The following is a 57,671-nucleotide window of genomic DNA, read 5'->3' as shown; positions in this document are numbered from 1 at the left end:
GACCACGTTATTAATGGCCTGTAGGGTCTTCTCACCCTGTTGCCGCCCAACCAGCACACCCTCGACGATCACAATGGCGTTATCCACCAACATACTTAAGGCGATCACCAGCGCCCCGAGCGAAACACGCTGCAGCTCAATATTGAACAGCTTCATGATCAGCAGGGTGCCAAGCACGTTCAGCGCCAGCGAGGCGGCGATCACCAGCCCGCTGCGCACCCCCATAAAGATCAGCAGGGTGCCGACCACGATCAGCAGCGCCAGCAAGAAGTTCGTGATAAAACCGTTCACCGCGCCTTCTACTTCATGGGACTGATCGTAGAAAACGCTGATATCCATCCCAGCGGGGCGTTCGGCTTGCAGTTGGGCCAACCGGGCCTTGACCGCTTCGCCCACCACAATCACGTTCACATTCGGGGCAAAGGATACGCCGATAGAGAGCGCAGGCCGCCCGTTGGCACGGTAGATATTATTGGGGGAGTGGGTTACCCCCTGGCTGATGGTGGCAATATCGCGCAGGTAAACGCTGCGCGGGCTGCCCGGCTCGCTAATCAGCAGGTTACCCAATTCTTGCACGCTGGCAAATTCCCCGGTGGGATGCAGCCTGATCGACTCACTGCCCACCAACAGATCCCCGGCGTTGGACACCACGTTCTGCCGGCTCAACAGATCGTAAAGCCGCTGTGGGATAATATTGGCGGCGGTCATCTGGGCGCGGGAAATCTCAATCTGCACCTCTTCCGGGATCACCCCGACAATCCCCACCTTGCCCACGCCTGGTACCACCACTAACTCACGGCGTAACAACTCGGCAAAGTTGCGTAGCTCCTGATTGCTAAAGCCGTCGCCATACAGCGAGAAGAAGAAGCCATACACATCACCAAAATCATCGTTCACTATCGGAGGGCTGGCACCGGGCGGCAACCGTATCGCGGCATCGCCAATACGCCGGCGCAACACATCCCAGATTTGCGGCAGTTCGGCGGCACCGTATTCGGCACGGATATTAATGGTGATCTGCGACAGCCCCACGCTGGAGATGGAGGTGACGTTATCGATATAAGGCAGTTGTTGAATGGCATTTTCCAGCGGCAGGGTGACTTCTTCCTCCACCTGCTGGGCTGAAGCGCCGTCATAGCGGGTGACCACCACCGCAGTCTTGATGGTAAAGGCCGGATCCTCCAGCCTGCCGATGTTGAGAAACGCCAGCACGCCGCCAATACCTAGCAGCAGGATCGCCAGCCAGATCCGGGTGCCGTTGTTGATAAAGTTCTCTGTCAGTTTCATTACAGACCTCGCTCACGGACCCAGGCGCGCACTTCCTGATTGGGGCGCAGTTCGCGAGTACCGGCGGCGACGATCCGTTCACCATCGGCCAGACCGGAGACGATCTGTATTCCGTTCGCGGTCAGTTGTCCGGTTTCAACCTGACGAGATTCCACAAACAGTTTGCCATCACGTTCCTTGATCACCCACACATGGGGCTGATTGCGTGGGCTGTTATCTGGGTTAAATATCGCTTCTACGGGCACAATGACATTGGCCTTCTGCGAAGCCCCGGCCAGATTACCGAGATTGATTTTCACGCTGCCGCTCATTCCCGAGAGCATTGGCAAGTCTTGCGGACGCGGCATGGTCAGGGTCATTTGATAAGTCAATGAGCCTGCGGTGGTATTGGTGGTGTGCTCTTTATAGCGGGCGGTAAACTCGCGGTCCGGCAAGTTGTTCAACAGAACAATAGGTTGGTACTGTGCATTGTTTTCATCAATCACAATGAACAGATTTTCGGGGATGCTGAAGACCACATCCAGCGAATCCAGCGAGTTCAGGGTCGCTATCGGTTGGCCTGCCGGGATCACTTGATAGTTACGGGCAGTTAGCGTGGCAATCACACCGGTAAAGGGGGCACGGATTTGCATATCGCTCACTTCTTCCCTGGCCAACTTCAAGGCGGCTTGGGCCGAATCACGCGCTGCGCGATGAACATCCAGTTCGGCACGGGGAATAACATTGCGGGCACTCAGGGTGGCGAAACGATTGAATTGAGCCTGCGCCAGATCGAACGTGGCCTGCCGATCACGTAGCCGCAGGCGTGCGTCATTACTGTTTAGCTCGGCAATCACTTGCCCCTGGTTGACTCGTTCCCCTTCGCGTACCAGCAATTGTTGCAGTTGCCCTGGGCGCTTAAAGGCCAGGTCGGTACGGTCACCTGCGATAATCCTGGCTGGGAAGATGCGTACTCCTTGCTGGGCACTGTTGCTAACTTCAAAGATATTCACCGGACGGACGCTTTCGAGTTCTTTAGGCGTCTCTCTGTCACAGGCAGTAAGAAAAAGTGTGCAAAGCACAACGGCAACCAGTTTTATATTCACGATGCAATCTCTTAGGATCGGATTTTAGGGGGAGCGATGAGTTAACTCGTTGACCATATGCATCACGTCTTACCGCTCGTCTAGGCCAGCTCCGGCCTTTGTTCACGCTGCTGCGGGAACGTAATCTTGCTACTGTGACCGTAGGACACAACCACCTCGGATTTCACGTACTCCCGGCGCTATTCCCCTTATCCGCTAGCGGGCGTGCGCAATCCATGTTGTTTCCTTCAGTTTCAACCACTCGTAGACTCTTCAAGCTTAGTATGCCGTTTGCCAACGTGAGTAAATTATCTTCAGCTCATGCCGTTGGCCCGGTTTCAGCTATGGCTAATCAATCAACGCTAATGATTTTCCCGCTAAGATAATCAGCACACGCGAAGAGAGGATGCCGACGATAGTACTGATTGAGATGATTCTTGGTTATGATCTGAATCATTTTCCGCATTATGGCGTTTGCAAATCGATATAAGGCACCGTCCTGAAATACGATGCCAATAATGTCTACCCGGCGGCCATGTTTACCCACTCTGATAACGCTCTCCGTATTGGCAGCCATAATAGCCTGTTGCCGACAAGGCACAGAACCTTGAGCTGGTAGCACAGTACCCGTTCTATTTTGGCCTGCGTACACTCCAATGCTAAAGACATTCAAGGTGTCGCTACGCCTAAACTTTGTACTCTGTTGGCTATGATAAAAGGCCCAGTGCCACCCACTTCGTGTTATCAACATTGCAAGTTGCTCTGCTCTCTCCCTCCGATTATCGCCTCGTAATACTGTTTAGATTCTCTTTAATATCTTGCGTTCTTGATGTGGGGCTGCTTTTACGCTCAGGGAATTGTCCTTTATTAATTATTGTTATTTGGTACGGTATATCTAGTAGTGTATTTTCCTATTGTATTTAATCTTATTATTTAGCGAGAAATATCCTGCATTAGCGATGTTATGATCTGGTTGGAATATGTCAATTGCCATAAAAATTATTATTGATCTGCTTTAAACGTCGGGCTATCCTTGGGTCAGAGCTCTTTTGATAGAGCGAAATAACTCACTTTAACTTAACTCCCTACGCTTTAATAAAGGTATGGTTAACCGTGCCTTTATATCAAGCGTAGGATTACTCTATCACTGATGATAGGCGTTACTCGGGCTGTTTTTGTTTCACTTTAATAAAAAGGACGATGTTGTGAAAAAAGTTAATACCTTCGAAGCAGATACAATTGTTGGCGGTAAATGTAAAAGAGTCTGTGCTGTTGAGTATGTGGGTGGCGCTGGTGGTGCTTGCTATCTAGTCAGAACTTGTCTGGATAAGAATGGCCGAATTGTGAGTCAGACTAGCTCATCTGTTGATCCTGCCAACTGCCCGGCTGGCCGGCCGTAAGCTCTTCCTGAGCTTCAGGATATTAGTTTGGGCTGATGCGATAGGATTTTTGCATCGGCCTGTTTGAAAAATGCTGCTTATTGATGGACAGGGATGTGATGGCTGTTGGCTCGCCAACGGCGCTACGTGCTAAATAAAAATGGCTATCCCTCCGTTATAAGATCTCATTGGTGTGCCTTTTTTAGGATGTATGGTTTATGTTCAAAAGACCCCTGCTGCTTCTCATTTATACCTTGGCGATCATCGTTATTTCCTCGTTGATCACAACGGCCTATTTCCACTATTTTGTATTGAATCAGGGCATCGAACAGCAAGCTCTGGTTGCCGTCAGCGATGACGAGATCAAGAATAGCCCGATCAAAGAGGGTAATACCATCGTCGAGATATTCTCTTACGGCTGCCACTACTGTGCCATAAACGAAGAGAATATTGCCAAGCTGGAAGCGCGTATGCCAGCAGGTACAAAACTGATCCGTCTGCATCTTAATAATGCGCAGAGCAATGGCTTGGCAAGTTTCGCCCCATTATTTGCCACCCTGACGGTGATGGGTATTGAACCTCAGCACCGTGAAAGTGCCTATAACGCCGTCATCAAACAGCAAAGCGATCTGAGTAAACCCCAAAATCTTGATAGCTGGTTGATGGAGAATGGTATCGATCTCGCGACTTATCACGCAGCCAGTCAAACTCCGCAGGTCGCAGAGTTGCTGAGCTATATGACCATCGTGTCCGATCACTACAAAATCAACGCGACGCCAACCTTTATCGTCAGCAAGAAGTGGCTGGCTCTGCAGGATCGCGATTTCCCGGAATTTGCCGATCACCTGCTGTCGCTGCTGCAGCATGATAAACCGCTGGAGCAATAATGCGTTTCTTTGCCGTGTGGGTTTACCTGGCATGGAGAGATGCCCTCGCAAAAATCGCGCGGAGTTTTTCGCCGTTGCGCAGAGCACAGGACAAGACCGTTTGCTGGTTGCTGCGGCATGGCGATTATCGTTGGTTTCTTGGGCTGGCGGCGCTTAGCCGCTGGCTGCGGTTGAATAACCGGGGGGAGCGCAGGCGTGCTTTTGTGGCCGCAGCCAATAAGCAATGCCTGATTGACGATGGCCGTAAGGTGGATTTTGCCAAGATCAGCCAGCGTCGTCGCTTGCTGGATCTGGCCGCTGCCTATGCCGCTAACGCTCACCTCCTGGCCCAGTTGGAACACTGTCAGGTACAGCTCAACGCAGTCGTCGAGCCCTTGCACCGAGCAGGGCAACCGGTGGTGCTTGCACCGCTGCATATGGTCTCTGACGTGTTGGCTGGCATGGTGGGGGCTGGGGTGTTTCCGGGGCAGGCAACGGTGGTGGTTTCTGCCAGTGCAGAGGTCTATCAGGAAAGAACGCGACAGCAAGCGGGAATTAACCTGACTTACTGCTCGATCCATGATGATAACCGGGCGATTGCCGGTAATTTGACTAGCGCGATTATGGCGGCGGCCGATCATCAACGCAATATCATGATTTTCCCCGACATCTCCCCGGATTATACCGTGAATACCAATGAGGCGAAAACGGCGAAGCTCAGTTGTCGCCTGTTTGATCGCCCGGCCAACCTGCACAGCGGCATTATTCGTATCGCCAGAGCCTTGTCTGCGCAGGTGGTTTCTTATTACCTGTATTACGACCAGGGAATAAAAATCCACATTTATCCGCCGATACCGGCCTGCAACCTGAAAGCCAAACTGCCGGAACTGATTGAAACGTCGATCGTCAGGCACCCTGAAGATTGGCTGTTATGGCACTCACATTCGTTATTTTTTATCAATGAATAACCTGGAAATTAAAGAAGTCAGATCATGGAAAAGATAATCCCGGCGCTGGTGTTTCAAGGCGAAACGAATGAATGTGGGCTGGCCTGCATCGCCATGATGGCGGAAACGCAGGGCATCAGTGCGCCATTGGAAAGCTTGCGTGAGCGCTATCCCGCCTCGCAACATGGCACTTCGCTGGCCACACTGTGCGACATTATGGCTGAACTGGCGATGCCCGCCTATCCCGTGGCCTTCGAGCACGGTGAACTGGCGGAAATACCGCTGCCTGCCATTTTACATTATGGGGCGAGCCATTATGTGGTGCTGGCCTACCGTAAAGGTAATCACGTTTGCGTGATGAACCCGGGCATTGGCCAGCAACTGTTGCCGATTGATGCGTTAAAAATGGAAATCAGCGGTTATGCGTTGGTGCTGGACAGTGAAACCCAGCCTGACCCCCAGGCGCTGGCCAATGTTCAGCCCAGTAAACGCTTCAGTGCGTCCGACACCATGAGCCTGAAAGAAACCGCACGTATCCCCGGTATTTACCGGCTGATGATACTGGCGTTTCTGATCTCTTTAACGCTGTTTATTATGCCGACGATGGTCAGCAGCGCTATCAACCAGGTTTTTTCCAGCGCGGGAGAAACCGACTTTCCTTACTTCTACTTCCTGTTGGCATTTGTCGTTTCGACCACGCTGGCCTTTGCCGTGCGTTGGATCACCGAGCGCTTTATCAAACGCTTTGTGGTGATCAACAGCGTGGCGGGATTCTCGCGCCTGCTCAGTAATTCGTTGAACTTCTTTGATAAACGCGCGCCGGGCGAAGTCTTCAGCCGTTTTTCCAACTGGCAGATGGCGTCGGGGACTAAAATCGAGCTGGATAACGGCCTGCGTACCGATTGGATCATCGGCGCTATCGCACTGGCGGTGATGTGCTACATGAGCCCACTGCTGGCCATGGTGTCTGGTGTGGGGGTCACTCTGATGGGGTTGGTCAGCGTCTGGGCTATCTATCGTGACCGTTTTTACACCCAACAGTTGCAGGTCAAGACCGCTGAGCAGAGCGACTTTATCCTGGAGAGTATTCAAGGGTTCTCCACCATCAAGTCCGCAGGGTTGGACAGCCAGCGCAAGGGGATGTTTGCCAAGTTTGCTCTGTCGCTGTTTACCTGTCGCCAGCAGCAGAAGATGTACGAGCAGGTCAAAAGCAGCCTCTATCAGTTGATAGGCAGTCTGGAGATGGTGTTCTTTATGTTGCTGGCGTTGCCGTTGCTGAAAAACGGCACTATCACGCTGGGTGAGTTCTTTGCCTACAGTTTTGTGCGTGAAATCTTCACCTCTTATATCACCAAGATTTTCTACTCCGTACTGCAAAAGAATCAGTTGCACGTGATCGATACCCGCGCCAGGGACTTGTTCCCATCACGGCCTGAACAGGATAGGGCGGAGGATGCGGTACCTGCACCGATCCCTAAATTCACTTCGCAGTTACGTTATAAAAATATCGCCTTTGCCTATGACGCCCAGCAGCCGGTATTGCACGACCTTTCCCTGTCGCTCAAACCCGGGAAAAGCATTGCTATTGTGGGTGAGTCGGGTGCGGGGAAAAGTACCTTGCTGAAGGTGATGACAGGCCTGATGACACCCCAGCAGGGGCTAGTGATTGTCGATGGCCAGCCGCTAGATTATCAGCAGGTGCACGCGCTTTTCTTCCTGCAAAGCCAGGAAGACATCTTGTTCAATGCCTCGGTGCTGCAAAATATCACTCTGTTTGATGAGGGGTTCGATGAGCGCAAACATCGGCAGATCGAGCGCTCCCTTGTAGGGCTGAATCTGAGCTCGGTGATAGAAAAACTGCCGGGGGGCTTGAATGCCCTGATCCGTGAGAGTCATGCCGGGCTATCGCTGGGGCAGCGCCAACGTCTGCTGCTGGCGCGGGCTATGTACAGCGATCGTCCGGTGCTGGTGCTCGATGAGCCTACGGCCAACCTGGATGAGGAAACGGCGCATCAGGTGATGACCACCTTGCTGACACATTGCCGCGAGCAGCATAAAACGTTGATCACCGTGACGCACAGCGAAAGCGTATTGCCGATGTTCGATCGGGTGTACCGCGTGAGCAACGGCCATGTAGTGAGCGTTGCTACGGAGCTTGAAGCGTCAGCAGCGTTAACCACGGCGGTGAGTTAATGAAGTTGAAAATGTTTGGCATGGATAAACGCAGGCTAGTGCCGATTGCCTTGCTGTGTCAGGTGGTGTTGATCGGCACGATCGCCTGGTTCATCGTTGGGCCTACGCACAATAATACCTATGACATCGAAGAGATCGCCCGTGGCGATATCGAGAAAACCGTGTTGGCCACCGGTATCCTCAAGCCGGCGCTGCAGGTCAGCGTCGGTGCGCAGGTCAACGGACAATTGCAAAAGCTGTATGTGAAGCAGGGCGATCGCGTCACCCGAGGGCAACTGCTGGCGGAAATCGATCCGACCTTACAACAGAATGAGTTGCGTAAATCGGAGGCTGCCTTGCAAAGCGCTCAGGCGCAGAAACAGGTCACCCAGGCAACGCTCAAGCAGTATCAGCAGGAATTGAAGCGTCAGATGAAGCTGGATCGTGATGGTTCAGGTGTGAAAAGCGATCTGGAGAAGGCGCAGGCGCAGTTCCAAACTCAGCTTGCCCAGTTGAAGGTCAACGATGCGCAGATCGTTCAGGCGCAGATGGAGCAGCAAACCGCGAAAGCCAATCTGGGCTTCACCCGCATCGTCGCGCCGATCGATGGCGAAGTGTTGGGGATCGTCACCAAAGAAGGGCAGACCATCGTATCGTCACAAACCGTGCCGACCATTCTGGTGCTGGCGGATGTGGACACCATGACGGTACACACCCGTATTTCGGAGACTGATATCCTGAAGGTACGCGTCGGGCAACCGCTGTGGTTCTACGTTGTTGCCGATCCCAAACAGCGTTACGAAAGCGTGATGGGCTCGATCCAGGAAGCCCCGAACGAAGCCTTGCAGGAAGGTAACTCGTCAGGCTCTGCCAATCAGCAAGCTTCGGCGGTGTATTACAGCGGCGTGTTTGCCATTGCCAACAGCAAACGTCTGTTGCGCACCTCGATGACCGCTCAGGTCTTTATTATCACCGAACAGGTGAAAAATGCCCTGCGCGTGCCGGTGGCTGCCTTCGGTGAACAACAGGGCAAAGATCGTTATCAGGTGCAGGTGATGAACGGCAAACAGCTTGAAACACGCTGGATCCGCATCGGCCTGAACGACCGCCAGTTTGCCGAAGTGAAAGAGGGGCTGAAAGAGGGTGACCGCGTAGTATTGGCGCAGCATGCCATCGGGAGTGCTAGCAATGGTTAAGCCATCCGCTCCCTTGATCGCATTGAGCGGGATCTCCCGGCATTTTGTCTCCGGGTTGCAGACCGTGGCGGTGCTGAAAAATATCTCTCTCTCCATTCAGCGTGGCGAAATGGTGGCGATCATTGGCGCTTCCGGCTCGGGAAAATCCACGCTGATGAATATCATCGGCTGCCTGGACAAGCCCTCGCAGGGGACGATGCAGATCAAGGGTATCGCCACCCAGCTTGCCAGCAGCGATCAGTTGGCCCAGCTACGCAGCCAGTACATCGGCTTTATTTTCCAGCGTTATCACCTGATGCCCTATCTGAGCGCTGCCGAAAACGTCGCCATTCCCGCCCTGTATACCGCGATGCCAGCGGCAGAACGCCAGACGCGGGCCGAATACCTGCTCACCCGGCTTGGATTGCAGCACCGAATGGATTACAAACCGGCGCAGCTCTCTGGTGGGCAACAGCAGCGTGTCAGTATTGCCCGCGCGTTGATGAACGGGGCGGAAATTATTCTGGCCGATGAGCCAACTGGTGCGCTCGACCGTGCCAGTGGTCAGGAGCTGATGGGGATCCTGCACTCGCTGCACCGGTCGGGGCATACCATCATTATCGTCACCCACGACCGGGACGTGGCCAATCAGGCTCAGCGCATTATCGAAATCAGCGACGGCGAGATCGTGGCCGACCAGCGTAATGAGGCGGTAGCCCTACAGGAAACCAAACCCGCGCTGCCGGTTGCCGCGGCTACCGGGCGCAACCCATTCTGGCCGAGCGTACAAGAGGCGGTCAAGATGGCCTGGCGTGCGTTGCTGGGGCACCGGGCAAGGGCCTTTTTGTCGATGTTGGGCATCATTATCGGCGTCTCTTCCGTGGTGTCGTCAATGGCGGTGGGTGAGGGCGCACGTCAAAATATACTGAATGAAATTAGCCAGTTGGGTAGCAGTACCTTAGATGTTCGCCCCGGTCTGGGGTGGGATAAACCGCGTCCGGATCTCGCCCGCTCGCTGACGGTGGCTGATGTTGAGCTGTTGGAGCACCTGCCTTATGTCGACAGCGTGTCGCCGGTGGTCAGTAAAACCGTGGCCGCGGTGCGCGGTGGCAAAGAGGCGATGGCTTCAATTTCCGGTATCAGCAACGCCTATTTTCGTGTGCAGGGCCTGAATTTCCTTTCCGGTAATGGCTTTACCCGGCGCGATCTGGATGAGCGTGAGCCGGTGGTGATTATCGATCCGCAATTACGCGACACGCTGTTTGAGCCGGATGAAGTGGCTGAGGGTGGGATCGTCCAGCTTGCGGGTACCCCTTACCGAGTGATCGGCGTTGCCGAACGTAAAGGCGGCAAATACAGCGGCATGATGTTGGGCGCCTGGATGCCTTATACCGCAGTGTTGGAGCGCATGTCCGGCGATATGCCGATCGAGTCGATTATGCTGCGTGTGCACGAAGGGACCTCGCTTATCGAAGTGCAGGGGCGCGTCGAACGGCTGTTGGAACAGGCGCATGGCCGGCGCGACTTTTTCACCCAGACCAATGACCAGATGACCAAAGCCATCCGTAAAGCCTCGGATTCCATGACGCTGCTGATCACCGCCATTGCCGGGATTTCACTGCTGGTGGGCGGGGTTGGCGTGATGAACATCATGCTGGTTTCTGTCACCGAACGTACCCATGAGATCGGCATACGCCTTTCGGTCGGTGCGCGGCCTGCGGACATCATGCGCCAGTTCCTGATTGAGGCGATGGTAATCTGCTCGCTGGGCGGGTTGATTGGCATTATTGGCTCTGGGCTGGCGGGAGTTATTTTCTCCCTGGTGACGCAGGAATTCACCATGATTTTTACCTGGCCGCCGTTGGTGCTGGCCTGTGGGTTCTCGGCGTTAATCGGCCTGGGGTTTGGTTTTTTCCCGGCGCGCAACGCGGCGCGACTGCATCCAACGGAGGCGCTGGCGCGCGAATGATGAAGAGCAAACTTCCTCTACTACTGTTGCCTCTGCTGCTGAGCGGCTGTGGCGCCTTGACGAAAAGTGACTATCAGCGGCCGATGCTGTCGGTGCCCGCCGAGTGGCGAGTGCAGGATACCGGGTCTGGCTATCTGCAACACACTGACCACTGGTGGGATAACTTCGAGGATCCGCAGCTCTCGATGCTGATCGGGCGCGCGCTGACCAGCAACAACGATCTGGCCATTGCCGGGCTGCAACTCCAGCAGGCGAGGCTGGCGGCCGGGCTGAAGAATACCAACCTGACGCCAACCGCGACGGCAAGCGGTAGGGTCAGTAATAGCAAGAATCTACATCAGAATACCGACTCTACAGAGTCCTACAGCAGTGGGCTGGAGCTAAGCTATGAATTGGATTTGTGGGGCAAACTGGCGCGAACCAGGGAGCAGGCGCAGTGGCAGGCTGAGGCTAAGGAACAGGATCGGCAAAATACCGCGCTGACGCTGATCGGCAACACGGCGCAGTATTATTGGCAGATCGCCAACCTTAATCAGCAAATCAAGCAACAGCAGGCGGGGCTGGAAATCGGCCGACAGACGCTGGCGATGGTGCAATCCCGTTATGACGCCGGTGCCGCCGGGCAACTCGACCTGCAACAGGCGCAGCAATCGCTGATCAATCGTGAGAACACCTACCGCACGCTGCAACAGCAGCGGGAAGAGAACCGTAATGCTCTGGCGATCCTGTTCAACCGTTCGCCCACCGATCGTCAGGCCGAACGCCGCTCCCTTGATATCACTCAGGAAGTGCCGGTAGCGAGCGCTTTGCCGGTAGAAGTCATTGCTCGTCGGCCTGATGTGCAGGCGGCAGAAAAGAACTTGCGTGCTGCGTTGGCAGGGTCGGATGTGGAGCGTTTGAACTTCTACCCTACGCTTTCGCTGAGTGCTTCACTCAATGCGGGCAGCACGATTTTCCAGCAGTGGTTCAGCAACCCGAGCAGAAGCTTGGAGAGCAGCGTTGCATTACCCTTCCTGAACTGGAATACCGTGCAACTGACCATCGAAATAGCCGATTTGGACGTCAAGCAGGCGGCGATCACTTTCCGCAGCCAGGTCTACAACGCGTTGGCCGACGTGGATAACGCGATGTCGCAACGGCTCAGCTATCAACAGCAAAAAATCAATCAGCAACGCAACCTGCGGCTTGGTCAGCAGCGTTTGGCGCTGGCCAACAGCCAGTATCAGGCCGGTGCAGCCTCCCTCCAGACCTTGCTGGATGCCGAGGATGCGTTATTGACCATCGAAAGCAATTTGTCAGATCTGCAGTACAACTACCTCAACGCCACCATGAAGCTGTGGTTGGCGTTGGGCGGCGGTGTGGAAAAAGACGGTGATATAACAGGATGAGATCATGAATAGAGAGGCTTTGCCACGTCGCGTGGTAGTTACAGGTTTTGGTGCGGTCACGCCATTAGGGATGAATACCGAGCAAAGCTGGGCGGCGATGATGGATTACCGCTTGGGTTATCGCTATTACGATAAATCTGCCGTGGGGATCCAGTCGCGTTTCTTGGGGGTGATCGACGACGAACCTGACTTGAAAGGGGTGCCTGCGGCGATCCGCCGCCGTTTGCCACGCTTTGCCCGGTTAGCCTTGGGGGCGGCCCGCGAAGCAATGGAGATGGCCTTCCATGGGGAAAGCCCGACGGCCTATTACGATCTGCTGGACTGCGGCACCATCATTGGCAGTGGCTGGGCGGGCCAGGATGAAATACAAAACAATCATGAGGACTTTTTGCGTGCAGGATTGGGTTCTCCCTTTGGGTGTTTCCTGTCCATGCCGAATGTCGCGACGGCCGCCTGTAGCCTGTTTTGGGGGCTGCGTGGCTATCAGAATAGCCCGATTGCGGCCTGCGCCACCGGGACGATCGCCATTGGCGATGCGTTTGAGGTGATCCGCAGTGGTCGAGCCTCGATGATGCTGGCCGGGGCAGGGGAGTCGTTAAGCAGCGACACTGCCGTCTGGAATATCGATGTGCTGCGTGCTTTGACGAGTGAGCAGGACGACATCAGCAAGGCATGCTGCCCGTTCAGCCTCGATCGTAACGGCTTTGTGCTATCCGAAGGTGCTGCCGTGTTGTGCCTGGAAGAGCGCGAAGCCGCACTGGCGCGTGGGGCAACCATCTTGGGGGAAATCAAGGGCTACGGCAATTACTCTGATGCCTTCGATTTTACCGCTCCCGCAGAAGACAAGCTTGCCCGGGTGAAAACCATCCAGCACGCCTTGCGGCAGGCCGGTGTGGCGGCGGAGGAGATTGACTATATCAATGCGCACGGCACCTCTACGCCACTCAACGATCTGAATGAAACCCAGGCGATCAAACTGGCCTTCGGCGAGGCGGCCTACAGCACGCCGCTTTCCAGCACCAAGTCTTACTCCGGGCATCTGATTGCGGCGGCAGGCAGTTTTGAATCCATCATCTGCCTGCAAGCGTTGCAGCATCAGCTGATCCCAGCCACCTGTCACCTGAAAAATGCTGACCCGGAGTGCGATCTGGATTACGTCAGCGAAGGGCACCGCCCGGCCCGGTTACAGAACATCTTGAATCTGAGTTTCGGCTTCGGCGGCGCTAACGCGGCGTTGGTTATCGGGCAGGCATAAGTATGATCTTCAACTACACCCTGCGCGATGCCGAGGAGTGGGCCGCCTTTTCCGGCGACTACAACCCGATCCACTTTGATCTGCAACACGTACGCAAAATGGGGGCCGATCAACTGAGCGTTCACGGGATGCGTGCGATGCTGGATGTGAAACGTCATTTGAGTGCGGTGTTGCTTGCGACTCCGCTGGAGCATGACTTTTATGTTTTCAGCACCCGCATGCGCCGACCGGTGCTGTGCCAGACCCCGTATCACTTGCAGATAGCGGGCAACGGCAAGCAGATCACCGGTGAGTTGCGGGATTGTGCCACGCAGGAAAGCTGCTTCAGCAGCAAGCTGGCTCCGGCCAGAACACTAGACTTGGTGGCTTCCGATCACGAACATGCGCTGACCGTTAACGAGGTGATGGCACTCTGCCAGCCGTTCCCGGGGCAGGCATCGGATGCCGCTCAGGCGTGGAGTTTCTTTGACGCCCTGCTGTTCCAACTGCTGGTGAAATCGCCGGAAACCGTGGCGATGCTGGCGACGACGTTGCCGGAACTGCAGGCCACCACGCTGATTGAGGTGTTTGCCCAGAGCCCTGTGGTACAGACGCATCATGAAACCCACTTCAGTGCCCGATTATTCAACCCCGAAGCGCTTTTTGCACCCGAAGATCGGCTGTACTACCGCATTCAGCCGATGCTGGTGATCGGGAATGTAAGCAGCGGATTGGTGTTACGCACGGTGATCGAGGCCAGAACGCAGCAGCATCCGCTGCTCGCGACTTCCGTCACCTTAAAAACATGGCCAGTGGCCGATCATTAACATAGGGATATAACCATGGAAAACCACCAACAGGTTTACGACACCGTCACGGAAATGATTTGTGATGCCAAAGATCTCGAGATGGCCGATCTGGCGCCAGAAATGCCCCTGCACCAGTTGAAGCTGGACAGCCTGGACTATGTGGAACTGATGGTATTAGCCAAACGCGAGTTTGGGGCCACGCTCACCGCCGAAATGTTCATCAATCAGCCGACTATGACGCTGGGTGAACTCTGTCAAAACCTGGCCGATGCGCAAAAGTAATCTCATGACTAAACAATGGGTGTTGGTGACCGGTGGGAGCCGGGGGATTGGCCGCGCATTGGTGGAAGAGTTGGCCAAGCAGTGGAACGTGGTGTTCACCTGCCGTAACGGCCAGGCGGCCGGCGCGGCGGTGATTGAAGCCTGCGCGGGTTTGCCGGGCTGGGTGGAAAGCTGCATCTGTGACGGCAGTGACGAGGTGGCGGTGAACCTTGTAGCTCCGCCGTTGCTGGCACGCCTCGGTGCGCCTTTTGCGGTGATCCATAACGCCGGGATCACGCTGGATGATTTGCATATCCAGCAAACCGGTGAGCGCTGGCGGCAGGTGATCGACACCAACCTCAACGCCATCTTCTACTGGAACCGCCACCTGCTGCCCGCCATGATGGCGCAGGGAGAAGGGGCGATGGTGCTGATGTCCTCGGTGACGGGCATCAAGGGCAACACCGGGCAAACGGCCTACGGGGCCAGTAAGGCGGCGATGATCGGCCTGGGGAAATCTCTGGCGCTGGAAGTGGCGCGCTTTGGTATCCGGGTGAACTGCCTGCTGCCCGGGATTATCGAAAGCGAGATGACGCAGGCTATTCCGCCGGAGGCGCTGAAGGCGCTGCGCAAGCAAATTCCTCTGCGTCGCTTGGGGAAAGCCAGCGAGGTAGCACGTACTACCGCGTTTCTCATCGGTGATGACAGCCGTTACATGACGGGGCAAATTTTGGTGCTAGACGGTGGTTTGACCGTCTGAGCGCGTTAATGCATTCTGTATCAAGTCGGGGCACTGTCTATCGGTGCCCCTTTTTATTGCCGTACGTTCCTGCGAATTTATTTTTCTCCGTTTGATTTTCAACCCAATCATTTTGCGTATTTTCCGATAAGGTCGCCTTTTTATATAGATGGTGGCTATGTTTTCAACTTATTTTATGTGCTTTTATTTTGGGATGATTCTCTGGCCGATCCGTTGTAGGACGCCTCTCCGTTTAATGTCCTATTGGTTGTCGGGGATGGGTATTATTCCATTTTCCATCAAGGTGCATTTATGTTGTATTTCTTGCTTTCATTATGTTGTTGTTATGTTGCATAACTCAACCCTGCTGTTTTATTAACCTATAACTGAGCTGAACTACTGATTTTAATCTAAGTGTTAGCTAAGTTGCGTTAGATCATGGGTAATTAGCATTGTTCCATGACCTGGCTGTTTCGTGATTACTTATCGGCTATACTCCGCTGAGGATCCAGGATGTTATCCGAAGGCAGGGGCAAATGCTCCTGAGCGTTGTTGTGGAAATAAAAGGGAGGAAAAATCCACATACTTTTGGTGAAAAGTCAAAGAGGTACTATGACCAGTCGTAAACATTTAACGCCTTCCGAAGTGGAAAAGCTGCTAGAGGCAACGCTGAAAGGCAAGAACCCAGAGAGAGATTACTGTTTGATTTATATGTGTTTTATTCATGGTTGCCGCGTGAGTGAAATCAATAGCTGGCGGCTGTCAGATATCGACCTTGAAGGTGGCAATATTTATATTCATCGATTGAAGAACGGCTTCTCAACGGTTCATCCTTTGTATGTGCGCGAGCGGAAATGTTTACAGCGTTGGATGGCCAAGAGAAAAAATTACCGTGGCGCGGATAGCGAGTGGTTGTTTCTTTCTAACCGGGGATCTCGTTTATCACGCCAGCGTATTTATTGGCTCATTCGTAATTACAGTGAGGCGGCCAATCTGGAGGTCAATGCACATCCCCATATGCTGCGTCATGGCTGCGGTTTTGCCTTGGCGGACCGGGGAATAGATACGCGCTTGATTCAGGATTTTCTTGGCCATAGGAATATTCAGAATACGGTGCTATATACGGCAAGCAATGCCAGGCGGTTCAAGGAAGTATGGTGATTTGAGTAAGGAAAATATGTCTAATGAGTCACTTTGAACTAAATTGCAACATACTCTAAGGATACTCAAAAATAATGTCAACACTAACTATTCAATAATTCATATTGATCGATAAATTCATTAAATAACAATGAGTTAAATTGTTTTTCCCATAAAAAACCCTCATCAAGCCTTAAGTGTTTTCTTACTTGACCACCTAAAAAAATCCAAGATCGAAACTCGCCTGTTTTATAACTAGTTCATAATCCTTTTATATTTGTAATTTGCAGAGCATTGAGCTATGCGTTGTTTGTTTTAAGGCCTTCCTTGGCACGTTAAACCAAAGGAGTCACTTTAGTTCAAAATGAATCGTTTGGCTGGAAAGGTATTACTGCCCCATTGCTATTTGCGGAGGCGTGTTTCAGTCGATGAACTAAATAAAAAGGAATGACATAGGGTTATGTCAAAAATAAACAAATGTGCGTATTTGAAGTGCATTATTTAAAAGGAAAAGTAGTATATGAACAAGAATCTGCTCGCCGTGGCTGTATTGGCTGCCTCCGCGTTTACCACCGCTGCGTTCGCTGCAGACGGCAAAGTCAACTTCGCTGGTGAAATCATCGATCAAGCTTGTACCGTGCATTCTGACTCAGAAAACCAGACCGTTACTCTGGGTAAAGTGTATGTCGGCGCATTCAAGGGTGGCGCTGGCGTCACTGCTGCCTCTAAGGATTTCTCCCTGATCCTGCAAGACTGCCCAGATACGGTTAAAGCGGCGACAGTGCGTTTTGATGGTATCCAGGTCGCGGGTAACGATGCCGTTCTGGCGCTGACCGATGAGCCAGGTGTTGCCACCGGCGTTGGTGTTCAGATTGCTGACAACAACAACAAAGTGATTAACCTGCACACGGATTCAAGCGTTTACCCGCTGAGCAATACCGAAGATAACGTGCTCGGGTTTGTTGCACGTTATTACGCGACTTCAGCCACCGTAACGGCTGGCAAGGCTAACGCAGTGAGCAACTTTACCATTATCTATCAGTAAGTTTTATCCGCTCGGCTGATACGGGCGGTATAAGGCTGGTCAGGGGAACGAAAGTCACCCCCTGGCCTTTCTCTCAATGGTCGAAGTGGTGAATAAGCAATGAAAGTCTGGCGGAGCACAATAGTCGCAGCGCTGTTACTAACCTTTGGTGCGCAGGTACAGGCGGGCATTATTGTCGGCGGAACGCGCCTGGTTTATGACGGTGGTAAAAAAGAAGCCTCCCTGGGGATCAATAATCCGGATAAGGTGCCTTATCTCATTCAGTCCTGGGTTGACACAAACGAAGGGGATACCTCCAAGGCACCATTTATCATTACCCCCCCTTTATTCCGTTTGGATGGCGAGCAGAATAATATCCTACGTGTAGTGCGTGCAGGGGGGAATTTACCGACCGATAAAGAATCTCTCTATTGGCTGAACATCAAATCTATTCCTTCGGCCAAGAAACAGGAAAACAGTTTGCAAATTGCGGTCAAGACGCGCATCAAGCTGATTTATCGCCCTCAGGGGTTACCCGGTACGTTAGAGGACGCCGCCAAGACATTGACCTGGCAGCGTAGCGGTAACGCGGTTCAGGTGACTAATGCATCGCCCTATTTTATCACTCTATTCTCAGTCAAGGTTAATGGTAGCCCGCTGAAAAGTGTCAGCATGGTTGCACCGAAGTCCAGTGCACGCTTTGAACTACCCGAAGGTAACTCTGGTGGGGCATTGAGCTGGGAAGTTATTAACGATTACGGCGGTATTACTAAACCGTTTATCGGGAATCTATAAAGGCATTCACCAGATTAAATACAGCTAATCCCTGCACAGGTAGTACAGGGAAGGGACGCGGCTTGCCGGAATTTACTGGCGCGGCTGATAAATGGAGTTAAATGGATGAAAAACCCGAAGCGTATAGGCTCGCGCGGATTTAACCGTACCCAGCTGGCGTGGTTAATCCCATGCCAGGTTGCCATGTTAATGGGAATGTCCGGTAGCGCACAGGCCCGCGATTACTTTAACCCGGCACTGCTGGAGCTTGATAATCCGTCTCAGCGAGGGGCTGATCTGACGGTGTTTGAAGATGGTCGGAGTCAGGCCCCAGGTACGTACCGGGTTGATATCTATCTTAATGGGGCGATGATCGATACCCAGGATCTTGATTTCTCCCTGCAACGGAGCCCGGCAGGTGAGGATAGCCTGCAGCCTTGCCTAAGCAGCGATATGCTTGAGGCAATGGGGGTGAAGATCGCTTCCTTCCCCGCTATCCCGGCCTCGGGGCAGTGCGTTAATCTGGCGCAGATCATTCCCCAGGCATCGGCCACGTTCCGTTTTAATCAACAGCGGTTGGATATCAGTATCCCCCAGGCGGCATTGAACTCGACCGTCCGTGGCTATGTTTCACCAGATCAGTGGGATCAGGGAATACCGGCGCTGTTGGTCAACTATAACTTTAGCGGTGCTAATAGCTGGGCACGAAGCAGTAAGGGCTCGGACAGCAATAGCTATTATCTCAACCTGCGTTCAGGGATCAACCTCGGCGCCTGGCGCCTGCGTAACTACTCAACCTGGAATCGTGACTCTGATGGTGAAAGCCACTGGGATTCCATCAATACCTATTTACAGCGCGACATCGTAGCGCTGAAGAGCCAATTGATACTGGGCGATAGCTCCTCTCAAAGTGAGGTGTTTGACAGCGTGCCTTTCCGTGGCGGTCAGTTAGCCTCGGACGATGACATGCTGCCAGAGAGTTTAAGGGGTTATGCACCGACGGTGCGCGGCATTGCCCGCAGTAACGCTCAGGTCACAGTTCGCCAGAACGGCTATGTCATTTATCAGAGCTATGTGCCACCTGGGGCCTTTGAAATCAGCGATCTCTATCCGACGGCGGGCAGCGGCGATCTGCAAGTGAGCGTTAAAGAGAGCGATGGCAGCGAGCAGAGGTTAGTGGTGCCGTTTGCTTCCGTCCCGGTATTACAGCGACAAGGACGTTTCAAATACAGCCTGACCAGCGGCCAATATCGTTCATCCAACAGTAACGTGGATGATACGTTGTTTACTCAAGGCACGGCGATCTACGGCTTGCCGAGGGGGGCCACTCTTTACGGCGGTGTGCAGGCCGCTAGCAAATATCAGGCACTGGCTTTCGGCTGGGGGCAAAACATGGGGGTTATCGGCGCGTTTTCAACCGATGTTACTCAGGCTTGGTCTAAACCTGAATTTGCTGCCAAAGAGCGCGGCCAGTCGTGGCGTATGCGTTACGGCAAGAACTTTGTTGAAACGGGTACCAGCTTCACCTTGGCCAGCTATCGTTACTCTACGGCGGGGTTCTATACGCTGCAGGAAACGTTAAATACCTATACCGGCGGCAAAACATCACAAAGTCAGAATCACAAGAAGAGTCGTGCTGAACTGTCGATGAGCCAAGCGTTATGGGAGGGGGCAGGTTCACTGTCGCTCAGTCTGTACAACGAAGATTATTGGAACGATCGGCGCCGTAACCAGTCGGTGAGCGTCGGGTATAACAATAGCTGGAACAGTATCAGCTATGGCCTGAACTACACCTTCAGCAGAGATGGTTATGACAGCAGTGGCGAACGCGTCAACTACGACGACCATATTCTCGCCTTTAATATCAGCATGCCATTGGGCGGAAGGCTGTCTGACAGCTATGCAAGCTACAACCTGAATACCAGCCGTAAAGGCACCACCAGTAACTCCGTCGGCCTTAACGGTACCGCATTACCCAGTAATAACCTGAGCTATAACGTCAGCCAGGGGTACACCAGCCAGGGAGTCGGGGCTTACGGCAATAGCAGCCTTGGCTATCGTGGCGGCTTGGGCAGAGTCAACGTGGGGTATGGCTATAACCGTTCCGATCAACGCCTCAACTACGGTGTACAGGGCGGGATCCTCTTGCACGAAGACGGTTTGACACTCTCGCAGCAGATGAATGAGACGGCGGTGCTGGTGAAGGCACCGGGAGCCAAGGGTGTCAATATAGCCAACCAATCAGGGGTGACTACCGACTGGCGTGGCTATGCCGTGGTGCCTTACGCCACGGTTTATCGCAAAAACAATATTGCGATAAACACCACTACTCTGCCAGATGATGTCGATATGACGATAACCAGTCAGACTGTGATCCCAACCCGTGGTGCCATCGTGCGCGCCGAGTTCAAACCTAATGTCGGCCAGCGGGTATTGATGACCCTGTTGAGGCAGGGGGCGCCAATACCGTTCGGTGCCACCGTAACCGATAGCAATGGGGGTGACAACGGCAGCATCGTCGGTGACGGTGGTCAGGTATTCCTCTCTGGGATGGCCGGTAGCGGCAAGTTGCAGGTCAAATGGGGCAACGCCGCGTCGCAACAATGCCAAGTGTCTTACAGTGTGCCGGAGCAAAAAGAAAGTGCCGGGATCCGTTTGATGAATGGCCAATGTTTATGAAGGCTTTAATGATGAATAAATGGAAATCGTTAGTGCATTATTCAGCCATCGGGGGAGTTATCGCCTTGGGGTTGGGGAGCCTGCCATCGGCGCAGGCCGCCATCGGGCAGTGCGAACCTGCAGGCTCGACTATGGGTTATCACTTTACGTTTAATCAGCTGTTCGACCATCCGGATAAGAACACGGCTGGCAAGACGTTTTATGAGGTGAATAAGGCCGAAAATGTGTGGCAGAACGAGGGGGACGGGTATCTGGTCAACTGCGACTGCGGTAGCGAAACTCGGATGAAAGAGTCGTTTATTATGGCTGTCCCAAGGGGGGCGCCTCTGCCGGATGGGGATGGTAGTAGGCAGTTCTATTCGTTGAGCGGTAGCGAGGATTTTTCTGCCGCTATGGAGGTGTATATTGCCGGTGCTGTCAATAAATATTTCCCTGTGCCTTTCCCCGGCAATGGATGGATAGGGAATGGCTTTTTTAACCGGCCACAGGATTGTAAGGGCGTACTCTATGATAGTGGTGCACAAGGATTAGTTCATCTCTATTTCAGGCAGGCGGTTATTGGCACGTCGACAATAACGCATTCTCCCCTGTTGGATGTCTATATTAATTCGGATCCCAATGTAGGCCGGGGGAGCAGACCAACGGCCTCAGTGAGCATGAGCGGTAAGATCACCGTGCCGCAAAAATGCGAACTTAAAAACCCAATGATTACCGTGCCCTTTGGCAGCATTATGTCCACCGATTTTAACGTTAAAGGCCAAAAGCCAAGTACCGTCCAGATACATGAAGAAACCCTGTATCTGGAGTGCACCAACCTGTCGACGCGCGCAAAAATCAGCTTGCTGTTTGAGGGCGAGGTGAATCCTCATGATCCCACGGCTCTTAAGACCACCACTACCAACGGTTCGGTGACGTCGGATAATGATGATATTGCGATCAGAATTGAAGAAAAACGTGGTGGAAACACCCAGGTTATTTCGCCTGGGGACAAACTGTCTATGGAAATGAATGGCTTGGGTAATATCGATAGTGATAGTCAGACGACATTGAATATCTACCCTATTAGCACGACCGGCAAAGCACCGAAAGTTGGAGACTTTGAGGCAACCGCGACTATTACGGTAAAAATGGAGTAATCCCATTTGCATCGGAAATCTCGGGCTTTCTGCGAAAGTAAGTTTAACTAAAATGGAGAAGGATATTTATTATGGATATGAAAGCAATTTTTAAAACGACTGCATTGTGCCTGGCTCTCGGTGGTATGGGGATCAGTTACTCGGCTCTGGCGGTCGATGCACGCATAAAGATCACCGGTACGGTTAAAGCTTCGCCGTGTTCGGTTGATGCCGTGGGGGGCGATGTCAATGTCAATCTGGGGGAGATCAAGGCACATACTCTGACCGCGGGTGCGGGGAGCGATTGGGAGAGTTTTAGTCTGGATCTGAGTGACTGCCCAGCTTCAACCACTAACGTGACGGCGGCATTCACCGGTACGGCAGCGGAGGAAAGCACGGATTTGTATAAGAACGAGGCGGCCAATCCTGCCGGTGCCGTGCAGATTGAAATGGTTGATGGCAGTTCATCAGCTAATCGCCGGTTGGGCAGCGGCAGTGATATGACCGTGGCTGTCGATCACTCCACCAGTAAGGCGAGCTTCCCACTGAAGGCGCGAGCTTTTAGCACTAACGGTGGTGCAACCCCAGGTAGTATTGAGGGCGTTGTGCAGGTGGCACTCACCTATCAGTAATCACCAGTAATACCCTCTAGCCATAAGAAAACCTGGCCCCACTTTTTTATGGTGGCTTTACCTGTGTCTGTTGGGTTAATTGCCTGGGGCTTATTAATTGTTGGTAGCTGACTTTATTTTCAATGTGTTGTTTGATCAATAAAAACAAGAAAAGATAGCCCTCATAACGATGAGAGGGAATGACATTTTTGCACACCAATTTATCAAGGAAGTAAAAAAGGGTATTTAGCAGAAATGGGAGGTTTAATATGACAGTGGTTCATACTTATCAGAGAGGGAGTGCGCATTCCCCCAGCCCTTATGGGCTAAAAGGGGACGGTGTGATTGTAATGGAATCTTGCCCCATCACGGCACTCGGAATGCGTAATATTTTGGCCCAGTCCTGTGGCCTGACGGATGAGGTACAACGGGTCAGTAATCTGGAGCAAATCCCAGGATTGATGCGCCACCGCCCGGCCCGGCTGTTGATTATGGAGCTGTGTGGTGAAGAAGAGTCGGTTCTGGATGGTTTAAGGCTGATTGCACAGTGCCTGGAGCATTGGCCAACCACGGCGATGATCGTGTGTACCGCTCTTGACGATCCTCGGGTGCTGCAATTGCTGACCGCATCAGGCATCAAAGGGCTGGTGCTCAAACAGGAGCCTGGCGTTGCGCTGGCGCAATGCGTAAAGCAGGTCTTATCGGGCTGTCGTAGCTATAGCCATAAGGTGCGGCAAATGCTGAGCAGTCAGTCTGCCATTGGCAAAGCCTTGACGTCCCGTGAACTGGATGTGTTGACGCACCTGTTTTCTGGCAAAAGCGTGACCACCGCGGCGTTGATGATGCACCGTGATGTCCGCACCGTCAGCACTCACAAGCGTAATGCGATGCACAAGTTGGGCTTTCAGAATGATGGTGAACTTTATTTGCAAGGCAAGTGGATGGCAAAGACCGGCCCGGTGTTTGCCCGCTAACCCTTGATACCGCTATGCACTTATTCTCTGGATGGAATCAACGAGATATTTATACAGGAGTCGTCTATGCAACCGTTGTCACAAAAGCCGCTTGGCTTGGCGTTAATGGATCGCAGCCCACTCACACTTACTGGGCTGTCTTGCTTTATTGGCACGCTTAACGTCGCCAATGAGATTATTGTGCAGGAAACCAGCATGGCTGCGGTTGCCGAAAGGTTGCTGTACCAACCTGTCGATATTCTCATCACTGAACTCAATGGACTGAATGAAACCATCGCGCAGTGCCGTGAAGTTCTACTTAATCTGTGCGCGCAGCAGCCTGAGTTACGGGTCATTGTTTACACCCGCAGCCAGACAGGGGAGGACCTGTGCAAGCTGCTTGATGTGGCCAATATCAGCGTGGTATCCCGTGGGGATGAGTTGCCGCTGGTCGGGGAGTTCTTTCACCGGGTATTTAACGGTGAGCGCGTATTAAGCCCGTTGATCGGCTCTTATCTGGCGCGTAGCGATCCTGAAGATGTTTCAAGCCTGCATCATCTGACCCGTTGCGAAAATGATGTCCTTTCGTTCTTGTTCAACGGGATGAGCCTGCGGGAAATTGCTGAACTGCAACAACGCAGCATCAAGACCATCAGCGCGCATAAATGTAATGCCATGCGCAAACTGCAGGTTAAAAACGACAGCGAGCTGTTCTCGCTGAGAAAAAACATTAGCCAGCAGTTTGCCGGTGATTAATGGCTGGAAATCGCTTGATGCCCCGCCGTGCTGTCATCAAGTATGGCGGGGCATACCGCAGAGCTGACGGCACGGTACCTCGATCATCCAGCTATCCATAGATATTCAGACCGGCATTCTCGGAGCTGCCAAATCACGGCAGTATCAGGGTGATCGTGCCGCCAAGTTTGGCTTATGGCAATAAAGGCAGCCCCTGATATCCCATCGTGATCGGCTATGATATATAACATAAGAATATTGGCTGCTGCACAGCTAGCTACACTTGCGAAGTAAAGAATGCGGTGCCAGTTTGAATCGGTGGCCTGCGTTGGGTTAAATATGTATTACCCGAAAGCGTTCAACATTGCTGGCAGTATAAATAACGGTGTTCTGAATGTTGCGATGGCCCAGGTAATCTTGAATGAGTCTGGTGTCGATCCCTCTATCTGCCAGGGCATAGCCGCAGGAGTGGCGTAGCATATGGGGATGGACCTGGACGTCGATACCGGCTAATTCACCGTAGGACTTTATTAATCGGTAAAGTTGTTGGCGTGAAATTTGCCCACCGTGGCGAGAAAGAAACAGCCAGGGGCTATCAGGTTCCAGGTAGCTTGGGCGCTTTGCCAGCCAGCGGCCCAGCGCGATACGTTCGCGGATTTGAATAGGATGCTGGACCGAAAAACCGTTCTTTAGGCGGGATACGTGTAAGCGGTTGGTGGCCAGGTCAATATCCTCCAGCCGCAGTCCCCGTAGTTCGCTGACGCGTAACCCATGAATAAAGCACATCAACAGCATACAGCGATCGCGGCAACCGTTGGCGCCGTCCGGGACGGCGGAGATCATTCTCTCAATTTCAATATGGCTGAGATATTTGCGTTTTGTCATTCTCTATCCCTAAGTTAAATAAAGCAAATATGGCGTGTGGTTTATTCATTTAAACATTGAATACCCTTATCAGCAAACAAAATAGCAGTGTTACTGCGGGGTTAATCCTGCCGTATTATCCTATTACTAGGGGCGACGGGGGGTTAATGGTTATTTATTAAGAAAAAATCAACTCACTTGATCATCAGGAAATCCTGTTTGATGGGTTTGAAAAGCGTATGTTTAGAAATGATTTAACTAATCTAACTGTTTAGCTGTTTATCTAATACGGTTTGAACATATTTGGGTTTATGCCTGTTTTTGAGATTTTTATTATTGTGTTAATAATATTTTTTAGCCCGATAAGCAGCTGCTTGCCCTCTATTTTCTTTAGTTATCGCCCCGCGTTTGGCCAGCACGGACAGGCCAGGGCCAGCATCTGCTCACCTAACAAAATGAGAATTGTTATTGATATCACGCTTTCGCCCACTACAATGCCCGCCAGTGCATGATTTTTGAATAGGGTTTCTGATGGAGTTGTTACGGGTGGTGTTCCAGCAGTATCGCTGGCCGTTTCTGGCGGTAATGGCGTTAACCATGGCCAGTGCGGCGTTGGGGATTGGCATCATTGCATTTATTAACGTGCAATTGATGGGCGCGGCGGGTAACCCGCTAGTGGTGTTGCCACAGTTTCTCGGCCTGTTGGCCCTGTTGATGGCGGTTACGCTCGGCTCTCAGTTGGCGTTGACCACTTTAGGGCACTATTTTGTTTACCGGCTGCGTGGTCAACTGGTGAAGCGCATATTGGATACCCATATTGAACGGTTGGAGCAGTTGGGCAGTGCCTCGCTGCTGGCTAGCCTGTCGAGCGATATCCGCAATATCACCATTGCTTTTGTCCGCCTACCGGAGTTGGTTCAGGGGGTGATCCTGACCTTGGGATCGGCTGCCTATCTGGGCTGGCTGTCGCCTGCCATGCTGGGCGTGACCGCGATATGGGTGACGATCACCATTTTGGGCAGTTGGTATCTGGTCTCGCGGGTTTATAGCCACCTGAGCAGCGTGCGCGAAGCGGAAGAGCGGCTCTATCTGCATTATCAAGCGGCGATCGACGGGCGCAAAGAATTGGCGCTGAACCGCGATCGGGCAAAAATGCTATTCCAGCAGGCTTACCAGCCCGATGCCGGTGACTACCGTTACCATATTATCCGTGCAGATACTTTCCACCTCAGCGCCGTAAACTGGTCAAATATCATGATGCTGGGCGCCATCGGCTTGGTGTTCTATATGGCAAACAGCCTGGGTTGGGCGAACACCACGGTGGCGGCGACCTACTCCCTGACCTTATTGTTCCTGCGTACCCCCTTATTACAGGCGGTTGGGGCATTCCCAACGCTGATTGCGGCCGAAGTGGCCTTCAATAAAGTGAAGGCGCTCAAACTGGCGGACTATGATCCGGCATTTCCGGCTCCACAGGCTCGCGCGTGGCAAACGCTGGAACTGCGCGACGTGGCATTCCACTATGCGGCGGGTGAACAGCAATCAGGGTTTGCGGTTGGGCCGATCAATTTGACGTTACGGCGGGGCGAACTGGTGTTCCTGATTGGCGGAAACGGCAGCGGTAAATCGACGCTGGCCATGCTGCTCACTGGGCTGTATGTGCCCGTTAGTGGGCAGATCCTGCTGGATGGTCAACCGATTACGGTTGCCGATCGTGAGGATTATCGTCGCCTGTTCTCTGCCATCTTTACGGATTTCTACCAGTTTCATCATTTGTTGGGGCCGCAAGGGGAACAACCGGACGCCGAACTGGTGGAAACCTGGTTGCAGCGCCTGAAAATGAAAAGCAAATTGGAGTTCGACGGTACGCGCGTCACCAATCCGCAACTGTCACAAGGGCAGCGAAAGCGCCTGGCCCTGTTGTTGGCGGTGGCTGAAAAACGGGATATTTTGCTGCTGGATGAGTGGGCGGCGGATCAGGATCCCCAGTTCCGCCGTACTTTCTACCGCGAGTTACTGCCTCAGCTGCGCGAAATGGGAAAAACCGTGTTTGCCATCAGCCATGACGACCATTACTTTGAACATGCGGATCGCCTGCTGCAAATGCGAGATGGGCATCTGAGCGAACTGATTGGGGATGAGCGCCATCAGGCGAGCCGAGACTCCGTTAGCCAGCTTGATTGAATTGCTGAATTTGTCGGGGCGCACATGTTCGCCCCGACATGGCTAGCCGGTTGAGAAATATCTGTCGTCCCATAGGCCAGGGCTTGTTGAGTGATTGCTTATATCGATAATCAAAATCGCCGCCAATGATTTACTCTGTGTCTAGGGGAAAACGGTACATGGCCTTGCGCCCGTGGTACCGATTTCAATGGGCAACAGGGTAGTCAGGGGGAGCAGGAACGCGCCGATGGACAATCAATCACTTATTCCCACCACAGAGGCTCCTCTAGCGGAAACGCTAAGATTTCCGCCATCCTGGAATCTCAATGAGCGGCAACAGCGCTTTATCGAAGATCTTTGGCTGGTGGAAGATCCTGCCGTGCCCGGTTCAGCCGATAATCTTGCGGCGCCCGGCCAGGATGCCGAATAGCATCTGCAGCAGCGTTAACCCCAGCAAAATCGTCAATGGCACCGTCCAGCCTTGCGTCAAATCATGCACCAGGCCAAACAAGGTCGGCCCCAAAGCGGCCAGCAGATAGCCGATGGACTGCGCCATCCCTGACAGCACCGTTGCCTGATGATGGTGCTGGCTGCGCAGACCAAAGAAGGACAGCGCCAGCACCAACGAACTCCCCGCCCCCAGCCCGGCAAATATCAGCCAGATCAGGGAGTGGGCAGGCAGCAACAGCAATCCGCCGACGCCAATAAAGATCAATAGCGAACTGACCAGGGCGATCCCACGCTGGTCGCGCGCGCGCGGCAGTGCGAACACCATCACAAAGTTGGCGGCGATCGCCACGATTTGATAAACAAACAGCTCGAACCCCGCCTGCTGCGGTGAGGTGCCGTGGCTGGCGGCAAAGGCGCTGAACCAACCGATAATGGTGTAGAAGGTGATGGACTGCAGCCCCATAAACAGGGCCACCTGCCAACCCAGGGCGCTGCTCCAGGGAGAGCGAAAGGTTTCTGCGGCCACCGGCGAGCCGGTGCGGGTAGCCGGGGTGGGCTTGCGTTTCAGTTGGGGTAGCCAGATCGCCAGCGCGATAAACGCCGGCAGGCTCCAGCATAGCAGTGAAAAACGCCAGCCGTTATCGTTGAATGCCGCTAACGGCACCGCCATGCCGGAGGCGATAGCGGCCACCAGTGACATCACGGCCGCATAGGTACTGATCATCACCGCAGCCCGATGAGGAAAATCGCGTTTTACCAGCGTTGGTAGCACCACGTTGGCAAAGGCGATGGCCGCGCCGATCAACACCGTTCCCAACCACAGCATGCCATCCCACGGTTGGGAACGTAGCACGATCCCGGCGACCAGCAGCACCAGCGCCAGCCCAAGCGTGCGCTCAATCCCGATGCGCTTGGCCAGCGATGGCGTTAATGGTGATAACACCGCAAACAGGATCAGCGGCAGGGAGTTGAGTAACCCGGCGGCGGTGGCAGAAAGCATCAGCTGGTGCTGGATCTGTTCCAGTAACGGGCCTACGCTGGTTAAAGGGGCGCGCAGGTTAGCTGCCACCAGCATGATGCCGGCCAGCAATAAGAAACGCGCCAAACGACTGTGTTTAACAACACAATTTGCGGATGGTTCGGGTTGGGGCATGAGATCCTCGCATCAGGCATGCAGCCAATCATTACTGCACGACGAGATGCGTTGATTGACGTTAACGCTTACGTACTGGCAGGGCTGCCAGTATCTGCGTGCCAGTTTAGGAAAGATCGCCTCGCCTGACAAGAGGTTAAGGAAACCGCGCCTTGCCCACACCAAGTGACTTTGATCAACGCGAGGGAAACTATTGCTGGCAGCATTGCCCGCCATAACGGATAGTAACGGCAGTAAACTTATTGTGAGGAATCGCTATGTCTTCTTTCTACAGCCCCCGCCGTATTGTGCTTTACACCATCGCCGTGATCGTAATTTTGGTGATTGTCGGTCTGGTGACCCACCTGGGTGTCGGTTGGCTAAACTGAGCCAATTAACAGTTTTGTGATGTTGATCACCTAAGGAAAGAAAAGCCTTTTCGCTGCTGCCCGCCAAAGCCGCTTTCACTGTGCTATTTTTCACATACTCTTAACCTGCCGCCCTATCGGCCTGCGGCAGATTTCACTTTTCTCGCGCCCGGCGAGGAAATAGTTTCATTTCGTTTCGATCCGAAAGCTTTTTACCCCCATTTGCTGCTAAAACTGCCCTGTAACCCCGATCACAATTTCATTGCTTTCGCTTTGTTGTAATACCGCCGCAGTAGAGCGAAAGCCATCATCTCCCGGCCAAAACCGGAAACCTGAGGACCTATTGCTCATGCCAGTGAACACCGCTAAACGACGTGAACACATCATCGATCTGCTCTGCGAGCACGGAAGCGTGCGGGTGGAACAGCTCAGCAAACAGTTTGCCGTTTCCACGGTGACGATCCGCAACGATCTGCGCTTTCTGGAACGTAAAGGCTGTGCGCTGCGTGCCTATGGCGGGGCGATGCTCAACCAGCAGTTTGCCTTTGACCGCCCGTTACATGACAAAGGGCGTTTGAACCGCGATGTGAAATCACAGATTGCCTGCCGAGCGGCAAGCTATGTGCGGGACGGTGATGCGCTGATCCTGGACTCCGGTTCCACCACGGCCCAGATCGTGCCCTGGTTGAAACCGCGCCGCGATCTGGTGGTGATGACCAATGCGCTGAACATTGCCTATGAGCTTTCAGGTTACGACGGGGTGGAAGTGATGGTGTTGGGGGGAAGTGTCCGGCAGAACTCCTATTCGCTCTATGGCCCGGCTGCCGAGCAGCAATTGCGCCAGTACCGCTTCGACAAACTATTTTTGGGCGTCGACGGTTTCGATCTGGTTGCGGGGATCACTACGCCTCACCCCGGTGAGGCACACCTCAATCGTGTGATGTGCGAGGTGGCGCGCGAAATTATCGCGGTAGCGGATGCCAGCAAGTTTGGTCGCAAGAGCTTTTGCATGATCCGCGAAGTCGGGCAAATTCATCGGCTGATCACAGATAGCCGTCTTCCACAAGATTATCAGCTGGCGCTCAGCGATTTAGGCGTAGATGTGGTGATAGCCGATCGCGACTAGGGCGCCCTCATGGGGGATTCATGCAGCAGTGGTTACAACTGGTAGCACAGCACAAGGCCGGCCAGCCGGTGGGGATATTTTCCGTTTGCTCCGCGCATCCTTGGGTATTGCAGGCCGCTTTGCGGCAAGCAAAGGCACGTGGCACACCGGTATTGATCGAGGCGACGTCAAACCAGGTTAACCAGTTTGGCGGCTACACCGGCCAGACCGCCGCACAGTTTCGTGATGCACTGTGGCAGATGGCGGATGATATCGGGTTGCCAAGGAGCGCTATTTGGCTGGGGGGCGATCATCTTGGCCCCAACGCCTGGCAAGACCGCCCGGCATCAGAGGCGATGGCGCTATCCGAAACCCTGATTGACGACTATGTGCGCGCCGGATTTCGCAAGATCCATCTCGACTGCTCCATGTCCTGCGCTGACGATCCTACCCCGTTGGGAGATGAAGTGGTGGCACAGCGTGCGGCGCGCCTGTGCGCGGTGGCGGAACGAGCCTGGCAGCAAGCGGGTGGTGAAGCTCCGGTGTATGTGATCGGAACCGAAGTTCCGGTACCGGGTGGAGCGCAGGAAACGCTGCAAGGCATCCAGGTGACTACGCCACAGGCAGTCTCCGTCACGTTAGAGGCGCACCGTCATGCCTGGCAGCAGGCGGAGCTGAGCAGCGCCTGGTCACGAGTGATCGCCTTGGTGGTGCAACCCGGCGTTGAGTTCGACCATCACAGCGTCGAACATTACCAACCGCAGGCGTTGAGCCGCTTTATCGAGCGCCAACCGGGGCTGCTGTATGAGGCCCATTCGACCGATTACCAGGCACCGAAGGCCTATTCGCAGCTGGTGCGTGACCATTTCGCCATTCTGAAAGTTGGCCCGGCGCTCACCTTTGCGCTGCGTGAGGCGCTGTTTGCCCTCGATCGTATCGAGCGTGAATGGTTAGGGGAGCATCGTTCGGCCCAACTGTGCGCCACGCTTGAGCAGGTGATGCGCGAACAGCCGCAACAGTGGAGCCGCTATTATCACGGCAGCCCGCATCAACAGTATCTGGATCGGCACTACAGCCTGAGCGATCGCGTGCGCTATTACTGGCCGCAGCCACAGGTTCAGCAGGCCGTGGATGCGCTGATGGACAATCTACGGCGTAACCCAATCCCGCTGGCCTTACTCAGCCAGTATTTACCCGATCAGGCGCGGGCCTTGAATGCCGGTGAGCTGAGCCAGGATCCGCAAGATTGGGTGATCCACAAAATTACCCAGGTGCTCGACGACTACCACTCAGCCTGTTACCCGGAGGTGCGCTGATATGCCCAATATTCTGATGACCCGTATCGATAACCGCCTGGTGCATGGCCAGGTCGGGGTGACCTGGACCAACACGCTGGGTGCCAATCTGGTGGTAGTGGCCAACGATGATGCCGCCGCCGATCCGGTACAGCAAAACCTGATGGACATGGTGGTCGCGGAAGGCGTGCAGACCCGTTACTTCACCCTGCAAAAAACCATCGATGTAATCCATAAGGCAGCGGATCGGCAAAAGATTTTTCTGGTGTGCAAAACGCCGCAGGACGTGTTGACGCTGGTGCAAGGCGGGGTACCCATCACCTTCGTCAACGTTGGCAATATGCACTTCGCCGCAGGGAAACGGCAAATCCACAAAACGGTCTCGGTGGATGACGATGACATTGCCGCCTTTCGTGAGCTGGCGGCGTTGGGCGTAGCCTGCGAGGTGCGCCGGGTGCCGGATGAAGCCGGTGAAGCGATAGGCAAACTGCTCGCTTGAGCGCAGGGGGAAGCATGTTAACTGACGCGTTATTGATTGCATTGCTGGCGGGGCTGGCCGGGGTCGACCTGTTTAATGGCCTGACCCACTTCCATCGCCCGGTAGTGATGGGGCCACTGGTTGGCCTGATCCTGGGGGATGTCACCACCGGCTTATTGGTGGGCGGGACGCTGGAGTTGGTATGGATGGGCATGGTGCCATTAGCTGGTGCGCAGCCGCCTAACGTGGTTATCGGCGGGGTGGTCGGCACGGCGTTTGCCATCCTCACCAAGGCCGATCCCAAGGTGGCCATTGGCGTGGCGGTGCCGTTCGCCATAGCGGTACAGGGTTGCATCACGCTGCTGTTCACTGCGTTTTCACCCATGATGCACCGCTGCGATCGCATGGTGCAGGAACTGAACTGGCGCGGCGTTGAGCGGGTGAACTACCTCGGCATCAGCATTCTGTTTGTTTTCTACTTTGTGGTGGCGTTCTTGCCGATCTACTTCGGTGCCGATGCGGCCAGCGCCATGGTGCAGAAAGCGCCGACCTGGCTGCTGGATGGGCTGGCGGTAGCGGGCGGCATGATGCCAGCAATCGGCTTCTCACTGCTGATGAAAGTGATGATGAAAAAAACCTACGTAGCGTATTTCATCCTCGGCTTTATTTCGGTGACTTTTCTTAAGCTGCCGATCCTGGCGGTGGCGCTGGGGGCATTGGCGATCGCGCTGATCGATTTCTTTAACAGTCAACGGGCAGATGCGGACGTGACCAGAAAGCCTGTTCAACCGGAGGACGCCGAAGATGGCATTTGATGATTCTGACGATCTGCTGGCGCAAAAGGCAGCAAAACGCCTGGAACAGGCATTGGCCACCAGCCAGGTAGAGCAGGACGACTACGTTGATAGCCGCCCGGCAGAAGCGCTGACGCGCAGCGATATCAACCGCATGGCCTGGCGCTCGCTGCTGCTGCAGGCATCGTTCAACTATGAACGTATGCAGGCCGGTGGCTGGCTGTACACCCTGATCCCTGGCTTGCGCAAGATCCACCGCAATCCTCAGGATCTGGCGAATTCGATGAAGATGCATATGGAGTTTATCAACGTGCATCCCTTCGACGTCACCTTCCTTTCGGGGTTGGTGCTGGCGATGGAGCAAAACAAGGAGAAAGTCTCCACCATTCGAGCGGTGAAAGTGGCGCTGATGGGGCCGTTGGGAGGCATTGGTGATGCGCTGTTCTGGCTGACTCTGTTGCCGATTTGTGCGGGCATCGGGGCCTCTCTGGCGCTGGAAGGCAGCCTGTTTGGGCCGATAGTGTTCCTGCTGTTGTTCAACGTGTTCCACTTCGGGCTGCGCTTTGGGCTGGCACACTATGGCTATCAGGCAGGCACCAGTGCGCTGACGCTGTTGAAAACCCATACCAAACGAATATCCCATGCGGCGTCGATCGTGGGCATGACGGTCATTGGTGCGCTGGTGGCCTCTTATGTGCATCTTTCTACGCCGCTGATCATGCATGCCGGTAAGGCCACCGTGGCGTTGCAAACGGACGTGCTCGATAAGTTGATGCCCAACCTGTTGCCGCTGTGTTTCACGTTGCTGGTGTTCTTCCTGATGAAGCGCGGTTTCTCACCGGTGAAACTGATCGGTGTGACGGTGGTGATTGGCGTAGTGGGTAAATTTATCGGTTTGCTGTGAGGAAGAGAACATGCCAGGAATTGTCATTACCGGCCACGGCGGTTTCGCCAGTGGCCTGCTACAGGCGGTAGAGCAGGTGGTAGGGGAACAGCCTGCCTGTATCGCGGTGGATTTCCCTGTCCATATGGGCACGGCGGAGCTGAAGGTGGCGTTAAGTGCCGCGCTGCAAGCGGTAGCGCAGCCGGACGGCGTGGTGTTCCTTACCGATATGCTGGGGGGATCGCCATTTCGGAGCGCATGCGAGTTGGCTGATGCGCATGGCAACTGTGAGGTGCTGACCGGGGTGAATATGCAGTTGGCTGCCGAAATGATGCTGGAGCGCGAAGGGCTGAGCCTGATCGAGTTTCGCGACATGGCGCTGGCCTGCGGCAAACGCGGCTTGACCAGCCTGTGGCACGAACGGCGTAAGGTGAAATGCGCCAACGCCGAGGCAGATGGGATTTAATCAAGGGGACCCGGTTCTCTATGGGAATGGAATCCCCTTGTATGTTGAGGCTAACTCGGTATTGGCAACGGGCTAAGCGCCATCTGGGCCGGGCCATTTTCATCACGGCTGAAACGCCAGCAGGTCTGATGATATTTCGCCACGCTGTTGCGGTGTGCCACGCTGACCAGCGTGACCTGCGGTAGTTCGTCAACCAGCAGGCAATACATCAATTGCTCGGTTTCATCATCCAACGCGCTGGTGGCTTCATCCAGGAACAGCACATCCGGGCGGGTCAGGATCGCACGAGCAAACGCCAACCGCTGCTGCTCACCCGGTGAAAGGCGATGGCTCCAGTTGGCGCTGGTATCCAACCAGCGTTGCAGGTGCTTCAGCCGGCAGTTTTCCAGGACTTTCAACAACTGCTCATCGCTGTAGTCTTTATCCTGATGCGGATAGCTCAGTGCTTCACGCAGTGTACCGATCGGAATATAGCTGCGCTGCGGCAGGAATAGCGTAGTGAGATGTTTATCCAGGCCGATCTCACCGGAACCGTAAGGCCAGTTCCCGGCAATGGCCCGCAGCAGCGTGGATTTACCACAGCCAGAAGGGCCGACGACCAGCACGCGCTCACCGCGTTGCAGCGTCATGGTTGCCGCACTTAACAGCGGCTGTCCATCGGGCAGCGTCAGGCCAACATCGCGCAGCATTAGCGGCGAGTGGTCTTCCTGTTGCAGGCTGATACCGCGGGTCTGGTTATGCACTTCGTCCACCGCCGCGTTAAAGCCAGCCAGACGGTTAACGCAGGCTTTCCAGGTGGCCAGATTGGAAAACGCGTCGATAAACCACGACAGCGAGCCTTGCACCTGGCCAAACGCGGAGGAGATCTGCATCAGCCCGCCCATCTGGATCGCACCGGAGAAATAGCGTGGTGCCGCCACCAGCAGCGGAAAGACAATGGCAAACTGGCCGTAGAAGTTACTGGCGATATTCAGCCGCCGGGTGATGCGCATGATCGACCACCAGTTGCTGCGGATGGCTTCAAAGCGGTTACTTAGCTGCTGCTTCTCTCGTGGTTCACCGTGATACAGCGCGATGGCATCGTTATTTTCGCGGATACGGATCAGCCCGAAACGGAAGTTCGCCTCATAGCGTTCCTGATTAAAGCCGAGCATGACCAGCGGCTTGCCGACCCACCAGATCAGCAACGAACCCAGTACCGCGTACAGCAGGGCGAACCACACCATATAGCCGGGCAGGGTAATGGTATGTTGGGCGATCACAAAGGTCATCGGCCCGCTGATATGCCAGAGAATGGTAATAAACGAACAGAGCGTCACCAGGCTGGAGAGCAGGCCGAGCGACAAAGATAAGGTGTACTGGGTCAGGACGTTGAGATCGTCAGAGATACGCTGATCGGGGTTATCGATAATCTGCTGCTGTTCGGTATGGTAATAGGCCTGATGTGCCAGCCACTTGCCCATAAATTTTTCCGTCATCCAGCGCCGCCAGCGCATCTGTAGGCCCTGGGTCAGGTAGATCTTGTAGACCGCCAGCACGATGAAAGCCAACGCCAGATAGGTAAAGCGCCACAGCTGGGCTTTGAATACCGGGTAGTTCTTATTCTGCAGGGCATCGTAGAACACCTGGTTCCACTGGTTGATCAGCACGCTGATATAAACCAGCCCCAGAGATAGGCCCACGATGGCGATCAGCATCGCCCACGCGCGCCATTTTTCTTCCGAAACCCAAAAGGGTTTGATTAACTGCCAGACTGCCCGTTTTTGTGTGGTGCTCGTGTTCATAAAAATCCAGAAGGTATCGTTTTCTTCTAGCATGGGCATGAGGCTGGTAACAAACAAACCGCCACATGTAAGCAGTTTTGACGTGGCTCATTATTTGCAATACAGCGGAGATAAAACGAGCGCAAGTAACGTTGAGTAGCGTAAGGCGAGGGCGTCTTTGGCGCGGCGGCAAATCACAACACAAAATGAAATTGTTACAACTATGTCCGGGGCGAACATGTGCTCGCCCCGACAGATTTATTTCACGGCGTCTTTCAGCAAGGCTTTCCAGCCTTCAACATTCCCCAAATACTCCTGCACGGGGATCTGGGATAGTCGCCCTTGATTATTCTCCAGGGCAAAGGTTGGGAAGCCATGCCCACGGACTTTGGCGAGCAGTGCACGGCTGTCGGCAATATGCTGTGCCGTTGGCGCGCCGCTGTTCAAACGCATCTCGGCAATAAAGGCAGCAGGATCCAGGCCCAGCTCACTCGCCAGCGCTTCCAACACCGGCGTATCGGCAATACGTCGTCCTTCCCGGTAGTGAGCTTCCTGAATGCGGTGCAGCATATCCAGGCCTCGTCCGGCGAGCTGTTCAGCGGCCAGGATCGCAACGATCGGTGGCTCAGAGTCCATCACCGCCGTGGTGTCGCGCAGCAGTCCGTTGAAGTAGCCGTCGCCGAAGGGCTGGCCGGTTAGCTCGGCAATCCGCTTATCATGGGGCATCACGTAATTGCGCCATTCCTCGTTGATGGTTCGGCGGGCATTGCCGGTCATCATGCCTCCGGCGTGCAGGGCAACGGTCAGGCCCGGAATAGCCTGCGCGGCCTTGGCCAGCGGTGCTGCACCATAACACCAACCGCACAGCGGATCGAAAATGTAATGCAGGGTCGTCATGTTGTGTGCTCCTACCGTTTTACTGCGGCCACTTCATTTCGCCTTTCAGCACCTTGGCGCTCAGTTCCAGGCTAGAACCATCTTTCAGCTTTGGATAGTGCTGCTGCATGGCCGCGATCAGTTCAGCGGAGTTCTTGGTTTTTGGCAACTCGCTTTCAAGCCGGGTCAGGTAATTGTGGGTAAAGGTCACCGACTCCAGCGTTTGTGCCGCTCCTGGCAGGAAGTGCCCCGGAACCACTACCTGCGGTTTCAGCGCCTTGATGCTTTCCAGCGTTTGCTGCCAATGCGCACGTGACTCGACAGTCTGATTATCCGCAATCCACGGATGAATATTGTCACCGGCTACCGGCACACCACCCACCACGGCTTTCAACGATGGGATCCACACAAAGGTGCGGTCTGGCGTTGGGCCATTGAGGCCTTTCACTTCGACCTGCTGGCCATCAATGCTAAAGCTGCTGCCCTGCAACGGCTGCGGTACGATCACGGTCTGCGGCGCATTCTCCTTCAGGATCGGCCCCCAATAGGCGAGTTTACCTGCCTGGGTCGCATTGATCGCTTTGATCGTTTCCGGTGAAGCAATGATGTTTGCCTCTGGGAAGGCGGCTTTGATCACGTCTAGGCCGAAATAGAAATCCGGATCCGAATGGCTGATATAGACCGTGGTCAGCTTCTTACCGGTGGCCTTGATCTTTTTCACCAGTTCCTGCGCGTCGTTACGCTGGAATTGGGCATCGATCAGCGCCACTTCGTGTGGGCCGCTGACAATCTCGGAAGAGACCGGGAATACGCTCTTTTCGCCTGGGTTGTACACTTCCAGGGTCAACGTATTAGCCGCATTGGCGAAGGTGCTGAATGAAACTAAGCCGGTTACGGCCAGGGTCAGTAATGATTTCTTAAACATGTGCAGGTGCCTTTTGGGTGTTTGTTATCGTTGGCCAGATGATAGGTTGCATAGAACGGGAGAAAAACCGGATAATAAGCAATTATTCATTGCGTAAATCGAGCGAATCATGGATCGCATTACCGCCGCAGAGGTTTTTGTCACTATCGTTGAACGCGGCAGCATGATTGCGGCAGCGGATACCCTGGCGATGTCGCGGGCTATGGTGACGCGCTATCTGGCGCAGATGGAACAGTGGGCCGGGGCGCGGTTGTTGCACCGTACTACGCGCAGGCTCAGCCTGACCGATGCCGGGGAACGAACCCTGGAGCGCTGCCGCCAAATGCTGGCGGTAGCGAAAGATATCGATCTGGTGGAAAACGAGCAGAGTGACGATTTACGTGGCCTGCTACGAATCACCTGTTCGCAATCGCTTGGCCAAACGGCGCTGGTGGGGGCGGTGGCGCAGTACCTGAAGCGCCATCCTCAGGTGGCGGTGGATCTGCAAATGAATAACCGGGCGGTCAATCTGGTGGAGGAGCGGATCGATCTGGCACTACGCATCACCAATGAGTTGGATCCCAATCTGATTGCCCGGCCGCTTTCCAACTGCGCTTCGGTGATCTGTGCGTCTCCAGCCTATCTGGCCGCTCATGGCACCCCGCGCCACCCACAGGATTTAGCCCTGCACAACTGCCTCACCTACTCCTACTTTGGTAAAAGCCTGTGGCACTTTGATGAGCAAGGCGTGAAGTCGGCGGTGGCGGTCAGTGGCAACCTCAGTGCCAACGAATCGGTGGTGCTATTGGCAGGAACGCTGCAAGGGGCGGGGATCTCCATGCAGCCTTACTATTCCGCTGCGCCATTGTTGGCAAAGGGGGAGTTGGTGGAACTGTTACCAGGGTATCTGTCACAGACGATGGGGATCTACGGTATCTACACCTCGCGTCGCCAAATGCCCGCCACGTTGCGTACCATGCTGGACTTCCTGGTGGAATGGTTTGCCACCGATCCTGGCTGGCGTGCCACGCTGCGCTAGCGTTGGATCACCGAAGCCAGGCGGGCAGGCAACTGTTGCGCCTGCTGTTGCAAGTGCTGCACGAAGGCGGTGACCAGTGCGGAAGAGGGGCGGTGCAGCGGGCGGATCAGGCTCACGGTAAACGGCACCTCGACGCTGAAGGGCCGCACATGAACGCCATTATTGGCGTAATCCAACGCGGTCAGCGGGTTGACGATAGAGATACCGACTCCGGCCTTGACCATTGCACACACTGAGGAGGCACTGTGGGTCTCCATCACCATCCGGCGCTCGATGCCTTGTTCATGGAACAGTGCATCCAGCAGTTGCCGATAGCTGTCGGTGCTCGACAGGCTGATAAAGTTTTCTGCGTTGAAGTCCTGCGGCGTCAGCGTGCTTTTCGCAAGCATTGGGTGCCCGGCAGGCAGCACACACACTTCATTCATCGTCATCAGCGTCATGCGCTCGGTGCCAGCGGGCGTCAGGGTATTTTCCGTCAGGCCCAGATCGTGGCGCTGTGCCGAAAGCCACTCTTCCAGCAACGGCGACTCCTGCGGGATCACGCTGAAGCTCACTTCCGGATAACGATCGACAAAAGGTTTGCACACGGCAGGTAGCAGCGATTGGGAAAACACCGGCAGGCAGGCAATGGAAAGCTGCGCCTGCTGGAATTGCCGGATACCGGCCGCCGCATTCTTGATGCGATCCAGGCCGTAATAAGAGCGCTGTACTTCTTCAAACAGCCGTAAGCCTTGCACCGTCGGGTAAAGGCGGCCACGTACGCGGTCAAACAGTTGCAGCTGGATCAGCTTCTCGAAGCGGGCCAGTTCGCGGCTGACGGTCGGTTGTGAAGTTTGCAGCAGCGCCGCCGCTTCGGTCAGATTGCCGGTGGTCATCACCGCGTGGAAAATCTCAATCTGGCGCAGGGTAATAGCGTACATGGCGACACTCCACGGAGAGGGAAAGCCATATCATAAATGAATAGACTATGGCGAAATAGATATTTTTCACACCGAGGCCGCTGCGGCATGATGGTGGAAAATTTGATTATGGGAACCGAACCATGCCACGCGCCTTGAACGACACCTCTACCGCCCTGAACGCCGCCAATCTGCTGGCGCTGCCCCCACGTTTTGGTTGCCCAGTCTGGGCCTATGATGCGGATATCATCAGCCAGCGTATCAGCCAGTTACAGCATTTTGATGTGATCCGTTTTGCCCAGAAAGCCTGCTCGAATATTCATATTCTGCGCCTGATGCGCGAGCAGGGCGTCAAGGTGGACTCGGTGTCGCTGGGGGAAATCGAGCGCGCGTTAAAAGCCGGTTTTGAGCCGGGCGGCGAAGATATCGTGTTTACCGCCGATGTGCTGGATCACGCTACGCTGGCGCGCGTCAGCGAATTGAATATCCCGGTCAACGCCGGTTCTATCGATATGTTGGAACAGCTTGGCCAGGTGTCTGCCGGGCATCCGGTGTGGCTACGTATCAACCCTGGTTTTGGCCACGGCCATAGCCAGAAAACCAATACCGGCGGTGAAAACAGCAAGCACGGTATCTGGTACGCCGATCTGCCGCAGGCGGTCGCCAAGGTGCAGCAATACGGCCTGAAACTGATCGGGCTGCATATGCACATCGGTTCCGGGGTGGATTACCAGCATCTGGAACGCGTGTGTGATGCCATGGTGCAGCAGGTGATTGCCCTGGGGCAGGACATCACGGCGATTTCCGCCGGTGGCGGCCTTTCTATCCCTTATCAGCAAGGGGAAGAGGCGATCAATACCGAACACTATTACGGCCTGTGGAACCGTGCACGTGAGCGAGTTGCCGCACATCTGGGCCATCCGGTGAAGTTGGAAATCGAGCCGGGGCGTTTCCTGATGGCCGAAGCGGGCGTGCTGGTGGCCGAAGTGCGTTCGGTAAAACAGATGGGCAGCCGTCATTTTGTCCTGGTGGACGCTGGGTTCAACGATCTGATGCGTCCGGCGATGTACGGCAGCTATCACCATATCTCCCTGCTGCCTGCCGACGGCCGCAATACTGATAACCAACCGCTGCAGGACACCGTGATTGCCGGGCCGCTGTGTGAGTCAGGTGATGTGTTTACCCAGCAAGCGGGTGGCGGTATTGAAACCCGTCCGTTGCCGCAGGTGCGGGTTGGGGATTATCTGGTATTCCATGACACCGGGGCCTATGGCTCGTCGATGTCCTCCAACTACAACAGCCGCCCGTTGCTGCCGGAAGTGCTGTTTGAAAACGGTGAGCCTCGGCTGATCCGTCGCCGCCAGACGATTGAAGAATTGATCGGGCTGGAGCTGCTTTAAGTTGAAATTAACGCGCGTAGGGGCCAGGTACCACGGACTCGCGCAGTTTTAACTCCCCGACAAACGGCGTTAGCGGTTGTAGCGCTTCGCCGTTAATCAGACGCAGGGCTTGGGCTATCGCCGCTTCGATCATCGCGTCGATCGGCAGGTAGACGGTGGACAACGCCGGTTGCAGATAGGCGGCGCTTGGCTCATCGTCGAAACCAAACAGCGAAACGTCCTCAGGCAGGCGTTTGCCAGCCTGGTGCAGGGCCTTCATCGCGCCGATAGCCATATCATCGTTGCTGGCAAACAGCGCGCTGAATGAGTTGCCGTTAGCCAGCAGGGCCTTACAGCTGAGGTATCCGCCAGGTACGCTGCTATCACCGTTGGTGATCAAGGCATCATTGAACGCAACCTGGTGGTGTTCCAACGCCTGACGATAACCCGCCAAGCGGGATTGGGCGGTGGGTGTATCGATCGGCCCGGTGATGCAGGCGATCTCACGGTGCCCTTGATGGATTAGGTAATCCACCACGTTGAAGGCGGCCTGTTGCTGTTCGAAGAACACGCAGCGTTCACGAGCCTGCGGCAGATCGCGGTTAATGACCATCACAGGAACCGGCAGGTCTTCCAGCAACTCCATCAGGGCGTTTTCGCTCATAAAGCGGGTGTACAGGATAATCGCGTCGCAGCGGCGATCCGCCAGCAGCCGTACCGCCTGTAATTCATCTTCTGGCGTGTCGTGGCCGTCGGTGACGATCAGGTGCTTGCCGCTGGCCTCGACCAGTTTGGCGGCCTGGCGTAGCAAACGGCCAAAGTAGGGGCCATCAAAATTGGACACTACCAGCCCAATGCTGTTGGAGCTTTTATTGGCCAGCGATTGGGCGAGAAAGTTTGGCCGGTAGCCCAGTTCATCCATTGCCTTGAACACCGCATCACGCGTGCTTTTCTTCACCTGGCCGGTGCCATTTAAAACGCGGGAAACCGTCGCTTTGGACACCCCTGCGCGCATGGAAACATCCAACATGGTGATCATCAATGGCTACCCTCTTTTAACGTCCGCTGCGGTAAATAGTGCAGAGTCTAGCATAGGGTTAGATCGGCTCGAACATGTTCGACCCCTACAAATTCAGCAACCTATGTTGTTAGGGCACCCATGCATTGATTCGCGTACACTGACAGTGCTGGCGTTTAAGGCATTTTTCAGAGGGGATTAGCGTGTTTCGTATCGTGCATCTGGCGGACTATCCGCAGCATCAGCAACAGGTTATCGATTGGCAGTGGCAGGCGTTTGGCAGCGAAAACAGCCGGGAATTCTTTGCCAGCGTGGTGGCCAGCAGCCTGCGGCATCAAGGTTTGCCGATCACCTTTATCGCCCTGTTGGATGACAAGCCGGTAGGCACCGTGGGGCTGTGGCGCTGTGATTTGATCAGCCGCCAGGATTTAACGCCGTGGTTGGCCGCGCTTTACGTTGAAGAGAGCCAGCGCGGCAGCGGGCTGGGGTTGCAGCTCCAGCAATATGTGCAGGAGTACAGCCACCGGGCCGGGTTCAAGGAGCTGTATCTGTATGCCGAGTTTAGCGGTTATTACGAACGCCATGGCTGGCAGCACATCGGCGAGGCGCTGGAGTACCCGGATCGCCCCGTGCGCCTATACCACCGCCTGCTAGATTAGTTCTGCTCGAAAGCGTTATTGATGCTGGCGACCGAATGGCGGCGCACCAGCGTCGGGCTGAACATATTGGTGATCTCCGGTAGCGGCTGGTTGTTGGCCAACGCTAATGCCAGCTCAGCTGCTTGCGTCGCCATCGCCACCACCGGGTAGCGGATAGTGGTCAGGCGTGGGCGCAGATAGCGCGAAATCAGCACGTCATCAAAACCAATCAGCGAAATCTGGCCCGGAACGTCCACACTGTTATCACTGAGTACCGAAAGCGCCCCGGCGGCCATCGGATCGTTATAGCAAGTGATGGCGGTGAACTGCTTACCACGGCCCAGCAACTCGGTCATGGCCTGCTCGCCGCCAATCTCATCCGGCTTGCCGTAAGCAACCAGCTTCTCATCCACCGCAATACCGTGCTCTTCCAATGCATCCAGGTAGCCCTGCAATCGATCGGTAGCATCTGAAATCTGATGGTTGGAGCAGATGAAGGCGATCCGCTGATGGCCCTGCTGGATCAGATGGCGGGTGGCCAACCAGGCACCGTAGCGATCGTCAAGCGCTACGCAGCGGGGCTCAAACCCAGGCAACGTACGGTTGATCAGCACCATGCCTGGGATCTGGCGCATCCAGACGGTCAGCTCATCGTCGGTTAGCTTCTTGGCATGCACCACCAAGGCTGCACAGCGATGGCGCACCAGTTGCTCAATGGCCTGGCGTTCTTTTTCGGCATTGTGGTAACCGTTACCAATCAGCAGAAAATTATGCGTGGCGTAGGCCACCTGCTCCACGGCTTTTACCATGGCACCAAAGAAGGGATCGGAAACGTCAGAGACAATCAGGCCCAGGGTTTCGGTGGATTGTTGTGCCAGCGCACGGGCATTGGCATTGGGGTGATACTGCAATCCTTCCATGGCGGCCAGCACGGCGGTCCGTGAACTTTCGCTGGCTTTCGGGGAGTTATTTATTACGCGAGACACCGTGGCGACGGAAACACCCGCCAGCCTGGCAACATCCTTAATCGTGGCCATATCTGCAACACTTCCTGGGTAATCGCTTACATTCCTCAGTTTTGCGGAAAAAATCGCGCGCCGCAAGGGCTGGTATCGTTAACTTGTGGTGAGCGTTGCATTTATGGTTTTTAAATTCACCTTTTCGCCCAAGCGGATCCCGGGTTAACGGGGGCTGCGTGCGGTTAAGCGGGCGCAGCGTCCTTACATTGCATGGTATGGCCATTGAGCAAGCAACAAGAATAACCATGTCTATCAAAGGCAAAACTACATCGCTGGTTACACTTTGCGCCTGACTGTTGCGATTGGCCGCTGGCGAGAGTTTGGCGTGGCGGGGTAAATTGACTGTCCCAGAGGTATTGATTGGTGAGCAATCGACATACTCTGTATGTTGAAGCCATTTTCTATTGCACCAACCTACGCGGATGCGTAGGTTTTTTTTTGCCTGCCGTATAGTATTCTTCCCTCAGACAATTTTTAAGGCCATCAACCCCGAGGGAGAGTGGGATGATATATACCGTGTTACGTGCACTGTTTCGCCTGATGTTTCGTGTTCGTGTCGAAGGCGACGCCAAGCATTTTGAGCAGCAGAAACTGCTGATCACCCCGAATCACGTTTCTTTCATGGATGGTGCGCTGCTGGCGTTGTTCTTACCGATCAAACCGGTGTTTGCCGTTTACTCCAGCATTTCCGATCGTTGGTTTATGCGCTGGCTGAAGCCTTATATCGACTTCGTGCCACTGGATCCCACCAAACCGATGGCCATCAAGCATCTGGTGCGCATGGTTGAGCAGGGCAGGCCGATCGTGGTGTTCCCGGAAGGGCGCATTACGGTGACCGGCTCATTGATGAAGGTCTACGACGGGGCGGCCTTTATCGCCGCCAAATCTGGCGCCACCATCGTGCCGGTACGTATCGATGGCCCGGAGTTCAGCGTGTTTGGCCGTATGGCCGGGGTGTATAAACTCCGCGCCTTCCCACAGACTACCATCAGCATTCTGCCGCCAACCACTTTACCGATGCCAGAGGCGCCAAAAGCCAGTCAACGCCGGCAGTTGGCCGGTGACAGGCTGCATCAGATCATGATGCAGGCGCGCATGGATACCCTCAAACCGCAAACCCTGTTCGGCGCGCTGTTGGCCGCGCAGCATCGTTATGGCCGCTTCAAGCCCTGCATCGAAGACGTGGGCTTCAAGGAAGACAGCTATCATACGCTGCTCAAAAAATCGCTGGGCGTCAGCCGCATCCTGGAACGCTTTACCGCGCCGAAAGAGCATGTTGGCCTGTTGTTACCGAATGCCACTATTACCGCTGCCGCCATCTTTGGCGCTTCATTGCGGGGCCGTATTCCGGCGATGCTCAATTACACCGCCGGTGTGAACGGGCTGAAAAGCGCGATGACCGCGGCCACCATTAAAACCATCGTCACCTCGCGCCAGTTCCTGGAAAAGGGCAAGTTGACGCATCTGCCAGAGCAGGTGCCGGAAGCCAACTGGGTCTATCTGGAAGATTTGAAAGATACCGTCACCCGGGACGACAAGCTGTGGATCCTGCGTCATCTGTTCCAGCCACATAAGGCAATGGTGCCACAGCAGCCAGAGGATGCAGCGCTGATCCTGTTTACCTCCGGCTCGGAAGGCCATCCGAAGGGCGTAGTGCATTCCCATGCCAGCTTGCTGGCCAACGTGGAGCAGATCCGAACCATTGCGGATTTCACCCCGCGCGATCGCTTTATGTCCTCGCTGCCGTTGTTCCACTCTTTCGGCCTGACAGTCGGGTTGATCACCCCGTTGATGACCGGTAGCCGGGTATTCCTCTACCCAAGCCCGCTGCATTATCGCGTGGTGCCGGAACTGGTCTATGACCGTAACTGCACCGTGCTGTTTGGTACAGCAACCTTCCTCAACAACTACGCCCGCTTCGCTCATCCTTACGATTTTGCCCGCCTGCGCTACGTGGTGGCCGGGGCCGAAAAGCTGGCCGAAAGCACCAAACAGATTTATCAGGATAAATACGGCATCCGCATTTTAGAAGGCTATGGCGTCACGGAGTGCGCTCCGGTGGTGTCGATCAACGTGCCCCTGGCAGCCAAAGTTGGCACCGTAGGCCGCATTATGCCGCAGATGGAAGCACGTTTGATTAAGATGGCCGGCATCGATAACGGCGGCCGTCTGCAATTGAAAGGCCCGAACATCATGAAGGGCTACCTGCGGGTTGAGCGCCCAGGCGAACTGGAAGCTCCGGCAGCTGAGGACGAAAACGGCGTGCTGCAAGCTGGCTGGTACGATACCGGTGACATTGTCAGCTTCGATGAACAGGGCTATTGCACCATTCGTGGCCGTGTGAAGCGCTTTGCCAAACTGGCGGGGGAAATGATCTCGCTGGAGAGCGTGGAACAGTTGGCCGTGCGCCTGTCACCGGAAGGGCTGCATGCGGCCACGGTGAAAAGCGACAGCAGCAAAGGCGAAGCGCTGGTGTTGTTCACCAACGACGCCAGCATTACCCGTGATAGCTTGCTGCGGGTGGCTCGTGAGCAGGGCACCCCGGAGCTGGCGGTGCCACGTGATATTCGCCTGGTGAAGGCGTTGCCGTTACTGGGCAGCGGCAAACCGGATTTCGTTACTTTGCGCCAAATGGCTGAACAGCCGGAGAAGGCATAATGAATGCAACTGATTCCCCACTGCTGTCACGTTCAATGATCGCGGTGATCTGTGCCCAGTTTCTCTCGGCCTTCGGCGATAACGCCTTGCTGTTTGCTACCCTGGCGCTGATCAAACAGCAAATGTACCCCGATTGGAGCCAACCGATACTGCAAATGGCCTTCGTGGCTACCTATATCATCCTGGCGCCGTTTGTGGGCCAAATCGCCGACAGTTTCTCCAAAGGCCGGGTGATGATGGTCGCCAATGGCTTGAAGCTGGCCGGTGCGCTGGTGATCTGCTTTGGGCTGAACCCGTTCCTGGGCTATACCCTGGTCGGCATCGGGGCTGCGGCTTATTCACCGGCGAAGTACGGCATCCTGGGTGAGATCACCAGCGGCGATAAGCTGGTGAAGGCCAACGGGCTGATGGAAGCTTCCACCATTGCCGCCATCCTGGTGGGTTCGGTAGCCGGTGGCATGTTGGCAGACTGGCATATCGTGGCCGCACTGGCGGTGTGTGCCGTGGTTTACGGCGCGGCAGTCGTCGCTAACCTCTATATCCCGCGCTTGCCGGTTGCCCATAAGGTAACCTCTTGGCACCCACGCGTCATGGGGAGCACTTTCTTCAACGCTTGCGTGGTGCTGTGGCGCGATGGCCAAACCCGTTTCTCATTGATTGGTACCAGCCTGTTCTGGGGCGCTGGGGTTACCCTGCGCTTCCTGCTGGTGCTGTGGGTGCCGGTGGCGCTGGGCATTAGCGATAACGCCACGCCAACCATGCTCAACGCGATGGTGGCAATAGGTATCGTGGTCGGGGCCGGGGCGGCAGCCCGCTTTGTGACGCTGGAAACGGTTAAGCGCTGTATGCCTGCCGGGATCCTGATCGGCATCGCCGTGGCCTTCTTTGCCGTGCAAACCAGCATGCTGAATGCTTATGGCGTACTGCTGGTGATTGGTGTGCTGGGTGGCTTCTTTGTGGTGCCGCTGAATGCGCTGTTGCAAGAGCGGGGCAAACGCTCAGTTGGGGCGGGGAACGCCATCGCGGTACAGAACCTGGGTGAAAACACCGCCATGCTGCTGATGCTTGGCCTCTACTCTTTGGTGGTCAAATTAGGCGTGCCGGTGATCGGCGTCGGGATCGGTTTTGGCGTCGTGTTCGGCCTTGCCATCACCGTATTGTGGATATCTCAGTTCCGCTCGAAAGCCTAACATCACTGGCTCACAATGTAGGGGCGCTGCATGCTGCGCCCGTTTCGATTTTCCCTACAAATTCAGCAATACTGCTAGGATGCCATCAATTTCAGGGTGCTGCTTGCAGCACCCTGAAAGCTTTATGGTGCTGGAATGGTGAAGCGGCTGTGGATCTCTTCCAGGGCCTGCAACACCTCCTCGTTCAGCACCACGTCAAAACTGTCGATATTTATCTTCAACTGCTCCAGCGTGGTGGCGCCCAGCAAGGTGCTGGCAACAAACGGCTGCTGGCGCACGAACGCCAATGCCATCTGTGAAGGATCCAGACCGTGTTTTTTCGCCAGCGCCACGTATTCGGCGATCGCCGCCTGGCTCTGTGCTGAAGAGTAGCGGGTAAAGCGGCTGAACAGGGTGTTGCGTGCCCCGGCCGGTTTGGCCCCGTTGAGGTATTTACCGGACAGCGTACCGAAGGCCAGGCTGGAATAGGCTAACAGCTCGATGCCTTCATGTTGGCTGATCTCCGCCAAACCAATCTCAAAGCTGCGGTTTAACAGACTGTAGGGATTCTGGATCGAGACGATACGCGGGAGTTCGTGTTTTTCTGCCAGTTGCAGGTAGCGCATCACGCCCCATGGGGTTTCGTTAGAGACGCCGATATAGCGAATTTTGCCGGCACGGACCTGCTCGGTTAGCGCTTCCAGGGTTTCCAACAGCGGGATGGTGGCTTTCTCATCGGTGTACTGATAGTTGAGCTTGCCGAAACAGTTGGTGGTGCGCTGCGGCCAGTGTAGCTGGTACAGATCCAGATAATCGGTATTTAACCGTTTCAGGCTGGCATCCAGGGCGGCGCGGATATTCTTGCGATCCAACGCCTGCTGTGGGCGAATGCCCGCGTCATTACCCCGGATCGGCCCGGAGACCTTGCTTGCCAGCACGATTTTGTCGCGGTTGCCGCGCGCCTTGATCCAACTGCCAATGTACTGTTCTGTCAGCCCCTGGGTTTCCGGGCGCGGCGGCACTGGATACATCTCTGCGGTATCAATCAGGTTGATGCCAGCGGCTAATGCATAATCCAGCTGTGCGTGGGCATCGGCTTCGCTGTTTTGTTCGCCAAAGGTCATGGTGCCCAGTCCCAGCACGCTCACTTCTAAAGAACTGTGGGGAATACGGTGGTATTGCATTAACGGCCTTCCTTCAATGTTAGCGCTTACGGGCGTGATGCCCGGTAAAACAGAAGCCAGAGATCCAACGGCGTAGCACGCCTTACTTGACTATAACCAAGCGTTGCAGATGGTGAAAGAGGAATATAACTGCCGGGGGTAGGGCTAAACCCCTGATTGATAATCCGTCAGGGGTCAGGATGATGCTGGGCCGGGATTAACGCTCGATAACCTGCGAGACCCGATCGCCGTTAATCTGGCGCTGGTTGCCTTGCTCGTCCTGATAGCTGATCAGGCCGGTATCCTTATCGATTTTAGGCTTACCCTGCGTGAGGATCATATTGCCGTCTTTGGTGGCCATCACATAGTCGCTGGAACAGCCTGCTAATCCGGCGACCATCATCAGGGCGGAAATAGCCATTACCCACTTTTTCATGCCGAACACCTTATATACCTAGAATAATTGTCTTAATAGAGTAGCAAACTCTGCCAAAGATGGCTTTCGGACGTATCCCATCTGTGTCAGGAGAAATGACGGTGAAAACAGGAGCGGAGGGCTAATCAAAGCGTAAAGTGCCTGGCCAGCAGCGCCCGGGTGAAGTTTTTCTTCAGATAGAAGCCGCGCGGCAAGGTGAGGATCGGCTGGCCCTGTTCGCCGGTGGCTTCGGTCAGTGCCTTGTTGTTGGCCGCTTTTGGCCGCAGCTGTAGCACTTCGCCATGGCGGGCGGTGATCCGCTCAACCTGGCCGAGCACGATAAGATCCATCAGCTCTTCCCAATCCCGGCGCAGCATCTCGGTTTCTTCCTGATTGGGCTGCCACAGCAGCGGGGAACCTACGCGGCGCTGTGCCAATGGGATTTGTCGTTCACCCTCCACTGGGATCCACAGCACGCGTGCCAGTTTGTGGCGTACGTGGCTGCTTTCCCAAGTCACGCCGCTATTGCCTGTCAGCGGAGCTACGCAGACGAAAGTGGTTTCCAGCGGGTTACCGGCGGCGTCGACCGGGATGGTTTTCAACTCAATGCCCAGCTCTGGGAAATCCTGCTCAGGCTTGCTGCCCGCCATGGCCCCCAGATAGAGCTCCAGCAGCATGCCGACCCAACCTTTATCCCGTTTGAGATCCTTGGGAATGCTGACCTGCGCACGGGCTGCCAGTTCGCCAAGGTTAAAGCCAGCCAGCGCCTGGGCACGGGCTAATAATTGCTGCTCGTTTTCTGGTGGCAGCGGGGATAAACACGCCATAAATCAGACCTATGCATTATGGTTAAAAAACGTACCGAATTTACTCACAGCCTTAAAAGGGAAAAGCAGGCTGGGGAAAACAACAATAGTAGCATGATTTTGCATGACTTTTTGGCTACCCCATCGCGGTAGAAAATTTTCAGTGCGGGGTTGTGCACCTGTAGCCACCGACAATAAACAGGATCTTACACCTATTTATCCACAGATTTCTGGGATAACCCAACTTTTTGCCGATCACTGGTTTGATTTACAGCCTTGACGCGGGGCATTTTTTACGAATTTGGCGGTTTTATAGGTCACTGGGTATAATAATCTGTGGATAAAATCCGCATTGGTGGATCTTTCGCCAGAGAAAGATCCAAAGCGTGCATAGATCACATTTTTACCCTGTTCATAACTGTGTTTAAGTATTTATTGCATTGTATTTAAAGGAATAATAAAAAATTAAAAATACGGCGGATTTTAAGTTCAATCGAGTTTTCCCGGCTTATCCCTAGAGTTCTTCACACACCTATCCACAGAAAAAGTGAATAAAACCGCCCTCGAACCTCGTTACATGTTTATAACTTTGCCATTATCTGTGAGTTATCCCAATGTTATCCGAGCGACGGTGCTGCAAAGCAGTGGTTTACCGCCTGTGGCTTGTGTGAAACAATCAGGTTATCAATACGAATTTATGCTTATCGAGGTAGTCCGGTGATCGATGATGATGGCTACCGCCCGAATGTTGGTATCGTAATCTGTAATCGTCAGGGGCAGGTCCTATGGGCCCGCCGTTACGGTCAGCACTCCTGGCAGTTTCCCCAAGGGGGAATAAACCCTGGCGAAACGCCTGAGCAGGCGATGTACCGTGAGCTGTTCGAAGAAGTGGGGCTGAGTAAAAAGGATGTGCGTATCCTGGCCTCAACCCGCAACTGGTTGCGCTATAAATTGCCAAAACGTTTGGTGCGTTGGGACACAAAGCCGGTTTGTATCGGCCAAAAGCAGAAATGGTTTCTGCTGCAGTTAATGTGCAATGACGCGGATATCAACATGCAGCGCAGCAGTACGCCGGAGTTTGACGGCTGGCGTTGGGTGAGCTTTTGGTATCCGGTGCGCCAGGTGGTGTCGTTTAAACGCGACGTGTACCGCCGGGTTATGAAAGAGTTTGCCGCAACCGTCATGCCAATGCAGGAACTGGCAGCGCAGCGGCAGCCTCCTGCTTATCGCCGAAAGAGAGGTTAAGTCAAACCGACTATGCTCACGCGCTTGCGAGAAATTGTTGAGAAAGTGGCCGCGGCGGCCAGTCTGACAGATGCGCTGGATCTTTTGGTCAATGAAACCTGTCTGGCGATGGACACCGAAGTCTGCTCCATCTATCTGGCAGACAACGACCGCCGCTGTTATTACCTGATGGCGACGCGCGGGTTGAAAAAGCCCCGCGGGCGAACTATTGCCCTGGCCTTTGACGAAGGCATCGTCGGCTTGGTCGGGCGGCGGGCAGAGCCGATCAACCTGGCGGATGCCCAAAGCCATCCCAGCTTCAAATATATTCCGCAGGTCAAAGAGGATCGTTTCCGATCCTTCCTTGGCGTGCCGATCATTCATCGCCGTCAGCTGCTTGGCGTGTTGGTGGTGCAGCAACGTGAACTGCGCCAGTTTGACGAAAGCGAAGAATCCTTCATGGTTACCCTGGCCACCCAAATGGCCGGGATCCTCTCGTTATCACAGCTAAACGCCATTTTTGGCCAGTATCGCCAGACCCGCATTCGGGCGCTGGCTGCGGCTCCTGGCGTGGCAGTGGCGGAGGGGTGGTTAGATAGCAGCCAACCTTCACTCGATCAGGTGTATAAAGCCTCCACGCTGGATACCGTCAGCGAGCGCGAACGCCTGACACAGGCGTTGGAAGAGGCTGGGGCAGAGTTCCGCCGCTTCAGTAAGCGTTTTAGCGCCAGCTCGCAAAAAGAGAGCGCGGCGATCTTCGATCTCTATTCCCACCTGCTCAACGATGCTCGCCTCAAACGTGAACTGTACGCGGAGATCGATTCCGGTTCGGTGGCTGAATGGGCGGTAAAACAGGTGATTGAAGCCTTCGCTGCCCAGTTTGCGACCTTGCAAGATACCTATATGCGTGAGCGTGCCAGCGATCTGCGCGCGCTTGGCCAACGTCTGCTATTCCACCTCGACGATACCACCCAAGGGGCCAGCCAATGGCCAGCCCGTTTTGTGCTGGTTGCCGATGAGCTGACGGCGACCCTGTTGGCCGAAGTGCCGCAGGATCGCCTGGCTGGCGTGGTAGTGCGGGACGGTGCTGCCAACTCCCATGCCGCGATCCTGGTGCGGGCCATGGGTGTGCCAACGGTGATGGGGGCAGACATCCAGCCTGCGCTGTTGGCCCAGCGAATGCTGATTGTTGATGGCTATCGCGGCGAGCTGCTGGTCGATCCGGAACCGGTGCTGGTGAAGGAATATCAACGTCTGATCAGCGAAGAGCAGGAGCTCAGCAAGCTGGCAGAAGACGACGTTGAACAGCCCGCAGAGCTGAAAAGCGGTGAGCGGATCCAGGTGATGCTGAACGCCGGCCTTAGCCCGGAACATGAACAACTGCTGGGCGCGCGCGTGGACGGCGTTGGCCTATACCGCACCGAGATCCCGTTCATGCTGCAAAGCGGCTTCCCGTCGGAAGAGGAGCAGGTGGCGCAATATCAGGGCATGCTGCAACTCTTCTATCCGCATAAGCCGGTGACGCTGCGTACGCTGGATATCGGTGCTGATAAACAACTGCCCTACATGCCGATCAGCGAGGAGAACCCGTGCCTCGGTTGGCGGGGGATCCGCATTACGCTGGATCAGCCAGAAATCTTCCTGATCCAGGTGCGCGCCATGCTGCGTGCCAATGCGGGAACCGGCAATCTGGGGATCCTGTTGCCGATGATCACCAGCCTGGAAGAGATCGACGAAGCCAAGCGCCTGATCGATCGCGCCGGGCGAGAAGTGGAAGAGATGCTGGGATATGATATTCCCAAGCCGCGGATTGGCGTCATGCTGGAAGTGCCGTCGATGATCTTCCTGATCCCTTATCTGGCCGCACGCGTCGATTTTATCTCGGTAGGAACCAACGATTTAACCCAGTACCTGCTGGCGGTGGATCGTAATAATACCCGCGTTGCTTCGCTGTACGACAGCCTGCATCCAGCCATGTTGCAGGTGCTGAAATTGATCATCGAGCAGGGGACGGCGGCTGGGTTGCAGGTCAGCCTGTGCGGTGAACTGGCGGGAGACCCGATGGGCGCTCTGCTGCTGGTGGGTATGGGTTACCGTAATCTGAGCATGAACGGGCGCAGCGTTGCACGTATCAAATATCTGTTGCGCCATATCGAACTGGAAGATGCGCAAGGGCTGGCCCAGCGGGTATTGAGTGCCCAGATGACCACCGAGGTTCGCCACCAGGTTGCGGCGTTTATGGAACGGCGTGGCATGGGGGGGTTGATCCGCGGTGGCCGTTGATTAGGCGTTGTCCAGCCCGTTAAGCGTTGACCTATTTTTTTACAGAACTTTTCCCTGCCGGCAAGCCCGGACGTGGTTAAGCCTATGTTATGATGCGCCATCTCAACGCGGTGCTCCCGTTGCACGGGCTTTGCACCGCGTTTGGCACCTGCCGCCCCCGCTTGGGGATGAATAACAGACATATTGTGGTGATAGATGAGCACTAGCTATCTGGCGTTTCCAAAATTTGATCCGGTAATTTTCTCTATCGGCCCGGTCTCTTTGCACTGGTACGGTTTGATGTACCTGGTTGGCTTTGTTTTTGCCATGTGGTTGGCGGTACGCCGCGCGAACAAGCCCGGCAGCGGTTGGACCAAAGACGAAGTGGAAAACATGCTGTATGCCGGTTTCCTTGGGGTCTTTATCGGTGGCCGTGTCGGTTATGTGCTGTTCTACAACCTGCCGTTGTTCCTGGATAACCCGCTCTACCTGTTCAAAGTCTGGGATGGCGGTATGTCATTCCACGGCGGCCTGATTGGCGTGATCGCGGTGATGCTGTGGTTTGCCCGCCGCACCAAGCGCAATTTCTTCCAGGTTTCTGATTTTATTGCCCCACTGATCCCGTTTGGTCTGGGCGCTGGCCGCCTGGGTAACTTTATCAACGGTGAGCTGTGGGGGCGTGTCACTACCGATACACCTTGGGCCATGCTGTTCCCAAGCTCGCGTCCGGAAGATATCGCCATCGCTGCCGCCAATCCTCAACTGCTGCCGCTGCTTAACCAATATGGCGTGTTGCCACGTCATCCGTCGCAGCTGTATGAAATGGTGCTGGAAGGCATCGTACTGTTTATCATTCTGAACCTGTTCATCCGCAAACCACGCCCTATGGGGGCCGTTTCCGGCCTGTTCCTGATTGGCTATGGCACGTTCCGTATTATCGTCGAAGCGTTCCGCCAGCCGGATGCCCAGCTTGGCCTGTTTGACGGGGTGATCAGCATGGGGCAAATCCTGTCCGTGCCGATGGTGCTCGCCGGTATTATTATGATGATCTGGGCGTATCGTCGTCGTCCACAGCAACAACAGTCGTGAGGAAAAATGAAACAGTATCTGGATTTGATGAACAAAGTGCTCGCCGAGGGCACCCCTAAAGCCGACCGTACCGGCACTGGCACGTTGTCGATTTTCGGCCACCAGATGCGTTTCAACCTGCAGGAAGGCTTCCCGTTGGTGACCACCAAGAAATGCCACCTGCGGTCGATTATTCATGAGCTGCTGTGGTTCCTGAACGGCGATACCAACGTGGCGTATCTGCGTGAAAACAACGTCAGCATCTGGGACGAATGGGCCGATGAAAACGGCGATCTTGGCCCAGTCTATGGCAAGCAATGGCGTGCCTGGGGGGCGGCGGATGGTCGCCAGATTGACCAGCTAAGCACCGTGTTGCAACAGCTGAAACAGGACCCGGACTCGCGCCGTATTATTGTTTCTGCCTGGAACGTGGGTGAGCTGGATAAGATGGCTCTGGCCCCGTGCCATGCCTTCTTCCAGTTCTATGTGGCGGACGGCAAACTCTCTTGCCAACTGTATCAGCGCTCGTGCGACGTGTTCCTCGGCCTGCCGTTCAATATTGCCAGCTATGCGTTGTTGGTCCATATGATGGCGCAGCAGTGCGATCTGGAAGTGGGCGATTTCGTCTGGACCGGTGGTGACACCCATCTGTACAGTAACCACATGGAGCAGACGCAGCTGCAATTAACCCGTGAGCCGCGTGCGTTGCCGAAGCTAGTGATCAAACGCAAACCAGCCTCGCTGTTTGATTACCGCTTTGAAGACTTTGAGATTGAAGGCTACGATCCGCATCCGCCGATCAAGGCTCCTGTCGCTATCTGATTTGCTGAGGGCCGTATCCGGCCCTCTTTCTTAATCCCACTGAAAGTAGGCGCGCCGCATGCTGCGCCCGTGATGCATTGCCAAAAATGCGAAGCCGTACTCAATTTCCCCCACCGTGTTACCTGCTAAGTAAAAATTCTGCGCATCATTTGCCAGCCTGAGAAAAGGTGCCTTTCATCGTGCCTCTGGCTGATTACACTTGCCGTATGAACCGATATAAAAATAGCCCCGAACACCAGCAAGGCCTGACGCTGATCGAACTGTTGATCGTAATGGTACTGGCAGGGATGCTGACCTCTTGGGGGGTTAGCCAGTGGTATCACTATCAACAGGCGCTGCGGCTGGAGCAGACCGCCCAGCAACTGCTGGCATTCCTGACGCGCTTACAGGCCGATGCCAACTGGCATAACCGCAACGTTTTACTGTGGTTTCGGCCTGGGAAAATCTGGTGCATAGGCAGCGGCCCGCAGGCGGCATCCTGTACTGCATTGACGGACCGGGCCTTTACCCCAGAACATCTGGATGTGGAGTTACAAGGTTATACCCAAAAGGAGATGGGATTTTATGGGGTGCGCAACAATGCGCAGGCCGGGCATATCTTGCTGGGCAATCCGGCTGGCCACATACGTCTGGTGCTCTCTGCCAAAGGGCGGCTGCGGCTGTGCAGCGAAGAAACCGCCATCCGGAGCCTGCCCTTATGCGCACCTTAGAACAAGGCTTTACCCTGCCGGAGGTGCTGCTGGCGATGACATTCGGCAGCCTGATTGCATTGGCGGCGGCGAAAACCTTACCGATACTGCGTCAGCAGACGGTTGATATGGGCCGTCATTATCGGTTGGATCTGGTGTTACGCCAGCTGGCTTTCGGGATTGAAAAGGATCTGCGCCGCAGCGGGTTTTGTGCCGGGCAGTGTCAGGGGCGCTCGCTGCTGATTGGTCATGCGGCGGGGGAAGCGCCGGGCAGCTGTGTGATCGTGGCCTACGATCTTAACCGCAATGGCAACTGGGAAAGCGGTGGCGATGCCGAGTATTTTGGTTACCGCCTGCGGGCCGGTGGGCTGGAGGGGCAAAGCGGCGTGACCCAGTGCCAGGGCAGCGGCTGGGAACGCTTGCTCGATCAGGAAGAGGTACGGATTGAGTCTTTTTCTGTCAACCAGATTGCAGGGCGCGATGGCAAATCCTTGATGTTGTTTGCCCTAAGTGGCCGCTCAACGGTGCGGGCAAATATAGAACGCCGCCTGGAGTGGGCGGTCAGCATGGAGGCACCCTAGAGATGGATAGGCAGCAGGGGGGCAGCACATTGGCTGCGGTGATGTTGTTGCTGGTAATGGGGCTGATGCTGCTCACTGCCCAGCAGCGGCAATTGGACAGTGCGCTACTGCTGGCCGTCGATCAGCAGCGCTATCTGCGGGCCTACAACCAGGCGGCTTCGGCCCTAAGTTGGGGGCTGGCGCAGCCGTGGCCACGGGAGTCTCTACAGGCGAGCCACTGGTCTTGTCAGCAGATAAGCGGCGAGGCGTTGCAAGCCTGCGCCCGGCTCTCGGCCCGTACCGGTTTGGTGATGGTGCGTGGGGCTGGGGATTTCGCGGGAGCGGAACACCAACTGGCTACACAGCAAGGCGGGGCTGGTGGCCACCTGCTGAAAGCGCAAAAAGGCGGCTGGCTGGATTTTTGTCCGGAAAAGCGGGAAAGCGACTGTGCTGATTAAACCAGCTGGCCGGCATACTCAGCGGGGTTTCAGCCTGCCTGAAGTGTTGATTGCGGCATTGTTGTTCGCCGTCTCGCTGCTCGGGCTGTTACAATATCAGAAGGTGCTGTTGCAGGCTTTTCAACGGCAGTGGCAATATCGACAGGCCTGGTCGCTGGCGCACCAACAGCTGGAAATATTCAGTGCCGGTGCTGAAATAAATCATGCCGTATCGCTACCGGCAAATTGGCACTACCAAGTCGAAACCCACCAGGCGCAAGGATCATGCCTGCGGCGCACGGTGAAGATACAAACGCCGCTGCACCAACAGATTGAACTCAGCCGCTGGTATTGTGGGCAGTAGAACGGGTTGTTGTCCCACCTCAAACTCTTTTGGTCGAGATATTCTCGATCGGTTCCCTCTCCCTGTGGGCTGAGTGATCCCCAGTAATATGGTCAGCATCCCATGACCATATTACTGTACTCATTCCCTAACTTTTTCAGCATGTTAACTATATTCATCCGTCTCACTATTCCCGGTCTG

51 protein-coding genes and 1 pseudogene (1 of these 52 running past the window's edge) are annotated in these 57,671 nt (G+C 54.9%); 39 read left to right on the top strand and 13 right to left on the bottom strand.

Features of this window, described 5'->3' with window-relative positions:
• Positions 1–1,287 carry the beginning of an efflux RND transporter permease subunit gene (locus ACMV5I_RS07580; RefSeq protein WP_414824043.1) on the bottom strand. 1,788 nt of this gene lie to the left of the window's left edge, so 1,287 of the gene's 3,075 nt are visible here — the first part of the coding sequence; it begins with the start codon at positions 1,285–1,287; the stop codon falls past the left edge of the window.
• Positions 1,287–2,372: an efflux RND transporter periplasmic adaptor subunit gene (locus ACMV5I_RS07575; protein WP_414824042.1), complete on the bottom strand. Its 1,086-nt coding sequence runs from the start codon at positions 2,370–2,372 to the stop codon at positions 1,287–1,289. Before ACMV5I_RS07575 ends, ACMV5I_RS07580 begins: the two co-directional genes overlap by 1 nt.
• 478 nt (positions 2,373–2,850) lie before the next feature.
• Between ACMV5I_RS07575 and ACMV5I_RS07570 the strand changes: the two are divergent.
• The 19 genes and pseudogenes from ACMV5I_RS07570 to ACMV5I_RS07480 all read left to right on the top strand — a co-directional run.
• Positions 2,851–2,999, top strand: a pseudogene (locus ACMV5I_RS07570) (porin); the annotation flags it as partial.
• Between the two features lie 949 nt (positions 3,000–3,948).
• Positions 3,949–4,617 carry a DsbA family protein gene (locus ACMV5I_RS07565; protein ID WP_414824041.1) on the top strand — a complete coding sequence of 223 codons (669 nt, stop codon included), beginning with the start codon at positions 3,949–3,951 and terminating at the stop codon, positions 4,615–4,617.
• Complete coding sequence (locus ACMV5I_RS07560) at positions 4,617–5,564, top strand: ABC transporter (protein ID WP_414824040.1); 948 nt, start codon at positions 4,617–4,619, stop codon at positions 5,562–5,564. Before ACMV5I_RS07565 ends, ACMV5I_RS07560 begins: the two co-directional genes overlap by 1 nt.
• 24 nt (positions 5,565–5,588) lie before the next feature.
• Positions 5,589–7,736, top strand: a complete 2,148-nt coding sequence (locus tag ACMV5I_RS07555) for a peptidase domain-containing ABC transporter (protein ID WP_414824039.1) — start codon at positions 5,589–5,591, stop codon at positions 7,734–7,736.
• The gene (locus ACMV5I_RS07550) at positions 7,736–8,911 is read left to right on the top strand and encodes an efflux RND transporter periplasmic adaptor subunit (protein ID WP_121607715.1); all 1,176 of its coding nucleotides are present in this window, start codon (positions 7,736–7,738) and stop codon (positions 8,909–8,911) included. The genes ACMV5I_RS07555 and ACMV5I_RS07550 overlap by 1 nt, the downstream gene beginning before the upstream one ends.
• On the top strand, positions 8,904–10,859 hold the full coding sequence (locus ACMV5I_RS07545; RefSeq protein WP_414824038.1) for an ABC transporter permease: 1,956 nt from the start codon (positions 8,904–8,906) through the stop codon (positions 10,857–10,859). The genes ACMV5I_RS07550 and ACMV5I_RS07545 overlap by 8 nt, the downstream gene beginning before the upstream one ends.
• A complete protein-coding gene (locus ACMV5I_RS07540; RefSeq protein WP_414824037.1) occupies positions 10,856–12,247 on the top strand; it encodes an efflux transporter outer membrane subunit in 1,392 nt (463 codons plus the stop codon). Before ACMV5I_RS07545 ends, ACMV5I_RS07540 begins: the two co-directional genes overlap by 4 nt.
• 4 nt (positions 12,248–12,251) lie before the next feature.
• Positions 12,252–13,502 (top strand): beta-ketoacyl-[acyl-carrier-protein] synthase family protein, encoded by a 1,251-nt coding sequence (locus tag ACMV5I_RS07535; protein WP_414824036.1) that lies wholly within the window; start codon positions 12,252–12,254, stop codon positions 13,500–13,502.
• A gap of 2 nt (positions 13,503–13,504) precedes the next feature.
• Entirely contained in the window at positions 13,505–14,308 is an 804-nt protein-coding gene (locus tag ACMV5I_RS07530; protein ID WP_237734019.1) for a MaoC/PaaZ C-terminal domain-containing protein, read from the top strand.
• A gap of 15 nt (positions 14,309–14,323) precedes the next feature.
• Entirely contained in the window at positions 14,324–14,572 is a 249-nt protein-coding gene (locus ACMV5I_RS07525) for an acyl carrier protein (protein ID WP_121607710.1), read from the top strand.
• Between the two features lie 4 nt (positions 14,573–14,576).
• The gene (locus ACMV5I_RS07520; protein ID WP_414824035.1) at positions 14,577–15,311 is read left to right on the top strand and encodes an SDR family oxidoreductase; all 735 of its coding nucleotides are present in this window, start codon (positions 14,577–14,579) and stop codon (positions 15,309–15,311) included.
• Between the two features lie 591 nt (positions 15,312–15,902).
• A complete protein-coding gene (locus ACMV5I_RS07515) occupies positions 15,903–16,451 on the top strand; it encodes a tyrosine-type DNA invertase (RefSeq protein WP_414824034.1) in 549 nt (182 codons plus the stop codon).
• 499 nt (positions 16,452–16,950) lie between these two features.
• Positions 16,951–17,475: a fimbrial protein gene (locus ACMV5I_RS07510; RefSeq protein ID WP_202727676.1), complete on the top strand. Its 525-nt coding sequence runs from the start codon at positions 16,951–16,953 to the stop codon at positions 17,473–17,475.
• Between the two features lie 99 nt (positions 17,476–17,574).
• A complete protein-coding gene (locus ACMV5I_RS07505; RefSeq protein WP_414824033.1) occupies positions 17,575–18,249 on the top strand; it encodes a molecular chaperone in 675 nt (224 codons plus the stop codon).
• Positions 18,250–18,354: 105 nt separating this feature from the next.
• Positions 18,355–20,907 (top strand): fimbria/pilus outer membrane usher protein, encoded by a 2,553-nt coding sequence (locus ACMV5I_RS07500; protein WP_121607706.1) that lies wholly within the window; start codon positions 18,355–18,357, stop codon positions 20,905–20,907.
• Positions 20,898–22,043: a fimbrial protein gene (locus tag ACMV5I_RS07495; RefSeq protein WP_414824032.1), complete on the top strand. Its 1,146-nt coding sequence runs from the start codon at positions 20,898–20,900 to the stop codon at positions 22,041–22,043. Before ACMV5I_RS07500 ends, ACMV5I_RS07495 begins: the two co-directional genes overlap by 10 nt.
• Positions 22,044–22,114: 71 nt before the next feature.
• Positions 22,115–22,654, top strand: a complete 540-nt coding sequence (locus ACMV5I_RS07490; protein ID WP_121607703.1) for a fimbrial protein — start codon at positions 22,115–22,117, stop codon at positions 22,652–22,654.
• A 359-nt stretch (positions 22,655–23,013) separates the two neighbouring features.
• Positions 23,014–23,607 (top strand): response regulator transcription factor, encoded by a 594-nt coding sequence (locus ACMV5I_RS07485; RefSeq protein ID WP_237734020.1) that lies wholly within the window; start codon positions 23,014–23,016, stop codon positions 23,605–23,607.
• A gap of 66 nt (positions 23,608–23,673) precedes the next feature.
• A complete protein-coding gene (locus ACMV5I_RS07480) occupies positions 23,674–24,342 on the top strand; it encodes a response regulator transcription factor (protein ID WP_121607701.1) in 669 nt (222 codons plus the stop codon).
• Between the two features lie 312 nt (positions 24,343–24,654).
• Here the strand turns inward: ACMV5I_RS07480 and ACMV5I_RS07475 are convergent, their stop codons facing one another.
• Entirely contained in the window at positions 24,655–25,206 is a 552-nt protein-coding gene (locus tag ACMV5I_RS07475; RefSeq protein ID WP_021179844.1) for a tyrosine-type DNA invertase, read from the bottom strand.
• A 510-nt stretch (positions 25,207–25,716) separates the two neighbouring features.
• Between ACMV5I_RS07475 and ACMV5I_RS07470 the strand changes: the two genes are divergently transcribed.
• Entirely contained in the window at positions 25,717–27,369 is a 1,653-nt protein-coding gene (locus tag ACMV5I_RS07470) for a multidrug ABC transporter permease/ATP-binding protein (protein WP_202672065.1), read from the top strand.
• Positions 27,370–27,736: 367 nt separating this feature from the next.
• On the opposite strand, the gene ACMV5I_RS07465 is transcribed toward ACMV5I_RS07470, so the two are convergent.
• Positions 27,737–28,951 (bottom strand): CynX/NimT family MFS transporter, encoded by a 1,215-nt coding sequence (locus ACMV5I_RS07465; protein WP_414824031.1) that lies wholly within the window; start codon positions 28,949–28,951, stop codon positions 27,737–27,739.
• A 696-nt stretch (positions 28,952–29,647) separates the two neighbouring features.
• Between ACMV5I_RS07465 and agaR the strand changes: the two genes are divergently transcribed.
• The 6 genes from agaR to agaF are packed head-to-tail and all read left to right on the top strand — an operon-like array spanning position 29,648 to position 34,319.
• The gene (agaR, locus tag ACMV5I_RS07460) at positions 29,648–30,424 is read left to right on the top strand and encodes a transcriptional repressor AgaR (RefSeq protein ID WP_121607699.1); all 777 of its coding nucleotides are present in this window, start codon (positions 29,648–29,650) and stop codon (positions 30,422–30,424) included.
• 20 nt (positions 30,425–30,444) lie between these two features.
• The gene (locus ACMV5I_RS07455; RefSeq protein WP_414824030.1) at positions 30,445–31,719 is read left to right on the top strand and encodes a D-tagatose-bisphosphate aldolase, class II, non-catalytic subunit; all 1,275 of its coding nucleotides are present in this window, start codon (positions 30,445–30,447) and stop codon (positions 31,717–31,719) included.
• A gap of 1 nt (position 31,720) precedes the next feature.
• The gene (gene agaV / locus ACMV5I_RS07450) at positions 31,721–32,197 is read left to right on the top strand and encodes a PTS N-acetylgalactosamine transporter subunit IIB (RefSeq protein WP_121607697.1); all 477 of its coding nucleotides are present in this window, start codon (positions 31,721–31,723) and stop codon (positions 32,195–32,197) included.
• Positions 32,198–32,211: 14 nt separating this feature from the next.
• The gene (gene agaW / locus ACMV5I_RS07445; protein WP_024485028.1) at positions 32,212–32,991 is read left to right on the top strand and encodes a PTS N-acetylgalactosamine transporter subunit IIC; all 780 of its coding nucleotides are present in this window, start codon (positions 32,212–32,214) and stop codon (positions 32,989–32,991) included.
• Positions 32,981–33,874 carry a PTS system mannose/fructose/sorbose family transporter subunit IID gene (locus tag ACMV5I_RS07440; protein ID WP_202672071.1) on the top strand — a complete coding sequence of 298 codons (894 nt, stop codon included), beginning with the start codon at positions 32,981–32,983 and terminating at the stop codon, positions 33,872–33,874. The genes agaW and ACMV5I_RS07440 overlap by 11 nt, the downstream gene beginning before the upstream one ends.
• Positions 33,875–33,884: 10 nt before the next feature.
• Positions 33,885–34,319, top strand: coding sequence for a PTS galactosamine/N-acetylgalactosamine transporter subunit IIA (gene agaF / locus ACMV5I_RS07435; RefSeq protein WP_414824029.1), 435 nt, complete (start codon positions 33,885–33,887; stop codon positions 34,317–34,319).
• Positions 34,320–34,369: 50 nt separating this feature from the next.
• Here agaF and ACMV5I_RS07430 read toward each other — a convergent pair whose 3' ends face one another.
• The 3 genes from ACMV5I_RS07430 to ACMV5I_RS07420 form a co-directional block, all read right to left on the bottom strand.
• Positions 34,370–36,103, bottom strand: coding sequence for an ABC transporter ATP-binding protein/permease (locus tag ACMV5I_RS07430; protein WP_414824028.1), 1,734 nt, complete (start codon positions 36,101–36,103; stop codon positions 34,370–34,372).
• A gap of 237 nt (positions 36,104–36,340) precedes the next feature.
• Entirely contained in the window at positions 36,341–36,979 is a 639-nt protein-coding gene (locus ACMV5I_RS07425; RefSeq protein ID WP_414824027.1) for a DsbA family protein, read from the bottom strand.
• A 19-nt stretch (positions 36,980–36,998) separates the two neighbouring features.
• Positions 36,999–37,883, bottom strand: a complete 885-nt coding sequence (locus ACMV5I_RS07420) for an MBL fold metallo-hydrolase (RefSeq protein ID WP_414824026.1) — start codon at positions 37,881–37,883, stop codon at positions 36,999–37,001.
• Positions 37,884–37,992: 109 nt separating this feature from the next.
• On the opposite strand from ACMV5I_RS07420, the gene ACMV5I_RS07415 reads away from it, so the two are divergent.
• Positions 37,993–38,901, top strand: a complete 909-nt coding sequence (locus tag ACMV5I_RS07415) for a LysR family transcriptional regulator (protein ID WP_024529463.1) — start codon at positions 37,993–37,995, stop codon at positions 38,899–38,901.
• On the opposite strand, the gene ACMV5I_RS07410 is transcribed toward ACMV5I_RS07415, so the two are convergent.
• Positions 38,898–39,821 (bottom strand): LysR family transcriptional regulator, encoded by a 924-nt coding sequence (locus tag ACMV5I_RS07410; protein WP_202727686.1) that lies wholly within the window; start codon positions 39,819–39,821, stop codon positions 38,898–38,900. The genes ACMV5I_RS07415 and ACMV5I_RS07410 overlap by 4 nt on opposite strands.
• 122 nt (positions 39,822–39,943) lie before the next feature.
• Between ACMV5I_RS07410 and lysA the strand changes: the two genes are divergently transcribed.
• Positions 39,944–41,200, top strand: coding sequence for a diaminopimelate decarboxylase (lysA, locus tag ACMV5I_RS07405; RefSeq protein ID WP_414824025.1), 1,257 nt, complete (start codon positions 39,944–39,946; stop codon positions 41,198–41,200).
• Between the two features lie 7 nt (positions 41,201–41,207).
• On the opposite strand, the gene ACMV5I_RS07400 is transcribed toward lysA, so the two are convergent.
• The gene (locus ACMV5I_RS07400; protein WP_202727688.1) at positions 41,208–42,218 is read right to left on the bottom strand and encodes a LacI family DNA-binding transcriptional regulator; all 1,011 of its coding nucleotides are present in this window, start codon (positions 42,216–42,218) and stop codon (positions 41,208–41,210) included.
• Between the two features lie 182 nt (positions 42,219–42,400).
• Between ACMV5I_RS07400 and ACMV5I_RS07395 the strand changes: the two genes are divergently transcribed.
• The gene (locus tag ACMV5I_RS07395; RefSeq protein ID WP_414824024.1) at positions 42,401–42,856 is read left to right on the top strand and encodes a GNAT family N-acetyltransferase; all 456 of its coding nucleotides are present in this window, start codon (positions 42,401–42,403) and stop codon (positions 42,854–42,856) included.
• On the opposite strand, the gene galR is transcribed toward ACMV5I_RS07395, so the two are convergent.
• The gene (gene galR, locus ACMV5I_RS07390) at positions 42,853–43,872 is read right to left on the bottom strand and encodes an HTH-type transcriptional regulator GalR (protein WP_024485039.1); all 1,020 of its coding nucleotides are present in this window, start codon (positions 43,870–43,872) and stop codon (positions 42,853–42,855) included. The genes ACMV5I_RS07395 and galR overlap by 4 nt on opposite strands.
• A 486-nt stretch (positions 43,873–44,358) precedes the next feature.
• Between galR and aas the strand changes: the two genes are divergently transcribed.
• Positions 44,359–46,512 (top strand): bifunctional acyl-ACP--phospholipid O-acyltransferase/long-chain-fatty-acid--ACP ligase, encoded by a 2,154-nt coding sequence (gene aas / locus ACMV5I_RS07385; RefSeq protein ID WP_261145218.1) that lies wholly within the window; start codon positions 44,359–44,361, stop codon positions 46,510–46,512.
• Positions 46,512–47,702 carry a lysophospholipid transporter LplT gene (gene lplT / locus ACMV5I_RS07380; RefSeq protein WP_261145220.1) on the top strand — a complete coding sequence of 397 codons (1,191 nt, stop codon included), beginning with the start codon at positions 46,512–46,514 and terminating at the stop codon, positions 47,700–47,702. The genes aas and lplT overlap by 1 nt, the downstream gene beginning before the upstream one ends.
• A gap of 122 nt (positions 47,703–47,824) precedes the next feature.
• Here the strand turns inward: lplT and ACMV5I_RS07375 are convergent, their stop codons facing one another.
• From ACMV5I_RS07375 to mutH, 3 genes are all read right to left on the bottom strand, one after another.
• Positions 47,825–48,865, bottom strand: a complete 1,041-nt coding sequence (locus ACMV5I_RS07375) for an NADP(H)-dependent aldo-keto reductase (protein WP_021179864.1) — start codon at positions 48,863–48,865, stop codon at positions 47,825–47,827.
• 196 nt (positions 48,866–49,061) lie between these two features.
• Positions 49,062–49,280 carry a YgdI/YgdR family lipoprotein gene (locus ACMV5I_RS07370; RefSeq protein ID WP_024484278.1) on the bottom strand — a complete coding sequence of 73 codons (219 nt, stop codon included), beginning with the start codon at positions 49,278–49,280 and terminating at the stop codon, positions 49,062–49,064.
• A gap of 125 nt (positions 49,281–49,405) precedes the next feature.
• Positions 49,406–50,086 carry a DNA mismatch repair endonuclease MutH gene (gene mutH / locus ACMV5I_RS07365; protein WP_021806136.1) on the bottom strand — a complete coding sequence of 227 codons (681 nt, stop codon included), beginning with the start codon at positions 50,084–50,086 and terminating at the stop codon, positions 49,406–49,408.
• A 696-nt stretch (positions 50,087–50,782) separates the two neighbouring features.
• Between mutH and rppH the strand changes: the two genes are divergently transcribed.
• From rppH to ACMV5I_RS07325, 8 genes are all read left to right on the top strand, one after another.
• Positions 50,783–51,310: an RNA pyrophosphohydrolase gene (rppH, locus tag ACMV5I_RS07360; protein WP_021179868.1), complete on the top strand. Its 528-nt coding sequence runs from the start codon at positions 50,783–50,785 to the stop codon at positions 51,308–51,310.
• A 12-nt stretch (positions 51,311–51,322) separates the two neighbouring features.
• Positions 51,323–53,572, top strand: a complete 2,250-nt coding sequence (gene ptsP, locus ACMV5I_RS07355; RefSeq protein WP_414824023.1) for a phosphoenolpyruvate--protein phosphotransferase — start codon at positions 51,323–51,325, stop codon at positions 53,570–53,572.
• Between the two features lie 195 nt (positions 53,573–53,767).
• Positions 53,768–54,640 carry a prolipoprotein diacylglyceryl transferase gene (gene lgt, locus ACMV5I_RS07350; protein WP_414824022.1) on the top strand — a complete coding sequence of 291 codons (873 nt, stop codon included), beginning with the start codon at positions 53,768–53,770 and terminating at the stop codon, positions 54,638–54,640.
• Between the two features lie 6 nt (positions 54,641–54,646).
• A complete protein-coding gene (gene thyA, locus ACMV5I_RS07345) occupies positions 54,647–55,441 on the top strand; it encodes a thymidylate synthase (RefSeq protein WP_024484282.1) in 795 nt (264 codons plus the stop codon).
• Between the two features lie 206 nt (positions 55,442–55,647).
• Positions 55,648–56,151, top strand: coding sequence for a prepilin peptidase-dependent protein (locus tag ACMV5I_RS07340; RefSeq protein ID WP_414824021.1), 504 nt, complete (start codon positions 55,648–55,650; stop codon positions 56,149–56,151).
• Positions 56,139–56,711, top strand: coding sequence for a prepilin peptidase-dependent protein (locus tag ACMV5I_RS07335; protein ID WP_414824020.1), 573 nt, complete (start codon positions 56,139–56,141; stop codon positions 56,709–56,711). The genes ACMV5I_RS07340 and ACMV5I_RS07335 overlap by 13 nt, the downstream gene beginning before the upstream one ends.
• 2 nt (positions 56,712–56,713) lie before the next feature.
• On the top strand, positions 56,714–57,148 hold the full coding sequence (locus tag ACMV5I_RS07330) for a YgdB family protein (protein ID WP_414824019.1): 435 nt from the start codon (positions 56,714–56,716) through the stop codon (positions 57,146–57,148).
• Complete coding sequence (locus ACMV5I_RS07325) at positions 57,138–57,491, top strand: prepilin-type N-terminal cleavage/methylation domain-containing protein (RefSeq protein WP_414824018.1); 354 nt, start codon at positions 57,138–57,140, stop codon at positions 57,489–57,491. The genes ACMV5I_RS07330 and ACMV5I_RS07325 overlap by 11 nt, the downstream gene beginning before the upstream one ends.
• Positions 57,492–57,671: the final 180 nt, after the last annotated feature.

Source organism: Serratia sp. T13T92, from assembly GCF_047530105.1.
GTDB classification, from domain to species: domain Bacteria; phylum Pseudomonadota; class Gammaproteobacteria; order Enterobacterales; family Enterobacteriaceae; genus Chania; species Chania fonticola.
This window is presented reverse-complemented; position numbering and strand designations above follow the sequence as displayed.

What these genes read in the sequence shown, in the direction of transcription:
- ACMV5I_RS07565 (WP_414824041.1), top strand. Translation starts at nt 3,949, where the DNA reads ATGTTCAAAAGACCCCTGCTGCTTCTCATTTATACCTTGGCGATCATC.
- ACMV5I_RS07560 (WP_414824040.1), top strand. Translation starts at nt 4,617, where the DNA reads ATGCGTTTCTTTGCCGTGTGGGTTTACCTGGCATGGAGAGATGCCCTC.
- ACMV5I_RS07555 (WP_414824039.1), top strand. Translation starts at nt 5,589, where the DNA reads ATGGAAAAGATAATCCCGGCGCTGGTGTTTCAAGGCGAAACGAATGAA.
- ACMV5I_RS07550 (WP_121607715.1), top strand. Translation starts at nt 7,736, where the DNA reads ATGAAGTTGAAAATGTTTGGCATGGATAAACGCAGGCTAGTGCCGATT.
- ACMV5I_RS07545 (WP_414824038.1), top strand. Translation starts at nt 8,904, where the DNA reads ATGGTTAAGCCATCCGCTCCCTTGATCGCATTGAGCGGGATCTCCCGG.
- ACMV5I_RS07540 (WP_414824037.1), top strand. Translation starts at nt 10,856, where the DNA reads ATGATGAAGAGCAAACTTCCTCTACTACTGTTGCCTCTGCTGCTGAGC.
- ACMV5I_RS07535 (WP_414824036.1), top strand. Translation starts at nt 12,252, where the DNA reads ATGAATAGAGAGGCTTTGCCACGTCGCGTGGTAGTTACAGGTTTTGGT.
- ACMV5I_RS07530 (WP_237734019.1), top strand. Translation starts at nt 13,505, where the DNA reads ATGATCTTCAACTACACCCTGCGCGATGCCGAGGAGTGGGCCGCCTTT.
- ACMV5I_RS07525 (WP_121607710.1), top strand. Translation starts at nt 14,324, where the DNA reads ATGGAAAACCACCAACAGGTTTACGACACCGTCACGGAAATGATTTGT.
- ACMV5I_RS07520 (WP_414824035.1), top strand. Translation starts at nt 14,577, where the DNA reads ATGACTAAACAATGGGTGTTGGTGACCGGTGGGAGCCGGGGGATTGGC.
- ACMV5I_RS07515 (WP_414824034.1), top strand. Translation starts at nt 15,903, where the DNA reads ATGACCAGTCGTAAACATTTAACGCCTTCCGAAGTGGAAAAGCTGCTA.
- ACMV5I_RS07510 (WP_202727676.1), top strand. Translation starts at nt 16,951, where the DNA reads ATGAACAAGAATCTGCTCGCCGTGGCTGTATTGGCTGCCTCCGCGTTT.
- ACMV5I_RS07505 (WP_414824033.1), top strand. Translation starts at nt 17,575, where the DNA reads ATGAAAGTCTGGCGGAGCACAATAGTCGCAGCGCTGTTACTAACCTTT.
- ACMV5I_RS07500 (WP_121607706.1), top strand. Translation starts at nt 18,355, where the DNA reads ATGAAAAACCCGAAGCGTATAGGCTCGCGCGGATTTAACCGTACCCAG.
- ACMV5I_RS07495 (WP_414824032.1), top strand. Translation starts at nt 20,898, where the DNA reads ATGTTTATGAAGGCTTTAATGATGAATAAATGGAAATCGTTAGTGCAT.
- ACMV5I_RS07490 (WP_121607703.1), top strand. Translation starts at nt 22,115, where the DNA reads ATGGATATGAAAGCAATTTTTAAAACGACTGCATTGTGCCTGGCTCTC.
- ACMV5I_RS07485 (WP_237734020.1), top strand. Translation starts at nt 23,014, where the DNA reads ATGCGTAATATTTTGGCCCAGTCCTGTGGCCTGACGGATGAGGTACAA.
- ACMV5I_RS07480 (WP_121607701.1), top strand. Translation starts at nt 23,674, where the DNA reads ATGCAACCGTTGTCACAAAAGCCGCTTGGCTTGGCGTTAATGGATCGC.
- ACMV5I_RS07475 (WP_021179844.1), bottom strand. Translation starts at nt 25,206, where the DNA reads ATGACAAAACGCAAATATCTCAGCCATATTGAAATTGAGAGAATGATC.
- ACMV5I_RS07470 (WP_202672065.1), top strand. Translation starts at nt 25,717, where the DNA reads ATGGAGTTGTTACGGGTGGTGTTCCAGCAGTATCGCTGGCCGTTTCTG.
- ACMV5I_RS07465 (WP_414824031.1), bottom strand. Translation starts at nt 28,951, where the DNA reads ATGCCCCAACCCGAACCATCCGCAAATTGTGTTGTTAAACACAGTCGT.
- agaR (WP_121607699.1), top strand. Translation starts at nt 29,648, where the DNA reads ATGCCAGTGAACACCGCTAAACGACGTGAACACATCATCGATCTGCTC.
- ACMV5I_RS07455 (WP_414824030.1), top strand. Translation starts at nt 30,445, where the DNA reads ATGCAGCAGTGGTTACAACTGGTAGCACAGCACAAGGCCGGCCAGCCG.
- agaV (WP_121607697.1), top strand. Translation starts at nt 31,721, where the DNA reads ATGCCCAATATTCTGATGACCCGTATCGATAACCGCCTGGTGCATGGC.
- agaW (WP_024485028.1), top strand. Translation starts at nt 32,212, where the DNA reads ATGTTAACTGACGCGTTATTGATTGCATTGCTGGCGGGGCTGGCCGGG.
- ACMV5I_RS07440 (WP_202672071.1), top strand. Translation starts at nt 32,981, where the DNA reads ATGGCATTTGATGATTCTGACGATCTGCTGGCGCAAAAGGCAGCAAAA.
- agaF (WP_414824029.1), top strand. Translation starts at nt 33,885, where the DNA reads ATGCCAGGAATTGTCATTACCGGCCACGGCGGTTTCGCCAGTGGCCTG.
- ACMV5I_RS07430 (WP_414824028.1), bottom strand. Translation starts at nt 36,103, where the DNA reads ATGAACACGAGCACCACACAAAAACGGGCAGTCTGGCAGTTAATCAAA.
- ACMV5I_RS07425 (WP_414824027.1), bottom strand. Translation starts at nt 36,979, where the DNA reads ATGACGACCCTGCATTACATTTTCGATCCGCTGTGCGGTTGGTGTTAT.
- ACMV5I_RS07420 (WP_414824026.1), bottom strand. Translation starts at nt 37,883, where the DNA reads ATGTTTAAGAAATCATTACTGACCCTGGCCGTAACCGGCTTAGTTTCA.
- ACMV5I_RS07415 (WP_024529463.1), top strand. Translation starts at nt 37,993, where the DNA reads ATGGATCGCATTACCGCCGCAGAGGTTTTTGTCACTATCGTTGAACGC.
- ACMV5I_RS07410 (WP_202727686.1), bottom strand. Translation starts at nt 39,821, where the DNA reads ATGTACGCTATTACCCTGCGCCAGATTGAGATTTTCCACGCGGTGATG.
- lysA (WP_414824025.1), top strand. Translation starts at nt 39,944, where the DNA reads ATGCCACGCGCCTTGAACGACACCTCTACCGCCCTGAACGCCGCCAAT.
- ACMV5I_RS07400 (WP_202727688.1), bottom strand. Translation starts at nt 42,218, where the DNA reads ATGATCACCATGTTGGATGTTTCCATGCGCGCAGGGGTGTCCAAAGCG.
- galR (WP_024485039.1), bottom strand. Translation starts at nt 43,872, where the DNA reads ATGGCCACGATTAAGGATGTTGCCAGGCTGGCGGGTGTTTCCGTCGCC.
- aas (WP_261145218.1), top strand. Translation starts at nt 44,359, where the DNA reads ATGATATATACCGTGTTACGTGCACTGTTTCGCCTGATGTTTCGTGTT.
- lplT (WP_261145220.1), top strand. Translation starts at nt 46,512, where the DNA reads ATGAATGCAACTGATTCCCCACTGCTGTCACGTTCAATGATCGCGGTG.
- ACMV5I_RS07375 (WP_021179864.1), bottom strand. Translation starts at nt 48,865, where the DNA reads ATGCAATACCACCGTATTCCCCACAGTTCTTTAGAAGTGAGCGTGCTG.
- ACMV5I_RS07370 (WP_024484278.1), bottom strand. Translation starts at nt 49,280, where the DNA reads ATGAAAAAGTGGGTAATGGCTATTTCCGCCCTGATGATGGTCGCCGGA.
- mutH (WP_021806136.1), bottom strand. Translation starts at nt 50,086, where the DNA reads ATGGCGTGTTTATCCCCGCTGCCACCAGAAAACGAGCAGCAATTATTA.
- ptsP (WP_414824023.1), top strand. Translation starts at nt 51,323, where the DNA reads ATGCTCACGCGCTTGCGAGAAATTGTTGAGAAAGTGGCCGCGGCGGCC.
- lgt (WP_414824022.1), top strand. Translation starts at nt 53,768, where the DNA reads ATGAGCACTAGCTATCTGGCGTTTCCAAAATTTGATCCGGTAATTTTC.
- thyA (WP_024484282.1), top strand. Translation starts at nt 54,647, where the DNA reads ATGAAACAGTATCTGGATTTGATGAACAAAGTGCTCGCCGAGGGCACC.
- ACMV5I_RS07340 (WP_414824021.1), top strand. Translation starts at nt 55,648, where the DNA reads ATGAACCGATATAAAAATAGCCCCGAACACCAGCAAGGCCTGACGCTG.
- ACMV5I_RS07335 (WP_414824020.1), top strand. Translation starts at nt 56,139, where the DNA reads ATGCGCACCTTAGAACAAGGCTTTACCCTGCCGGAGGTGCTGCTGGCG.
- ACMV5I_RS07330 (WP_414824019.1), top strand. Translation starts at nt 56,714, where the DNA reads ATGGATAGGCAGCAGGGGGGCAGCACATTGGCTGCGGTGATGTTGTTG.